We start from the raw sequence: 56,681 nt of genomic DNA on the forward strand, positions 1-56,681 counted from the left end.
CCCTTGCCCTGCGATCCCTGACCTGGAAACACACACGCGATCGACATGAGAAGACAACGGGAACGGTGACGTCAGTCGCAGGCGAAGACGAGAGGAGCGTTGAGCGCTGGCGAGCCGTGGCGACTGTCGTGGCGATGCCGAGCGTCGAGCGCTCGTGTCCACGGCTCATGACGCCACCGCGCCGGCCTCGAAACAGCGGCAATGATACCAGGGTTCAGGCGTACGCCGGCCGCTCCGCCACGAGCAGGACGAAGGTGCGCGAGGCGTGAACCTGGCCGCTATCGAATGCGGACGCGGCCCGAGGACGTTTGAACCTGAAGGAGCGGTCCGCCGCCATTGACCGCTCCGCGGAGCCTTCGCCGGCTCAGGCTGCCCGTGACCGTGATCGGGTACTCGGTCTCGATGCTGCCGCCGCTCGCGTCCAGATCGAACGCCGGGCTGCCGGCCAGATCCACGTCGACGCTTCCGGACGACGTCGAGAGCCTCCAGTCGGCGGTCTGCTCACCGCTCACCGTCAGCGAGCCGCTCGACGTGTGCGCGCGGACGCCGCCGCGGATGCCCGACAAGTCGATCCGGCCGGAGCCGGCCGACACGTCGACGTCTCCGGGGCCGCTCTGCGCGAGGCGAATGCCGCCGCTGCCGGTCCGCGCCATCATGCGACCGGAGACGCCGGTGCCCTCGATGGGACCGCTGCCGGTTCGCGCGTCGAAGTCGCCCCCGATGCCGTCGGCGACGATCGAGCCGGAGCCGGTCGACGCTCGCACCGCGCCGCCAATCTGGCGCAGGCGGATCGAGCCAGACCCGGTCGTCACCGTCACGTCCCGCGCGAGGCCCTCGATCTGCTGCGAACCCGACCCGGTGCGCGACACGACGGCAGTATCGGCCGGCACCGTCACGCGGTAGCTGATCGAAATGTTGCGGCGCAGGTCTTCATCGTCGATGTGCCCGATGCGGATCGATCCGCCGGATTGCTCGACGGGCGGCGCGCTGACCAGGCGCCGGACGCGCTCCTCCGGATCGAGCGTCAGCCGCCCGAACATGCCGTCCTCGTTGGCCCGGATCTGCCCCTCGACCACGACGTGCCCGGCCGCGCCGCTGACCACGACGACGCGGCCGGATCCAGTGGAGATATCGAGGCTGACGGGCCCCGTCACCTGAAGTGTCCTCGAGAACGTGCCCTCGGCTCGCTTGCCATCCGCGAGCAGCGCCGGCACACCGCCGCAAGCCGAGGCCGTGAGCGAGATGCTGCAAAGTGCCCAGAGGGTGATCGCAACTGCACGTGGTCTCATGATGGCTCCCGGAGGTTGGACGACATACCGCGCCGCCGCGTTGTCACGCGCTCGGTAATAAACCCCGAGGCCGCGAAATAGTTTCACAGGACTTTCCCGGGGTTGAGAATGCCCTTCGGGTCGAGCGCCCGCTTCAGCGTGCGCATCATGGCGATTTCCTCGGCCGTACGCGAATAGGCGAGGTAGGGCCGCTTGAGGAGGCCGATCCCGTGCTCGGCCGAGATCGTGCCGCCGAACTCCCGCACGAGCCCGTAGACGAGCGTATTGACGTCGGCGGCCGGCTGCTCGCCCTCGCGGACTTTGACGTTCACGTGCAGGTTCGAGTCGCCCACGTGCCCAAAGAAGACCGTCCTCGCACCGGGCCATTGGCGGCGCAGCGCGTCGCCGCAAGCCTCGACGAACCGGCCCATGACGCCGATGGGCAGGCCGATGTCGAAGCCGACGTGCGGCCAGAGCAGCCGGTGGAATTCGCCGGGCGCGTCGCGCACGCTCCAGAGGCCTTTCGCCTCCGCCGCCGACTGCGCGACGACCGAATCGGCGATCAGCCCCTGCTCGAACGCCGTCGTCAGCATCTGTTCGAACGCGGCGGCGTCGGCGGCCGGGCTCGCGCCGAGCGCCTCGACCAGCACATAGGCGCCCGCACCGGCCGGAAGCGGCGCCGGGAGGCCTGATGCCGGGTGTGCGACGAGCGCGTAGAAGTCCGGCCACATCATCTCGAACGCCGATAACGTTCCCCCGAGCGCCGCCCGCGCGTGCCGCAGGAAGGCGACGACGCGGTCGTAACCGTCGAGGGCGCAGAACGCGACCGATTGCGTTCTCGGCTGCGGAAAGAGCCGCAGCACGACGCGCGTGATGATGCCGAGCGTCCCCTCGGAGCCGACGAACAGTTGGCGAACGTCCAGACCGGCGTTGTTCTTGATGAGCTTGTTCAACGAGGTGACGACCGTGCCGTCGGCCAGCACGGCCTCGAGGCCGAGCACGAGGTCACGCGTCATGCCGTAGCGAATCACCCGGTTCCCGCCCGCGTTGGTCGCGACGTTGCCCCCAATCTGCGCCGATCCCCTGGCGCCGAGGTCGAGCGGAAACAGAAACCCGGCGTCGGCCGCGGCTTGCTGGATCGCTTGGAGCGGCGTGCCGGCAAGCGCCGTCAAGGTTGCCGCCGCGGCGTCGATCTCCTCGACGCCGCTCATGCGCTCGAGGGAGATCACGACGCTGCTGTCGATCGGCGTCGCGCCGCCAGCCAGCCCGGTCAACCCACCCTGCGGCACCACCGGCGTTCCGCTGTCGTGACATATACGCAGCGCGGCCGACACGTCGGCCGTCGTCCGCGGCCTGATCACCGCGAGCGGACGGCCATTCGTCATGGTCACCATCCAGTCGCCGAGATAGCGCGGCTCGATCGCCTGAGCGGCGCTGACCTGCGCCTCGCCGACGGCCTGCACGAGGCGCGCGACCACGGACGCGGAGCTGTTCATGACCGGACAGTCTACAGGCCTGCGGTCCGCCACGCGCGCTGGCCACGCGCGCTCGCGGCGCCTGCCGTTACCGGCGCTGGCAAACGTACGAAACAATGCTCGTGAGGACACGGCTCGACGGGCTCCTGCCGCGCTGGCTCGGGGCTGTTGACGCGGACCATGCCTGGGCTCGACCCATCTCCCCTCGCCGATCGCGACGTCGTGCACGTCTGGCACGCGCGGACGGACGAGGCCTTCGAAGACGATGCCCGCCTCGCCCGCGCGCACGCGTGGCTCTCGCCGGCCGAGACCGACCGCTACAGCCGGTTCCGCCGGGAGGTGGATCGCCGGATGTTCGCGCTCGGGCGCGTCATGGCGCGAAGGCTCGTCGCACGCAGCCTCGGCATCGCGGCCGACTGGCCGTGGCGGGAAGGCGCGCGCGGCCGGCCCGAACTCGGCGCCGTTATCGCTCCGCCGCTCTCCTTCAACCTCGCGCACAGCCACGGCATCGTCGTCTGCGCGATCTCGCGGTGCGGCGAAGTCGGTGCGGACGTCGAATGCCGGCATCGCGCCGCCCTCGACCGCCAACTCGTGCGGCGGTTCTGCGCGCCGGCCGAGGCCGCCGACATCGAAGCGGCCGGCGACGAGGGCTGGCGCGACCGGTTCCTGCGCTACTGGACGCTGAAGGAGGCGTACCTCAAGGCGCGAGGCCTCGGGATCGCGGTGCACCTGTCGGATCTCTCTTTCACGATCGGAGACGAGATCACCGTGGCGTTCAGCGGCTCGTTGGCGGGAACCGATCCCGCCTGGCAGTTCTCGCTCGCGGAGCTCGACGGCGGCCACTACGTGGCCACCGCCGTCGGCACGGCACGGCGGCCGGCCTTCCGCCTCGAACCGTTTCCCGTCGACTGGCTTCCCTGACATGCGGCTGCTGGCCATCAGCGATCTGCACCTCGCGCACCGGGAGAACCGCGAGGCATTGCTCGCGCTCCCCCGCTTCGGCGACGACGCGTGGCTCGTCCTCGCCGGCGACACCGGTGAGCGGCCGGAGCATCTGACGCTCGCGCTCGACGTCCTTGGCGAGCGTGTCGGCCGCGTGATCTGGGTGCCGGGCAATCACGATCTCTGGACGCATCGACACGGCACCGAGCGCACGCGTGGCCAGGATCGGTACGAGGAGCTCCTCGCGATTTGTCGACGTCATGGAGCGCTGACGCCCGAGGACGAGTACCTCGAGTGGCCTGACGCTCCTGGAACCTTCATCGTCCCGATGTTCCTGCTGTTCGACTACAGCTTCCGGCCGCCCGACGTGCCATTCGACGAGGCGCGGCGCTGGGCGCGTGACGCCGGCACGCGATCGGCCGATGAGCACTGGCTCGATCCGTCTCCGTGGTCATCGGTGGCCGAGTGGTGCGCGGCGCGGTGCGACTGGACCGAGGCGCGGTTGGACGCGCTGCCGCCCCATGCGCGCACGGTGCTCGTCAACCACTGGCCGCTCAGATACGACCTGGCTCGGCCACCACGCATCCCTCGGTTCTCGCTGTGGTCGGGCACGGCGCGCACCGAAGACTGGGCCAGGCGATATCGCGCGCGCGTGACGGTTTCCGGCCACCTGCACCTGCGGACGACGCTCTGGCGCGACGGCGCGCGGTTCGAGGAAGTGTCGCTCGGCTACCCGCGCGACTGGCGGCAGGAGCGCGGCCTCGCCTGGTACGTCCGCGAAATCCTGCCGGGCGCACCGCCCGACCTGCGATTCGTCCCATACCGCGATCCATTCCTGGAAGGACGCGCGCTGGCGGAGAGCAGGACGTCGACGCCGCGCTCACCGGTGCCCGAGGCGGAAGACTGAGGGTCAGCCTGCGCCGCAGATCCGTTCCCAGGCCGGCGTCTGCAGCGTCAGCACCCAGTACTTCTTCCGCAGCGCAATGACGGCGTCGAGGAACGGCCCGCGCGCGATCTGGCCGGCCTTGTGGCGGTCGCGCAGGCGGCGCAGCTCGTAGCGGTAGAGGTCGTTGACTGCGCTGCGGACGAAGACGGGCGGCGTCTCGGGCCTCGGGTCGAACCCGAGGTTCCGGACCGCCTCGAGCAGCTCCGGCGGGTACAGCCACACCAACGGCATCGCGATCGACCGCCGCGTCAGCGCATCAGCTTGCGGTACTTGATCCGGTGCGGCTGGTCCGCGTCGGCGCCGAGCCGGCGCTTCTTGTCCGCCTCGTAGTCCTGGAAGTTGCCGGCGAACCACTCGACGTGGCTGTCGCCTTCGAAGGCCAGGATGTGCGTCGCGATGCGGTCGAGGAACCAGCGGTCGTGCGAGATGACGACCGCGCAGCCCGGGAACTGCAGCAGCGCGTCTTCGAGCGCGCGCAGCGTGTCGATGTCGAGGTCGTTGGTCGGCTCGTCGAGCAGGAGCACGTTGCACCCACGCTGCAGGAGCTTGGCGAGGTGGACGCGATTGCGCTCGCCTCCCGACAGCGTCCCGACCTTTCGTTGCTGATCCCGCCCGCGGAAGTTGAACCACGACACGTACGCGCGGGAGTTGATCGCCTTCCTGCCGAGCAGGATCTCGTCCTCTCCGCCGGAGATGTCCTCCCAGACCGTCTTGTCCGCCGACAGCGAGTCTCGCGACTGGTCCACGTAGCCGAACTGGACGGTGTCGCCGATCTTGAGCGCGCCGTCGTCGGGCCGCTCCTGCCCCACCAGCATGCGGAACAGCGTTGTCTTCCCGGCGCCATTCGGCCCGATCACGCCCACGATGCCGCCGCGCGGCAGCGTGAAGCTGAGATCGTCGATGAGCAGCGTGTCGCCGTACCCCTTGCGCAGATGACTGGCGTCCACGACGACGTCGCCGAGGCGCGGGCCGGGCGGAATGTAAATCTCGACGTTCTCGATCTTCTCCGTCGTGTCCTCGGCGAGCAACTGCTCGTACGCGTTGAGGCGCGCCTTCCCCTTGGCCTGCCGCGCGCGCGGCGACATGCGAATCCAGTCGAGCTCGTGGGCGAGCGTGCGCTGGCGCCGCGTCTCCTGCTTCTCCTCGAGCGCCAGCCGTTTCTGCTTCTGCTCGAGCCAGCCGGAGTAGTTGCCCTCGTACGGGAACGCGCGGGTCCGGTCCAGCTCGAGGATCCAGCCCGCCACGTTGTCGAGGAAGTAGCGGTCGTGCGTGACGGCGACGACGCTCCCCTTGTAGTCGTGCAGGAACCGCTCGAGCCATGCGACCGACTCGGCATCGAGATGATTCGTCGGCTCGTCGAGCAGCAGCAGATCGGGCGACTGCAACAGCAGCCTGCACAGCGCGACGCGGCGGCGCTCGCCGCCCGAGAGCGTCGTGACCTCGGCGTCGGGCGGCGGCAGGCGCAGCGCGTCCATCGCGTGCTCGAGCTTCGAGTCGAGATCCCAGGCGCCGGCGGCTTCGATGGCGTCCTGGACCTTCGCCTGCTCCTCGAGCACCTTGTCCATCTCGTCGGGCGAGAGATCCTGGCCGAACTTCTCGTTGATCTCGTCGAAGCGCGTCAAGAGCGCCCGGATCGGCGCGACGCCCTCCTCGACGTTGCCGCGCACGCTCTTCGACGCGTCGAGCGCCGGCTCCTGCGGGAGGTATCCGACGGTGTAGCCCGCCGAGAGCGTGGCCTCCCCGTGATAGTCGGGATCGAGACCGGCCATGATCCGGAGGAGCGTGGACTTGCCCGATCCGTTCGCACCGAGAATGCCGATCTTCGCGCCGTAGAAGAACGACAGCCAGATGTCCTTGAAGACGACCGAGTCGGGCGGATACGTCTTGCCCAACCCCTTCATCGTGTAGATGAACTGCGGCATCAACCGTTCATTCTACCTGCACGGCCGGCGTCGCCGGCGCGGCCGGCGCGGCGCCCTCGACGTCCGGCGTGAAGTCCTCGCCCGGGTTGATGAAGCGGTTCGTCTCGAAGTGGTACTGCTTGTCGTAGAGCTGCCGGTACCGCCCGCCCAGCGCCAGCAGCTCGGCGTGCGTGCCGCGCTCGACGATGGCGCCTTCCTCGAGCACGAGGATCTGATCGGCGCTGCGGATCGTCGACAGCCGGTGCGCGATCACGAACGTCGTCCGGCCGCGGCGGAGCGATCGCAGGCCGTCCTGGATCATCGCCTCGCTCTCGCTGTCGAGGCTCGAGGTCGCTTCGTCCAAGAGCAGGACTCTCGGGTCCGCGAGGATCGCGCGCGCGATCGCGATCCGCTGCCGTTGGCCGCCCGACAGGCGAATCCCGCGCTCCCCGACGACCGTGTCGTAGCCCTTCTCGAACTTGTCGATGAACTCGTCGGCGTGCGCGATGCGGCTCACCCGCTCGACGTCGTCGAGCGTCGCGTGCGGCGTGCCGTAGCGGATGTTGTCGACGACCGTGCCGTCGAAGAGGAAGTTGTCCTGCAGCACGACGCCCAGGTGCCGCCGGTAGTCGGCCAGACGCAGGTCGAGCAGGTTGCGGCCGTCGATCCGGACCTCGCCCGCCGTGGGACGGTTGAAGGCCATGACGAGGCTGATGAGCGTGCTCTTGCCGGAGCCGGACGATCCGACGAGCGCCGTCGTCGTGCCGGCCGGCGCGTGGAACGAGACGTCCTTGAGCACCGGCACGCCGGGCGTGTACTCGAACCAGACGTGGTCGAACTCCACGTCGCCCGCGACCTCGTCCACGGCGGCACGCGATGCATCGTCGGCGTCTTCGCGCGGCGTGTCGAGGATCTCGCGGATGCGATCGAGGCCGGCGAACGCCTCGCTGATCTGCGTGCCGATCGACGCGATCTGGACGATCGGCGCCGCCATCAGGCCCGTGAAGAAGATGTAGGAGAAGAGGTCGCCCACCGTCATCGTGCCGTTGACGATCGCGCGTCCGCCCACGAGGATCATCACGATGCCGATCGCCCCGATGATCACGCTCGAGAACGCCGTCGTCGCCGACACGCCGGTCATCGACTTCGCGATGTTGCGGAAGAGCTTGTGCGCGCCCTTGGTGAACTCGAGGTCCTCGCGCCGCTCGGCCGTGTAGGTCTTGACCACGCGCACGCCGCCGAGCGCCTGGTTCAGCCGGCCCGTCAGGTCAGCCGACAGCTTGCCCCGCTCGCGGAAGAGCGGCCGCAGCGTCCGGAACGCGTAGCCCATCGCGCCGCCGAACGCGGCCAGCACGACGATCGTCACCACCGTGAGGTGCCAGTTGAGGTACAGCAGGAAGCCGAGCGCGAACACCGCGGTGAGAATGCTGCCGGTGAGCTGGACGAGCCCCGTGCCGACGAGATTGCGGATGCCGTCGGCGTCGCTCATGATGCGCGAGATCAGCACGCCGGTCTGCGTCGTGTCGAAGAAGCGCACCGGCAGCCGCATCACGTGCGCCTCGACGCGCCGGCGCATGTCCGTGATGGCCTTCTGCGCGGCGACGCCGAGGACCTGCGACAGCCCGAACTGCGTCACGGCCTGGACGAGCGTGGCGGCGCCGACCGCCCACGCGATGGTGGAGAGCAGCTCCACGCGCCCCCTCCCGATGACGTCGTCGATCAGGTACTTGGAGGCGGCGGGCAGCACGAGGCCCGCGATCCGGTTCACGAGCATGAGCAGCAGGCCCGCGGCGAGCCGGCCGCGTCTCGCCCAGACGAGCTTGCGCGCCTCCTCGAGCGCGAGCGACCAGCGGACCGGCTTCTTGTCCGGCGTGCCGCCGTCCCGGTACTGACTCATGCCGCGGGCGCGTTCGACTCGTTGGGGACTGAACGTGCGATGAGAGGCCAAGAGACAAAGATACTAGACGGTGCCGGGTCCCGGGTCCCGGGTCCCGGGTTCGCGCGTTTTGGTCCGATGGTCCCGGGTCCCGGGGTCGCGTCTTGGTCCGGTGGTGCCGGGTCCCGAGGTCGCGCGTCTTGGTCCGGTGGTCCCGGGTCCCGAAGTCCGCGCGGCTTGTCCGCTGGTCCCGGGTCTCGAAGTTCGCGGCTTGTCAGGTAGTCCCAGCGGAGGACCGCAGGACCATAACGTCCGGAGCGCGCGAACCCGGGACCCGGGACCCGGGACCCGGGACTACCGGACCATCTTTCTTCGATATCTCGCCGCGCCCAGCAGGCCGAGGCCGAGCATCGTCAACGTGGCGGGTTCGGGCGTCGCGAGCGGATCGGCCGCGGCCGGCGCGAACGTGTAGACCTCGAGCGCGCCGACGGAGCTGAAGAAGTAGGGCGCCGACGTCGGGCACGGCGTCGTCAGGTACGTGACGCCGACGATGCTCTGGCCCCCATAGCCGCAGGGCGCGCCAGAGCCATAGCTGAACTGAACGGCATACCCGCCGTTGAGTGCGGAGTTTACCAGGATGTCGTGCCCGCCGCCGAACGTTGGCCCGTATCCTGAATAGTTGTAGGTTTGATACACGCCGAAATCGAAAGACCCGCCAAAGTAAACGATGTCGGAAGACAACCGCTGATTCATCTTCACGCCGGTCGTCAGGTTGTAGATGAAGGCCGTGCGCTGGGCATCCGTCGTGCTGGGGTTGTAGTCGAAGATCGAGGACCAGCTCAGCGGGTTGTAGCCGCCGATCACGAACGTCTGTGTGCCGACGACCGCTTCGAGGAGCGTGAACGTCGCGCCCTTGCCGTCCGCCTTCGCATGGAAGTCGAGTGAGTCGTCGTTGTTCGGGTCGGCGCTGTTCTTCGTAAAGACGTTCGTGAAGTCGAGGTTGCCTTGACCCAACCACGCCTCGAGCTGGCCTTCGAACGCGCTCGTCAGCAGCGGCGTCGCGTGCGCGGCTGAGGGGAAGAGGAGGCAGACCGCCAGGACGGTCCAGCGAATCGACGTCGGCATGATGTCTGCGCTAAGCAATTGAAGTGCCAGATCTGACAGGGCTAGGCATCCGTGGTGGTGGTGGTGGTGGTGAAGTCTGCCGGCGGCCGGCCTTTGGTCATGGCGCTGAGTGCCGGCCCGCAATCCGAGCACGGCGGCTCGGATCGCCGGACCATCGGACCGAAACGCGCGAACTCGGCACCCGGGACCGCAGAACCGAAACGCGCGAACCCGGGACCCGGGACCCAGGACCGCCGGACCGTCTAGGTCTTCTCTCGCTCACTTTCGAACGGCGTCCGAAGCTGGACGGGCGCCTCGGCCGTCCTCCGCACGCGGATGTTGATCATCTCGACGAAGACCGAGAAGCCCATCGCGAAATAGACGTAGCCCTTCGGGATGTGCTGTCCCAAGCCGTCGGCGACGAGCGACATGCCGATCAACAACAGGAACGACAGCGCGAGCACCTTGATCGTCGGGTGCGTCTCGACGACGGTGCTGATGGGCTCGGCGGCAACGAGCATCACGAGCACCGCCAGCACGATCGCGGCAATCATCACGCGCTCGTCGTCGGCCATGCCGATCGCCGTGATGACCGAGTCGAGCGAGAACACGATGTCGAGCAGCATCACCTGGCCGATGACGCTCCAGAACGACGCGGCAGGCCTGCCGTGCGCCTGCTCGGGCCCTTCCAGCCGCTCGTGGATTTCGAACGTCGCCTTCGCCAGCAGGAAGAGGCCGCCGCCGAGCAGGATCAGATCGCGGCCCGAGATCTCGCGACCGAGAATCTCGAACAGCGGCGTCGTGAGCCGCGAGACCCAGAAGATGGACCACAGGAGCAGGATGCGCATCAGCATCGCGGCGAGCAGCCCGACCCGCCGCGCCAGCCGCTGCTGCGCCAGCGGCAGCTTGCCGGACAGGATCGACACGAAGATGACGTTGTCCACGCCGAGGACGATCTCGAGCACCGTCAGCGTGATCAACGGGATGAGGAGGTCGCTCATGTGCGGATCATCATGTGCCAACCTCGCCGGTGCGGAAAAGCGTCTCGAACCCGGCACACTGCAGGACCGGCAACGCCGGGTACTTCGGGAACGTCGGATCGCTCGCGGCGCGGGCACAGCGAACGAAGCGGCTGCCGCGATCGCTCCGGACGACCCTCGCATGGCAGCAGCAGTCGCACAGGCCTGAATCCGGTTGCTGGCCGTCGACGGTCTCGTTCATCATGAGGCCATGTTCACGTCGGAAGCCGTCACCCGGAACATCAGGGTCTCGGTGGTGGCCGAATACTCGCCGGCACGCTCGCGCCCCCGCGATCGACAGTGGTTCTTCTTGTACACCATCGCGATCGCGAACGAGGGGGCCGAAACCGTCCAACTGCTGTCGCGACACTGGATCATCACCAACGCGGAGGGCGTGGTCGAGGAAGTCCGCGGCCCGGGCGTGGTCGGCGAGCAGCCGGTGCTCGAGCCGGGCGAATCGTTCACCTACACGTCCGGCTGTCCCTTGCGCACGCCCTTCGGCACGATGGAAGGCACCTACCAGATGATCAACGGTTCGGGAGAGGCGTTCGACGTCGTGATTGCGGCGTTCACGCTCAGCGAGCCGTATACGGTTCACTAGTCCCGGGTCCTGGGTCCAGGGGTCGCACGTCTCGGTCCGGTGGTCCGGGGTCCCCGGTTCGCGCGTGTCGGTCCGGTGGTCCCGGGTCCCGGGGTCGCGCGTCTCGGTCCGGTGGTCCTGGGGTCCCGGGGTCGCGCGTCTCGGTCCGGTGGTCCCGGGTCCCGGGGTCGCACGTCTCGGTCCGGTGGTCCTGGGGTCCCGGGGTCGCGCGTCTCGGTCCGGTGGTCCTGGGTCCCGGGGTCGCACGTCTCGGTCCGGTGGTCCCGGGTCCAGGGGTCGCACGTCTCGGTCCGGTGGTCCTGGGTCCCGGGGTCGCGCGTCTCGGTCCGGTGGTCCGGGGTCTCGGGGTCGCGCGTTTCGGTCCGGCGGTCCGGGGTCCTGGGGTCGCGCGTCTCGGTCCGGTGGTCCCGGGTCCCGGGGTCGCACGTCTCGGTCCGGTGGTCCCGGGTCCCGGGGTCGCACGTCTCGGTCCGGTGGTCCCGGGTCCCGAGGTCGCGCGTCTTGGTCCGGTGGTCCGGGGTCCTGGGGTCGCACGTGTCGGTCCGGTGGTCCCGGGTCCAGGGGTCGCGCGTTTCGGTTCGGTGGTCCCGGGTCCAGGGGTCGCGCGTCTCGGTTCGGTGGTCCGGGGTCTGGCGTCGCGCGTCTCGGTCCGGTGGTCCGGGGTCCTGGGGTCGCACCTCTCGGTCCGGTGGTCCCGGGTCCCGGGGTCGCGCGTCTCGGTCCGGTGGTCCCGGGTCCTGGGGTCGCGCGTTTCGGTTCGGTGGTCCCGGGTCCTGGCGCTGTGAGCATGGTCTCGGGAAACCTGAGGCCCTGAGGACCGGAGGACCGGAGCGCGAGCACCCGGGACCCAGGACCCGGGACCCGGGACCGTTTCTCTTATCTCTTCGCGTATGGGAGCAGGCTCGTCTTGAGCGCGACCGTGAGTCTCAGCGCCGAGAGGCCGGCCGCGAGCACCGGATCGCAAGCGTCCTGCTCGATGTACCCGCGGTCGACACCGTCCTGCAGCCGGCGGCGAGCCTCCTCGATCGACGCGACCGCGTACCCGAGGAAGTGAACGAACTGCCGCGCACCGAATCGCCGGAAGCCCTCGGCGATGTTGGCTTCGCCGCTGGCGGCCGCGTCCATGAGCTGGTGCCGGAACCGCTCGTCGCGCTGCGCGCCGGCGCTCTGACGGACCAGCCGATACACCTCGAGCTTGAACGCGCGCGTGGCCTGCCAACACTGCAGATCCTCCAAGCGCCTCACGCCCACGACATGGAAAGGAGCAAACCGGAGACCGTGACGGTTGGGGCGAAAACTGGTGATTCCCCCGCCAACATGGCGATCTCTGCAAGCCACCCCTCGCCCGAGATCGCAAGATCTGCCGCCGCAGAACCGTGGAACCAGCGAACCGGACCACCGGGCCGAAACGCGCGACCTCGGGACCCCGGACCACCGGACCGAAACGCACGAACTCGGGACCCAGGACCACCGAACCGAAACGCGCGACCCCGGGACCCCGGACCACCGGACCGAGGCGCGCGCCCCAGGACCCCAGGACCCGGGACCCCGGACCCGGGACCGCTTATCATCTCCTCACATGCCGAAGCTCACCGTCGCCGATGTCGGTACGTTTGAGGTCCCGGCCGGAAAGCGGCTCGTGCTCGCGCTCGAGGAAGACGCCGGCGTCGATCAACTGCACGCGTGCGGCGGCCAGGCGCGATGCACGACCTGCCGCGTCGAGTTCGTCGAGGGCGAACCGGCCCGGCACACCAAGGCCGAGCTGAACGCGCTCGCTGCCCGCGGCCTGCAGGGCGTGCGCCTGTCGTGTCAAATCCTGTGCGACCACGACATGGCCGTGCGCGCCATCAGCCGCCTGGCTGGAAGCGGCCGTCCCGACGCGGGCCGCAAGCCGGCGCCGCACATCGAACCGCCACCCGAATACGCGTGATCGCCGCGATGCCGTGCGCGCGAGCGGTCCGGAGACCCGCGTGATTCCGCCAGCCGTCCTCGTCGCCGCCTATCGGGAGGGGGTGTTCCCCATGGGGCTGGAGAACGGCGACATCGGCTGGTTCTCGCCCGACCCGCGCGGCATCCTGCCGCTCGACGCGTTCCACGTACCCGCGCGCCTCGCGCGCGTCGTGCGCCGCGGCACGTTCGAGACAAGGGTGGACACGGCGTTCGAAGACGTCATGCGCGCCTGCGCCGATCGGCCCGACGACGACGGCACGTGGATCACGGAGGAGATCCTCGAGAGCTACGTCAACCTGCATCGGCTGGGCATCGCGCACTCGGTCGAAACCTGGCGCGCCGGCGTGCTCGCGGGCGGGCTCTACGGCGTGCACCTCGGCCGGGCGTTCTTCGGTGAGTCGATGTTCCATCGCGAAACGGACGCATCGAAAGCTGCGCTCGTGGCACTCGTCGACCGGCTGCGTGCGCACGGCTTCGCGCTGCTCGACACGCAGTGGACGACGCCGCATCTCCAGCAGTTCGGCGCGATCGAGATCCCGAGGGCCGAGTATCTCGCCCGGCTCACCCAGGCGCTACGCGAGCGGGCGGAGTTCTGAAGGTGCGGCCGACAGAAGGCCGACCTGCCCGAAGCTGAAGCCCGAAGCGAGGCGTCGCATTGTGGCTGGCGTATGGCTTACGACTTGTGGGCTTACGCGAGCGGCAACGCGCGGTGCGACGGATCGCGCTCGCTGCAATACGGAGTCGCACTCGCCGCCGGAGCCTCCTACGCCCCTGGACGCGCGCGGTATTTGTTCCTGATCTCCGGCACGAGGTAGTCGCGGAATCCGCGGGTGAAATCGTGTGCGGGGGCGAAGCCCCACTCGCGGCGGGCAGCGGTGTCGTCCACGTCCTGGGGCCAGGAGTCGACGATCCCCTGGCGCTTGGCGTCCACGCGGTAGGCGACATCGGCCGACGGAAACGCCGTGAGCACCTCGGCCCGGATTTCGTCGGCGGTCGGCGCGAACGCGCGCACGTTGTACGTCGTCCGGCTCAGCGCCTCGCGCGGCGCGCCGGCGAGCGCCAAGAGCGCGTCGATCGCATCGGGCATCGTCATGAACGGGATGCGGGTGTCGGGTCGGACGAAACAAGCGTAGGCCTCGCCGCGCGCCGCGGCGTGGATCATCTCGGGCGCGTAGTCGGACGTGCCGCCGGATGGGAGCGTGGCCGCCGAGATCAGCCCCGGAAACCTCAGGCATCGAAAGTCGACGCTCGCTCGAGGGCGATCCGCGGAGAGCTGCTTGTAGTGCCGTGCGTAGTACCGGCCGAGCTGCTCGCAATACAGCTTGTTGCAGCCGTACATGGTCGTGGGCTCCGCCCACTGATCCTCTCGGACCGGCCCCGCCGCCCTTTTCGCCTCGAGCGTCGGCAGCCCGTAGGCGGCGATCGACGAGGGGTAGAGGAACCGCACGGGCCGGCCGTGGGATTCGACCTCGCGCTGGGCGAACTCGAGCAGGTTCAGCGTGCCGTCGACGTTGACCTGGTGCGCAGCCGTCGGCGAGAACTCGGCGCGCGTCGAGAGCAGCGCGGCAAGATGGAAGATGAGCTCGACCTCGTACTCGGCGAGCAGCCGGTCCAGCACCGTGCGGTCGAGAATCGACGACGTCACCTCGCGCTGCACGAACCGGCCGAGCGCGGGATCGAGCGGCGCGAGATCGAGCGTGACGATGGCGTGCGTGCCGGCGCGGCCGAGACGATCGATCAGGCCATGCCCCATCTCGCCCGACGCCCCGGTGATCAGCAGGACCGGTTTGCGCATCGAATCAGGAGAGCGAGATGGCGTGGCCGATCGAGACGAGGATGGCGGCGAGCGACAGGCCCAGGCAAATCACCGCCCAGAGCATGTGGTTGATCCGCTCGGGCTTGAGCGGATCGAGCCACTGGCCGGCGACGTATCCGCCCACGAAGCCGCCCGCGTGCGCGTAGTTGTCGATGCCGGGCATGATCAGGCCGAACACGAACATCCAGACGGCCCAGGTCCACGCCTGGCTCGACGCCATGCTCGAGCCCGCGCGCCGGCCGTAGTACACGAGCGCACCGAGCAGGCCGAAGATCGGCGCCGACGCGCCGACGGTGAACGGCGCCCCCTGCAGCACGCGCAGCGGCAGGAACGACAGGAACTCACCCGCCGCCGAGCTGGCGGTGAAGCCGGCCACGCTTGCGATGGTGTAGATGATGACCATCCGCCCGGGCCCGTACATCTCGCCGACGGCCGGCGCGAGCTGCCGGATCCACAGCACGTTGAAGAGAATGTGCAGGAGGCCCGCGTGCAGCCACCCGGCGCTCAGCACCGTCCACCAGCGTCCCAGCTCGAAGACCGGATACGATCCGGCGGCGCCGAACATCATCAGGGTGTAGAGGCTGGGCGCCAGGAAACCGGTCATGCCGCCGCGCAGAACGGCCGGGCCCGAGAGCAGGAGCATCAGCCCGTAGAGCACGACGCACGTGCCGGTCACGAACGGAACGAAGCCCAGGTCCTGGCCGAGGGCACGGAGCGCGGGCGCGAATCCCCAGAGGCCCGGATTGCGCCGGCCGCAGTGGTAACACTTCTCGTCGTTGACGCCGACCAGGTAGCCGCAGGACACGCACAGCACCGAGCCGCTGGTCTGACGCCGAAACATCTGGCGCAGAATAACATGCGCCTCTACACTCCCCCGGCCTAACCTCCCGCGCCACCCCATCGTCTAAGCGGAACAGATGCATCTGGACGACGCCGCAGCCGTCGCGAGCGCGCGCGAGGGCGATCAGGAGGCTTTCCGGCTGCTGGTGGATCGACACGGTCGCAATCTGTACCGGCTCGCCTACCGGCTCACCGGACGGCCCGAGGACGCCGAGGACGTCGTCCAGGAGGCGTTCATCCGGGCGTACCGGCAACTGGCCACCTTCGAGGCGCGCGCGAACGTCGGCACCTGGCTGTATCGCATCGCGTTCAACTGCGCGATCGACTACATGCGGGCACGGCCGGCGCGCGAGGTGACGCACGAGCCCGGGGTCCTCGATGGCCACGCGCCGCCGACCGCGCTGCCCTCGGCCGACGATCTCGTCTATGCGGGCGAAATCGACGGCCGTGTGCGCGACGCGCTGCGAGGGTTGACGCCGCAGGAGCGGACGGCGTTCCTGCTGCGCCACTACCACGGGTGCTCGATCGATGAAATCGGCCGGGCGCTCGATCTGAAGACGAACGCCGCGAAGCACGCCGTCTTTCGGGCGGTGAGGAAGCTGCGGATCGCGCTCGGCGCGTTCGCCGCGGCGCGTGTGCGGTCCTGAATGGAGCGATGATCGTGGATTGGCATCCGACGGAGGACGACATGGTCCTCCACTACTACCGGGAAGACGTTGCGGAGGCGGCGGCCGCGCTCGAAGGCCATCTGTCCTCGTGTGCGTCGTGCGCCGCCCGCTGGCACGAGATCACGGCGACGTTGGCGCTCGCCGATGCGGACGGCGTCCCCGACCCCGGCGACGACTTCCCCGCGCGCGTCTGGGCGGCGATCCGGCCGCGGCTCGACGCCCGCCCGGCCCGGCGGAGCCTCCGGTCCATCGCCATCCTGACGACGCTGGCGGCCTCGCTGCTGCTCGCGGTCGGATCGGGAGCGACCTGGATCCGGCTGGCCCACCCGGCAAGCCAGGCCGTCAGGATCACGAACGCCGCGCCCGGAGCGGACATCGCGAACACCGCGGACGCATCGCCCGCGGCGGGCTCGGCGGATCCACGCGAGCGCGTCTTGCTCTCGGCCTTGACCGATCACTTCTCGCGCACGGAGATGCTGCTCGTCGAGCTGCTGAACGGGCCCGACGCGGCGCCCGGGCCGCTCGAGTTCGAGCGCGCGTCGGCCGACGACCTCGTCGCGTCGGGACGCCTGTATCGCGCGACCGCGGAACAGACCGGCGACGTGCAGTTCGCGAGCGTGCTCGACGACCTGGAGTCGGTGCTCGTCGAGGTGGCCCGGCGGTCGGGCCGGATGCAGCCCGGGGACGTGTCGTCGCTGCGCACCCGCATCCGAGACGATGCGCTGCTGTTCAAGGTACGGGCCGTCACGACGGAAATTCACGATCGTCAACAGACATGGCGCCGCTAGGCGCTCGTCATCACACGGATCCGATCACGAAGAGGAACCTCATGACTCGATGCACATGGCTTGCGGCCGGTCTGCTTCTGCTGCCCTGGACGGCGGGCGCTCGACAGGCGCCTCCCACGCCGCTGGAACCTGCCGCAGCGCCGGCGCCCCCGGCTCCTCCGGCACCTGTCGCGGTGCCGGCGTCCCCTGCTCCTTTCCTGCCGAGTCCTGTCGCGGTCCCGCCGGCCCCGCCGGTGCCGGCGGCACCCGTCGTCGCGCCGTTCGCGTCTCGCGACATGCAGCAGCTCCAGGACCGGATGGAGACTTTGCAGCGCCGGCTCGAGGATCGATGGCGGTTGCGCCTCGACGATCGCGCCGTCGAGGATCTCGAGCGCGAGATGGCGCGCCTGAGCGAAGAGGCGCTGCGATCGGACGAGCGCGTGCGTCGCACGCTCGAGCAGGAAGTCCGCCGAATCGCCGAGGACGCGCAGCGCGACGCCACCCGCGCGGCCGACGAGGCACGGCGGCACGTCGCCGACGCTTTCGGGCTCGGCGGCCGCGACGACGCGCGGCTGATCGGCGAACAGGCGCGGCTCGTCAGCGAGCAGGCGCGGCAGATGGCGGAGTACGCGCGCGCGCAACGAGACTTCCTGCTGAGGCAGGCGCCGCAGCCACCCACGCCGTCGCCCGCGCCGCAGCCGCGCGTCATGGCCATTCGCAGCCGTGAGCGCGACAGCGACGACGTCGCGCTCTACAACAGCGGGCTGACGCTCGTGCAGCAGCGCCGATACGACCGGGCCATCGACCAGTTCGATCGCGTGCTCGCGCAGAAGAGCGCGCGCGCCGACGGGGCGCTCTACTGGAAAGCGTTCGCGCAGGCCCGGCTCGTGCGCGTCGACGACGCGCTCGCGACGCTGGCCGCGCTGCGCCGCGATCATCCGCAGAGCCGCTACCTGAACGACGCCAGGGTGCTCGAGGCCGACGTCCGGAAGATGACCGGCCAGCGCGTCGATCCGGAGACGCTCGACGCCAACGACGAGATCAAGCTGCTCGCCATCAACGGCATCGCCAATACCGATCCCGATCGCGCCATCCCGCTGCTCGAGGGCGTCCTGAACGCCACCAACACGCTGGCGAACAAGAAGCGCGCGCTCTACGTGCTCGGGTTGAACGACGACCCGCGCGCGCACCAGATCCTGCTGCGGTACGCGAAGGGCGCCGGCACGCCGGAGCTGCAGCTCGAGGCCGTGCGCTACCTCTCGCTGCGGCGGGACGGCACGAACCGCGACGCCGAGCTGCGTGACGTCTACGAGTCGACGCAGGATCCGGCCGTTCGCCGCGCCATCATCGACGCGTTCCGCGCGGCGGGCGACAAGGGCTTTCTCTTCGCGATCGCCAGGGACAAGACGGTCGCCGTGGATCTGAAGCGATCGGCCATCACCGGGCTGGCGACGATCGCGCCGCCGGCCGAGCTGTGGACGCTCTACGAGCAGGAGCCCGACGCGGAGCTGCGCGGCCAGATCGTCAGCGCGTTCGGCTCGCTCGGCGCCACCGACCAGTTGCTGCAGATCGCCAAGACCGACAAGGACGCGAACGTCAGGCTGCGCGCCCTCCGCGCGCTCGGCGCGCAGAACGCGGAGAAGACCGGCACGGCGCTGGTCGATCTCTACGGCAACGAACAGGATGCCGCCGTCCGGCGAGCCGTGATGTCATCGCTCGCCGCGCAGAACAACGCCGAGGGGCTCGTGGCCATCGCCCGCAAGGAGACCAGCCTGGATCTGAAGCGCGAAATCGTCCGGCGGCTCTCGGACCTCGCGCCGAGGAACAAGGTCGCGGCGGAGTACTTGATGGAAGTCATCAAGTGAAGTGACCGACGAGTTTCGAGTTCTGAGTGAGCGGAGGGATCATGCGCGGGCTCGGGGCGATCGCGGTCGTGGTCGTGCTGCTGGCGGGATCGCTTCGCGCGCAGGTGGACGTGCAGCGCGGGCGGCTGGCACCACGGCCGGAGTCGACGCCGGCGGCGGCGATCACGGCAGTCGGCGGTCAGGCGACGCCGGTCTGGCTGGCGTGGCAGGCGCCGATGGTGGACGGCCAGGCGAGCCCGTGTTCGACGTGGGGCGACGAGATGACGACCGTGCGGAGCGAACGCCTGGATGCGCCGCCCACCCTCGGCCCACCGGCCGCGTTGGCGCCGCCGCCGCGCGGTCTGCGTCTCGACGCCGGCACACGCATCGTCGTGCTGGCGCGCATCGTCGCCGGCCGCGTCGAGCGCCTGCGGGCCGTCGGGGATGACTGCCCGATCGACGCGGCGGGCCAGACGGTTCACTGGCTGAGCCAGGTCGCGCCGGCGGCGAGCGTCGCATTCCTCGATGGTCTCGCCCATGTGCCGTCGATTGCTCTGGCAGACAGCCGCCGAATCGCGGTGGCCGCCATCACCGCGCTCAGCTACCACGCGGACCCGGCGGCGACGACGGCGCTCGACCGGCTGACGGTGCCGTCCGCCGACGATGGCCTGCGGCGCCAGGCGGCGCGCGCATTGGCCCGCACGCGCGGCGCGCACGGCGTGGAGCGCGTCTCGGCCCTGCTCGAGGGCGAACGCGTGGCGGCGACCCGGCGGGCATTCGTGGACGCGCTCGCACAGAGCCCGATCGCCGGCGCCGACGCCGTGCTCCTCACGCTCGCCCGCACCGATGCGGATACCGGCGTGCGAGGCGAGGCTGCCTACTGGCACGTCCGGCGGGCAGGCGGCCCCGGCCTTCCCGAGGCGCGGCGCCTGCTCGACAGCGAGCGCGACGAGGCCGTCGCCCGGCGGATCGTCGACGGCATTGCCCGCCACCGCCACGGCCGAAGCGGTCCCGCTGCTGCTCGACCTCGCCCGGACAGCGACGCGCCCGTCGATCAGAAAGGACGCCGTCCGCGCACTCGCCCGAACCCGCGACGCACGAGCCGTCGCATACCTGGAAGACCTGGTGAAGAACTGAGGAAGGCTGGAGCGCACTGCCCGAAAGATCGCGACGCGCGGGCGGCCGTCACCGACTGGCGTCGTGCGCGTTGGATCAGACGCCGCAACAACGGACCGCGTCAGCGTGTACGGCAACCGCGACGCGCCGCCGCCTCAGCCTAGTGCCGTCGCCTGCGTGAAGCCCAACGTCGGTCCCATCAGCGGACGGCAGCGAGCTCGTGCGGCAACTGCTGGATGAGAAGAAGACAGGTGGCCAGCGAAGCGCATCCCTCGAAACCTGTGCGGCACTGGCGGATGAAAAAAGACCCGCGCGTCGGCGACGCTCGTTCCTCGAAGCGGTGCGGCACTGTCAGATGAGAAGAAGACAGTTGGTCCGCGAAGCTCGTTCTCTGAAGCTGTCCGGCAACCGTCAGATGAGACCAGAACCGTTGGCCAGCGACGCGCGTCCCCTGAGCGGCGCGGCGCTGTCGGATGAGAAGAGAACAGTTGGCCAGCGAAGCTCGTTCCTTGGACCCGTCGTACCCGTCGTACCAGTCGTACCCGTCGTACCCGATCAATGCACTCCATGCCCCATCTGGAGCAGGTTCGGATCGGCACCGAGCCGGCGGATTGCGGTGTCCCACACGACGGCCGGAGGGATCTCGAAGATGAGGTCGAGCTCGACCGGCATGATGAGCCATGCGGACGCCGCCAGCTCGGCATCGAGCTGGCCCGGTCCCCACCCGGCGTAGCCGGCCAGTACCTGCGTGCGGCGCGGCAGCGGCCGCTGCGTCAGCACCTGGCGGAGCAGCACGGGCGACGCCGACAGGTGGAGTCCGGCGCCGAGCTCGCGCGCCTCGACGCCCTCGGGCTTCGCCGCGGTGAGGATCCAGCCGCGCTCCGGCTCCACCGGGCCGCCGAGCAGCAGCGGCAGCGCGTTGGGGTCCGCAATCCGCGGCTCGAGCCGCACGGCCTCGGCCGCCGTCAGCTCGGACGGCCGGTTGACGATCAATCCGAATGCGCCTTCGGGCTGGTGCTCGCACAGCAGCACGACGCTTCGCGCGAAGTTCGGATCGACCAGCTGCGGCATCGACAGGAGCAGCGCGGGCGCGAGCGACATCGTTCGATTCTAATCCCTGACACCGCTTCACTCGCCGGCGTGGCCGGCGCAAGCGCGCGTCCATCGCGCCCGGACGGATTGGCGCATCAGCACGCGTGACGACCCGTCGCGTCGATCGCGCCGCGAGCCCACGCGATCGCGTCCGCCACGTCGGGTCGGGAGGCCGTCGGATGCGCGGCCAGCACGCCGAGCGCCTCGACGGCGAGCCGCCCCGGCAATCGTGACGCGGCGAACGCGAGCGAGCGTCGGATCCGCGTGAGGCCGGCGCGCTGCATCGCGCTGCCCCTGAGCCGCGCGCTCCACGCCTCGTCCGTCCAGCGGCAGAGGTCGAGCAGCCGCGGATACGCGAGCCCGGGCCGTGCCTGCCAGGCCTCGTCGTCCGACACGGCCGCCCGGCGGTTCCACGGGCAGACGTCCTGACAGATGTCGCATCCGAACACGTGCGGATGCAGGGCGCTGCGGTAGGCCGCCGGCACCGACGATCTCAGCTCGATCGTCAGGTAGGACAGGCACCTCGTCGCATCGAGCCGATAGGGCTCGACGAGCGCGCCGGTGGGACAGGCGTCGAGGCATCGCGTACACGACGCGCACAGATCAACCGGCGGCGTATCGAGATCCATCCGCGCGTTGGTGATGATGGCACCGAGGAAGAGCCACGATCCGAGCGTCGCGTTGATGAGGCAGGTGTTCTTGCCGATCCAGCCGAGGCCGGCCTGCTCCGCGAACACGCGTTCCTGCACCGGGCCGGCGTCCACCGACGAAAACGCCTCGAGCCCGGGCCCATGCGCCGCGGCCATCCAGCGCAGCAACTCGCGAAGGCGCTCGCGGAACACGGCGTGGTAGTCGGCGCCCCACGCGTAGCGGGAGATCGACACGCGTTCCGGATCGGTGACGCTCGCGGAGTACGGCGACGCGGTGTTGTAGACGATGGCGAGCGAGACGACGGTGCGGGCGCTCACGAGGACGCGGGCGGGATCGAGGCGCTCGTCGAGCGACTTCGCGAGATAGGTCATCTCGCCGGCATGACCGTCCGCAATCCAGTCGGCCAGACGCGCGAGGCGGGGATGGCGGTCGGCGGACGCGATGCCGCAGAGATCGAACCCGCACTGCGCAGCCGCCGCCTTGAGATCGCCCGACGTCACGACTCGAGTCCAGCGAGCCGCCGCCGGCAGAGCCTCCATCGTGCGTGCCGGAATGGAGGGTGCGGCGCCGCTCAGTGTCCGGCCAGCCGTCGCAGCACGTACGGCAGGATGCCGCCGTGCCGGTACGCGACCAGCTCCTCGGGTGTGTCGATCCGCACGACGGCCATGAACTCCGCCGTGCCGCCATCGTCGCGCCGCGCCTGGACGAACACGCGCCCGCGCGGCGTGAGCGACAGGCCGGATCCCGTCAGGTAGAAGACCTCGGTGCCGGTCAGGCCGAGCGACGTCGCACCCTCCCCGCGCGGGAATTCCAGCGGCAGCACGCCCATGTTCACGAGGTTGCTGCGGTGGATGCGCTCGAAGCTCTCGGCGAGCACCGCCTTCACGCCGAGCAGCATCGTGCCCTTTGCCGCCCAGTCTCGAGACGAACCCGATCCGTACTCCTTGCCGGCCAGCACGATCAGCGACACGCCGGCTTCGCGGTACTTCACCGACGCGTCGTAGATCGACATCACGGTGCCGTCGGGCATGTAGGTCGTCCAGCCGCCCTCGGTGCCGGGCGCCAGCAGGTTCCGCAGCCGGACGTTCGCGAACGTCCCGCGCATCATGACCTCGTGGTTGCCGCGCCGCGCGCCGTACGAGTTGAAGTCCTTCGGCGCCACGCCGAGCGACATGAGGTACCGGCCGGCCGGGCTGTCCGCTTTGATCGAGCCGGCCGGCGAGATGTGGTCGGTCGTGATGCTGTCGCCGAGCATGGCGAGCGCCCGGGCGTTGACGATTTCCGCGGGGATGCCCGGCTCCGGCGAAAGGTGCTCGAGGAACGGCGGCCGCCGGACGTAGGTCGACTGTTCGTCCCAGGCGAAGCGATCGCCCGTGGGCGTCGGCAGCTCGCGCCAGCGGGCGTCGCCGTCGAAGACGCCCGCGTACTCGCGCTGGAACATCTCCGCCGACACGGCCGAGAGCATCGTCTGCTGGATCTCGGCCTGGCTGGGCCAGATGTCCCTGAGGTAGACCGGCGCGCCGTGCCGCCCGATGCCGAGCGGCTCGGTCGTGAGGTCGACGTTCAACGAGCCGGCGATGGCGTAGGCGACCACGAGCGGCGGGGACGCGAGGTAATTGGCCCGCACGTCCGGCTGGATCCGTCCCTCGAAGTTGCGGTTGCCCGAGAGCACGGCGCAGACGACGAGCTGCCGATCGCGCACTTCCGCCGCGATGTCGTCCGGCAGCGGACCGCTGTTGCCGATGCAGGTCGTGCATCCGTAGCCGACCGTGTTGAACCCCAGCTCGTCGAGATACGGCTGCAGCCCGGCTTTCTCGAAGTAGTCGGTGACGACCTTCGATCCTGGCGCGAGGCTCGTCTTCACCCACGGCTTGCGCACGAGCCCGCGTTCCACGGCTTTCTTGGCGAGCAGTCCCGCAGCAATCATCACGCTGGGGTTCGACGTGTTGGTGCAGCTCGTGATCGCGGCGATCACGACGGATCCGTGCTCGAGTTGCGTCTGGACCGCCTCGGCCACGGCCGCGCCGCCTGCGGCCGTCGCGCTCGCCGCCGCCGGCTTCTTCAGCCCTTTCTGCAGATCGGGCAGCGCCCCTGCGAACGACTGCTTGACGTTCGACAGCGCGACACGATCCTGCGGCCGGCGCGGACCGGCCAGGCTCGGCACGACCGTGGAGAGATCCAGCGACAGCGTCGCGCTGTACTGCGCGTCGGGCGTCGTCTCCGTTCTGAACAGCCCCTGGGCCTTCGCGTACGCCTCCACGAGCGCCACCTGCGCCGGGTCGCGCCCGCTGAAGCGCAGGTACGCCAGCGTCATCTCGTCGATCGGAAAGATCGCCACCGTCGCCCCGTACTCGGGGCACATGTTGCCGAGCGTCGCCCGGTCCGCGATCGTCAGGTGCTCCAGGCCCGGCCCGTAGAACTCGACGAACGCCCCGACGACGCCTTTCTTCCGCAGCGCTTCGGTGATGGTCAGCACGAGGTCGGTCGCCGTGGTTCCCTCCGGCAACTGACCGGTGAGCCGATAGCCGACCACCGGCGGGATCAGCATCGAGCTCGGCTGCCCGAGCATCGCGGCTTCCGCCTCGATGCCGCCGACGCCCCAGCCGACCACGCCCAGCCCGTTGACCATCGTCGTGTGCGAGTCGGTGCCGAAGACCGTGTCGGGATACGCGGTCGGCCGGCCGTTCACGTCGCCGCGGCAGACGACACGCGCGAGGTACTCGATGTTCACCTGGTGCACGATGCCGGTCGCGGGAGGCACGACCCTGAAGTTGCGGAGCGCCTTCTGTCCCCAGCGCAGGAACACGTAGCGCTCGCGATTGCGCTCGTAGTCCAGCTCCGCGTTGCGGCGGAAGGCGTCCGCGGTGCCGAAGTAGTCCACCTGCACCGAGTGATCGATCACGAGCTCGACGGGCTGGAGCGGGTTCACGCGCTCGGGATCGCCGCCGAGCTGCACGATCCCGTCGCGCATGGCGGCGAGATCGACGACGCACGGCACACCCGTGAAGTCCTGCAGGAGCACCCGCGCCGGCATGAACGAGATCTCGCGGCTGCCCGACATCTCCGGCGTCCACGACGCGAGCGCGCGGATGTCGTCGGCCTTCACGAACGCGCCGTCTTCGCGCCGCAGGAGGTTCTCGAGCAGGATCTTCAGCGAAAACGGCAGCCGGCCGAGATCGCCGATGCCGGCGCGCTCGAGCGCCGGCAGGCTGTAGATGTCGACCGTCTCTGAGCCAACCGTGAGAGGGGTGCGCGTGCCGAAGGAGTTGAGTGACATGTCTCGATGAAGGTCGCTGCTAGAAGCCCACGACGAGCCCCGCCATGCCGGTGGGCCCGAACTGCCACGTCCGTGACCCGAACGTCAGCCCGCGCGTGCGCGCGAGCAGGCGCGCTTCGACGCGCAGGCCGATGCGAGCCCCGCGGCCGACCGGGCGATCGCGCCACCAGTATTTCATTCCCAGGCCCGCGGCGGCCGTCGCGCCGGTTTCGGCGAGTGTAGCGCCGTCCGTCATTTCCTGCATCCAGCCTCCGCCAGCCCGGAGGAACACGCCGGATTTGGGGTCCTGTGCCAGCATCACGACCAGGGCGCCTTCCACGGCGAGCCGGTACATCGGCTGCGTGAGCGTCACCGGCGCCGCGCCTTCGTAGTCGTCCGAGATCGTCGTCCGGATCTGCTGGCGCAGCCAGGAGCCGGACGCTTCGACGCCGACCCGCCGCGAGAGGAATGCGGCCACGCCGGCTTCGCCGCCGGCGCCCAGGCCGAAGCGCACGTCGGTGCGGAACACGGACAGCGGCTCGCCGTTGGGGCGCACGAGATCGGCGCTGGACGTGCCGAGCGGCGCCGGTCCGCCGAGCGCGGCGCCCACCGATACCTCGACGCGGTGCCCGGCCGAGGCGGACCGAATGACGGGCTGGGCGCCCGCAGCGCGCGCACACACGGCCAGCACGATCACGGCCGCGAGCGCGGCCGCACGACGCGTCACTTCGGCGTCACCTTGATGTCGGGCGCGCTCGCGGCGCCGCCTTCGGGAACGCCGACGAGCGTCGCCGCGTACGCCGGGGAGAACCCCAGCGTGACCGGCGCCGAATCGTCGAAGAAGCTGTCGAGGTCGGCGTCGTCGAGCGGCTCCGCGCGCACGATGTAGAACCCGCTCGGCAGCCCGCCGATCACGTACTGGCCGTCGCGCGAGAGCGTGAACCCGCCGATCGACACGCCGGTCGCCGGGCTGAACGCCACGACGTGCGCGCCGAACACGCCGGCGCCGTTCGCCGTCACGCGGCCCGTGATCGAGCCCAGCGTGCGCCGCGCGTCGAGCGTGCCGTAGACGTCGGCGATCGCGGCCTCGTCGTCCGGAGTGAGCGCGCGGTCGCGAATGTTGCCGGACGGGTACGCGATCGGGAACATCACGGCGGCCTTGGCCTGGACGGTCCGGCCGCCGCCTGCGACCGTCGTCTCCCCGAGCGCCGAGTGGCTCAGGCCGAGCAGATGCCCGATCTCGTGCGTGGCGATCGACTGCACGTCGTAGCGTCCCGACTCACCGCCGGAGGACACGGACCACGGGAAACGCGAGTTGAGGAAGATGTCGGCCTCGACCAGGCGGCCGCTCATGTCGTCCACCGTGAAGGACGTGGCGCCGAGCACGTGATCGAGATCGTCTCGCGTCCGGAAGCCGACGACCGTGAGGCCGTCGTCGACGTCCGGTTCTGCGGCGACGAACCCGCCGAACTGTCCCGACACCACCACGTTCGATCCCGCCCCCCAGGTCGCGAAGCCTGCGGCGACGCGTTCCTCGAGCGCCGCGGCGGTCACGCCAGCCACGCCTCGGCCGGTGACGTAGTAGCGGACCGGCATGTCCGACCACCGCAGCGCGATCACGCGGTCGCCGAGCGGATAGCCCAGCTTGAGATACGCCTCCAGATCGGCCGTCAGCGCCAGCGCGAGGATACCGGCGAGGAAGGCCGCCGCCCGGCAGGTCACGGACGCCGCCCCACGGCCACTCGCTGGGCCGCCATGACGACGCGGACCAGCGATTCGAACTCGGCCACCGGCACCGATCGCGGCGTCCGTTCGATCGCGCTGCGCGCCGATCCCGTCGTCGTCGCCACCAGCGCCGGCGATCGCACGACGGCCCGTCGCGTCAGAGAATCCACGGTGATGCGCGCCACGCCGGCGCCGAGCGCGACCGGACGCCAGCCGAAGTCCGAGGCCCGAGACAGGAAGAAGACCGCCTGTTGACCGGGGCGAAGCGCGGGCGCGCCGACCATCACCCGCCGCGTGCGTCCCAGCGTGCCGCCGGGCACGCGCACCGAGACGGTCGACACCGCGTCGCCTTTGAGCACCGTGTGGACCACGACGGTCGCGACCGACTCCAGCCCTTCCGGCGTGGCGACGGGCCGGACGTCCGTCACGGTTCCGCGAACGATCAGGCGCGCGTCGTCGACGACTTCCTTGAACGTCACCGGCACCACGACGGTCGCCGAGAGCGGCGACGTCGCAAGGAGGAGGATCCCCGCGAGGACGACGAGCCGGCGCGACATCTCTTGAGTCTACCCCCGTGGTGCCGCGCGCCATGCCACGTCGCGGATCGCGACGGCGGCGCGCGCCGATGCGCCCGGCCCGCCGAGCGCCGCGACGACGTCCGCGAGGTCGCGCCGGACCTCGGCGATCCTCGACGGATCGCTCAGCAGCGACACGACCTCGCGCGCGACGCTCGCGGCGGTGTACTCGTGCTGGATCAGCTCCGGCACGACGCGACGGCCCGCGATGAGATTCACCATGCCGAACGATGGCACGCGCACCAGACGGCGGCCCACGGCATAGGTCAGCGGCGACACGCGATAGACGATCACCATCGGCGTACCGTGGAGCGCGGTCTGCACCGTCGCGGTGCCGGACGCCGTCACGGCCACGTCGGCCGACGCGAGGACCTCATCGGTCGCATCGGCGACGAGCGCGAGCGGCGCCGCCACCTGCGTGCGCAGCGGCTCGAACAGCGCATCGTCGAGCGACGGGGCGCGCGCGACGACGAACTGCGCGCGCGGGACGTCCCGGCGGATGAGCGGCAGCGCGGCCGCCATTGCCGGCAGGATGCGCCGGATCTCGTTGGCGCGGCTGCCCGGCAGCAGCGCGACGACCGGCGCGCCCGGGTCCAGGCCGACCTCCCGCAGCCAGGCCTCACGCTCGTGCGTGCGGCGTGCGAGATCGACGAGCGGATGGCCGACGAACTCGACCGGCACGCCCGCGCGCTCGTAGAGCGGCGCTTCGAACGGAAAGATGACGAGCATCTTCGCGACGTATCGCCGGAGGGTCGCCATGCGGCCGGCGCGCCACGCCCAGAGCTGCGGGCTCACGTAGTACACGATCGGGATCCCGAGCGCGTGGACGACCGGCAGCAGCCGGAAGTTGAAATCCGGAAAGTCAATCGCGACGAAGACGTCCGGCCGACGGACACGCGCCGCCTCGCCGAGCCGGCGCAGCATCGCCCACGATCGGGCCAGCACGGCGCCGGCTTCCGACAGGCCCGTGACCGACACGCCGGCGTAGCTGCCGACGAGATCCGCGCCGGCCGCGGCCAGGCGCGGCCCGCCGAACCCGAACACGTCGACGGCGGGATCGACGACGCGCAGCGCGCGCGCCAGTGCGGCGGCGTACAGGTCGCCGGACGCCTCGCCGCACGACATCATGACCCGCAGGCCGCGTGCCGGACGTTCGGCCGGCGAACCCGTCGCCTGAGACACGCCGATCAGTTCGCGCCGGCGGTCCGTCCGGCGCGGGCGGTGCGGAGCGTAGGGGAATCGATGTCCAGGTCCTGGACGCTGATCCGCTCGAACTCGGGGAACCCCGCCGCCTTCAACTGGGGCACGAAGCCGTTGGCGTCGCCGACGAGCACGATCGACAACTGATCCGGCTTCAGCAGCTCGCGCGCGATGCGCTGGATGTCGCCCGGCGTCACGGTCGTGACCTTGTCGAGGTACTGATCGATCTCCTTCAGATCGAGCCCGTAGAAAAGGTGCGAGAGCACCTGCTCGGCGATCGCCGACGGCGATTCGATGCTGAGCGGGAAATGCCCGGCGATGAAGTCCTGCGCGCCTCGCAGTTCGCCCGGATGGACCGCGTCGCGCTGCAGCCGGACGAACTCGTCCACCATGAGCCGCAGCGACTCGCCCGTCGTGGCCGTGCGGGTGTTGGTCTCGGCGACGATCTCGCCGCTCGTGCGGAAGGCGCGGTAGGTCGCCGACGCGCCGTAGGTCAGCCCCCGATCGGAGCGGAGCACGCCGAAGAGGCGGTTGGCCCCCTCGCCGCCCAGAATCCGGACGCCGAGATCGAGCGCCAGGTAGTCGGGGTGCGTCCGAGAGACCGCGAGGTGCCCGACACGGATCTCGGTCTGGGCGGAGCCTGGCCGATCGACGACGACGACCCGGCGGGCCGGCGGCGGCGGCGCGGCCATCCCGACGGTTGGCACCTCGCGCCGCTGCCAGGACGCGAACGTGCGCTCGGCGGCCGCGAACGCCTCGTCAACGGTGAGATCGCCGACGATGGCGAGCAGCGCGTTGTTCGGCACGAACCACGTCCGGTGGTACGCGACGAGATCGTCGCGCGTGATGCGGCCGATCGAGTCTGGCGTGCCTTCGTTCGGCCGCCCGTACGGATGTTTCCCGAACACCAGCCGATCGAAGACGGTCGAGGCGAGGTACTCGGGATCGTCGTAGGCGACCTGCAGGCCCGACAGCGACTGCCGGCGGTGCAGCTCGAGCTCTTCGGCCGAGAAGGCCGGATGCTGCACGATGTCGGACATCAGGCCGAGCGCGACGTCCGTCTGATCCTTGATGACCGCGCCGTTGACGAACGTCAGCTCCGCGCCGCCGACCACGCCCATGACGCCGCCGGCCGAATCGATCGTCGTGGCGATCTGCTCGGCCGACCGCGTCGTCGTGCCCTTGTTGAGCAGCGCGGCGACGAAGCTCGCGACGCCGGGCCGGTCCTCGGGCTCCTGGACCACACCGGCGCGGACAAGGAGCCGGAAGCTCACCGACGGCTGCTCGTGGTGCAGGACGACCAGCACCTGAAGTCCGTTGGGCAGCGTGCGGAGCGCGTACGGCTGCAGGTCCACGTGCTTCGGCGCGAGCGGACCGGGCGGCTGCTCGCGCGGCCACTCCTGGGATCGCACGGGCGCCGAGATCGTGAGGCACGCGGCGACGAGCGCGGCGACGACGTCGGGACGGCGCGCGATCATCGGCTCACCCCGGCGGCCGGCGCTCCGGGCATGACGGTCATCAGCAGGCGCGAGTCCGCGGTGAAGTACGTCCGGGCCACGCGCTGCACGTCCTCGAGCGTCACGTCCTGAAACAGGTCGAACTCCTGATCGGCCGTCCGGATGTCGTCGTGGATCACGACGGCGTGCCCCAGGTGCAGCGCCTTTTGGCGGACGCTCTCCCGGCCGAGGATGTAGTCGCGGGCGAACTGCCGCTTCGCTCGCGCCAGCTCCTCGGCCGTGACGCCGGCTTCCTTGACCTTGTCGATCTCGCCCTGCAGCTCGCGCAACACGTCCTCCGGACGATGCCCCGTCTGCACGATGGCCACGGCATAGAAGAGGTTCGGATGCTCGATCAGCTTCGCCTCGCCGAACGCGGCCAGCGCGACCTGCTTCTGGTAGACGAGCGACCGGTACAGACGCGAGCTGTCGCCGTCCGAGAGAATCTTCGCGAGGATGTGCAGCGGGTACGCGTCCGGATGGCCGTCGCGCGTGATGTGATAGGCGACGACGACGGCGGGCAACGGCCACGGCTGCGTGACCGTGACCCGCTCCTCGCGGGTGTGGGGCGGCTCGGCCGGGATGTTCCGCGGCACCGGCTTGCCGCGGGGCACGCGCCCCAGGTAGCGCTCGACCAGCGCCTGCGCCTCGGCGGTCTCGAAGTCGCCCACGAGCACGGCCGTCGCGTTGTTCGGCACGTAGTAGGTGTCGTGGAACTCGCGCACGTCCGCGATCGATGCGGCCTCGAGATCCCGCATGCTGCCGATCGTCTGGTGTTTGTACGGATGCGTCGTGAACGCCTTGTCGAAGATGATCTCCGGCAGCAGCCCGAACGGCTGGTTCTCCACGCGCATCCGGCGCTCTTCTTTCACGACCTCGAGCTCGGTCTTGAACTTCTCATCGCTGACGTCGAGCGACGCCATCCGGTCGGCCTCGAGCCACAAGACGAGCGGCAGGTAGTGAGACGGCACCGTCTCCCAGTAGATGGTCGAGTCTTCGTCGGTTTCCGCGTTCGATTCGCCGCCGATGCTCGTAATCCACGACGGGTGCTGATCGGGCCGCACGTTCTTCGATCCCTTGAACATCAGGTGCTCGAACAAGTGCGCGAAGCCGGTGCGGCCCGGCTTCTCGTCCTTCGATCCGACGTGGTACCAGAGCGCGAGGTGCACGATCGGCGTCGAGTGATCTTCGAGGAAGACGACCTGCAGCCCGTTGGAGAGCGTCGTCATCTTGTAGTCGAACCGGGTGGGCCGAACGACCGTCTCGGGTGGCGCGGCGCTGACGAGCGCGACGACCGCCAGCAGCACCGTCAGCAGCGGCGCCAACGCTCTGGAACGCATGCGCCGATTATGTCATCAACTTTGCTTCGATCGCCGCCAGGCGAGCGTCGAGATCGGCGACCGTCTGCCGCAGTTCCGGCAGCCGGCGGATCAGCACGACCTCTTCGCGCCACTCGCCGACGTCGCCCGCCGGAATCCCGGCGACGTGATGCCCGGCATCGATGTCCTTCGTGACGACCGACTTCGCGCTCACGACGACGCCGCGGCCCACGTGCAGGTGCCCGGCCGCGCCCGACTGCCCCGCCATGACGACGTCGTCGCCGAGCCAGGTGCTGCCGGCCACGCCCGACTGCGCGGCCATCAGCACGTTTCGACCGATCCGCACGCCGTGCGCGATCTGGACGAGGTTGTCGACCTTCGTGCCGCGGCCGACGCGCGTCTCGCCGATCGCCGGACGATCCACCGCCGTGTGCGCGCCGATCTCCACGTCGTCTTCGATGACGACGCGGCCCACTTGCGGGATCTTCTGGTGCGTGCCGTCGGGCCGCCGCGCGAAGCCGAAGCCGTCGCTGCCGATGACGGCGGCGTCCTGCAGCACGACGCGATTCCCGATCTCGACGCGCCCGCGGACCGACACGTGCGCGTGGAACAGACAGTCGTCGCCCACGATCGCGTCGTCGCCGATCACGACGTGGGGCTCGAGGATCGTCCGCGATCCGACGCGCGCGCGGGCGCCGATGACGACGAACGGGCCGATGCTCACGGCGGCCCCGATCTCGGCCGTCGGATCGATCGCGGCCAGCGGGCTGATGCCGGGCGCCGGCCGGCGCGGCGGCATCAGCAGCGCGACCGCATCGGCGACCGCGACGGCAGGGTGGCGCGCCCGCAGCAGCGCGCAGGGCGCGCGATCGATGGTGTCGTCGACGATCGCCGCCGCGGCCCGGGTCGCCGGCAGCTTCGCGGCGTACTTCCGATGGGTGACGAAGGTGACGTCGCCCGGCCCGGCGTCGTCGATGGCCGCCACGCGGCTGACGTCGATGGCGCCGTCGCCTTCGAGGCGGCACCCGAGACGATCGGCCAGCTCCGCGAGAGTCACAGCGCGCGAGTATATCGGGGCTTCACGCGATGCGTTCGACGAAGAACGGCAGACGATCCAGTCCGAGCTCGGCCGCCACCTCGTCGACGCGCGCCGCGCGCGCCTCGCCGTCGAGCGCAAGCGCCGACCGCAGCTCGGTCAGCGGGCGCGACGGCGCGGTCGTCCAGGTCGCGGCCGACAGGCCCTGACGGGCGCCGCGCAGCGAGAAGTAGTGCCCCACCGCGCGAAACGCGAAGTACCAGGAGATGACGTTGGGCCCGGGCACGAAGAAGAACGCGGGCCCGGTGACGGCCGTGAGCGCGCCGTCGATGGCGCACCAGCGGCGGTGCTTGCCGTAGTCGGTCGCGAGCAGTTGGCGCGCGGCCGCGACGGCGTCGGCGCCGGTGAGATCGTCGGGGTACACGAGCGTGACGGCCGTCTCGTGCCGCAGGTGCCACAGCAGCCGCTGCTCGGCGACCGCCTCGGCGACGCGGCGGGTGATCATCCGTCGCAGGCGGCTGCGCTCGGCGATGCTCGCCGCATGGCCGTCGCGCTCAGCCTCGCCTTCCTCGACCATGCGCCGGAATCCGTCCACGAGCCGACGCCAGAGCGAGCCGTCGCGGCCCTCGCCAGCGGGCGCCGGCGAGGAGACCTCGCAGTACAGCTCGTGACCCACGGCCGCCGGAACGAGGTACACCGTCATGCCGGAGCGCTCACGCCGACCATGCTAGCATCCTGATCCCATGGCTCAGCGGCTGGACGACGCGGACGTGCGCAGGATCGCGGCGCTCGCGCACCTCGAGCTGTCGGCGGACGAAGTCGAGCTGTTCTCGAAGCAACTGACCGACATCCTCGCGTACGTCGCGGAGCTGCAGAGCGTGGACACGTCCGGCATCCCCCCCACGTCACATCCGCAGGCCGCCGAGCCCGCGTGGCGTGACGACGCGCCGCGGCCGTCGATCGATCGCGACGCCGTGCTGGCGGGCGCACCTGACGCGTCGCCGCGCGCCGGCCTGTTCAAGGTCCCGAAGGTCCTCTGATCGTGATCGACCCGTTCGTCACCGCGCGCGCGCTGCGCGATGCCATCGCGTCGCGCGCGATCTCGGCCGAAGCCGCGTGCCGCGCCGCGCTCGACCGCATCGCCGCCACGGACAATCGCCTCCACGCCTTCCACGAGGTGCACGCCGAGAAGGCGCTGTCGCGCGCTCGCGCGCTCGACCGGCTGCCGGGCCCGGCCGGGCCCCTCCACGGCGTGCCGGTCGCGCTCAAGGACAACATCGCCGCGGCCGGCGCCGTCACGACGGCTGGCTCGCGCATCCTCGAGCGCTACGTCTCGCCGTTCGACGCGACCGTCGTGCAACGGCTCGACGCGGCGGGCGCCGTCATCGTAGGCAACACGATCTGCGACGAGTTCGCAATGGGCTCCTCGACCGAGAACTGCGCGTTCGGCCCGGCCCGCAATCCGTGGGACGCGAGCCGCGCGCCCGGCGGATCGAGCGGCGGCTCGGCCGTCGCGGTGGCCGCCGGCATGACCCCGATCGCGCTCGGCTCCGACACGGGCGGCTCGATCCGCCAGCCCGCGGCCTTCTGCGGCATCGTCGGCCTGAAGCCGACGTACGGCCGCGTCTCGCGCTTCGGCCTGCTCGCGTATGCGTCGTCGCTCGATCAGATCGGCCCCTTCGCGCGCACCGTCGACGATGCGGCGTTGTGCCTCGAGGCCATCGCCGGTGCGGATCCTCTGGACGCCACCGCGGCGAGCCGGCCGGTGCCCGCGTTCACGTCCGCGCTGACCGGCACGGTCGAGGGCTCGACGATCGGCGTGCCCTGGACGCTGCTCGACATGGGCGTCGATCGCGACGTGCGCCAGGCCTTCGACGAGAGCATTCGCACGCTCGAGCGCATGGGCGCGGCGATCGCCGACGTCGAGCTGCCGCACGCGCGCTTCGCGATTCCGACCTACTACCTCGTCGCCACGGCGGAAGCCAGCTCGAACCTGGCGCGCTACGACGGCGTGCGCTTCGGCCTGCGCGCCGCCGACGCGGCGACCGTGGACCAGATGTACGACCGGACACGCGAAGCGGGATTCGGCCCCGAGGTGAAGCGCCGGATCATGCTCGGCACCTACGTGCTGAGCGCCGGCTACTACGACGCGTACTACCTCAAGGCGCAGCAGGTGCGCACGCTGATCCGGCGCGACTACGACCGCGCGTTCGAGCGCGTCGATGCCGTGGCGCTGCCGACGACGCCGACCGCGGCGTTCGGGCTGGGAGAGCGGACGGGGGATCCGCTCCAGATGTACCTGGCGGACGTGTTCACGGTCAGCGCGCCGCTCGCCGGGCTTCCGGCGATCAGCGTGCCGTGCGGCTACGCGGAGAGCGGCCTGCCGATCGGACTCCAGTTGACGGGGCGCGCGTGGGACGAAGCGACGATCCTGCGAATGGCGGCGGCCTACGAGCAGGCGATGCCGTGGAAGGATCGACACCCGCCGCTGTAGCCTCTCTCCGCCGGAGCCTCGCAACGTGAGGTGGCGGCAGCAGTCGGATTCCAGGCTCAGCCAGAGCAAACGGGACATCAGGCGTGCCCCCGATGTCCCGTTCGATGGATGAACACCCGACGCATTGCGACCCGATGCCATGCGCCGGTAATCCGAGCGGACGTGCTAGCCGTTCACTTCGATCTGCCGCGGCTTGGTCTCCGCGCGGCGCGGCAGCGTGATGGTCAGCACGCCGTCGCGATAGGCGGCTTCCACCCGGCTCGCCTCGACCGTCGCCGGCACGGTGAAGCTGCGGCGGAACCGACCGTAGCCCCGCTCGACCCGGTGGTACTTCTCCGGCCCGCTCACGTCAGCGAACCGCCGTTCCCCCTCGATCGTCAGCACGTTGTTCTCGAACGTGATGCTGATGTCCTCCCGCTTCATCTCGGGCAGCTCGGCTTTGATCACGACGTCCTTGCCTGCCGTCTCGAAGATGTCGACGGCCGGCACCCACCCGCCGCGCGCGAGCGGCTCGCCCTCGAAAGCGGCTTCGAACATCCGGTTGAGACGATCAATCTCCAGAGTGGCCACGCCGCGCACGGGACTCCAACGTGTCAATGTCATGGTCTGCTTCCTCCAGTGATGCGTCACGTCGACCCGTGGGCCGACGCCATGTTCGAATGATACGACGAGCATCAGCTCATGTAAATAATATAATCTGACTCTTTGACACTCACATTACACCCACCGTCGCCCAACGTTGTCAGCGGCAGTCGCCTGTATGATGGCGGGGTGAACGATTTCTTCAGTCAAACAAGCCCGGAACTGGCCGAAGATGCACGCCGTTTGCTGCTGGAAATCGACCACGGGACGCCGGGTGCGTCGGTGGCGATCGGGAACTGCCGTCCGCCGCTCGACATCCTGGAGCGTCCCGACGCGCTCGAGATCGTCATGGACGTGCCTGGCGTGCCGCCAGACGCGCTGCGCGTGGCCGTCCGAGGTAACACGCTGCTCGTCGTCGGCCGCAAGCCGAGCGGCCCGCTCGAGCCGAACGCCCGATTCCACCTCGCGGAACGCAGCTACGGGCGGTTCGCACGGGCCGTTCGCCTCGACGGCGCCTTCGACGGCGGGCACGCCCGGGCCGTGATCGCCGGCGGCCAACTGCGCGTCACGCTGCCGCTCCTCGTCGATCGCCGCGGCCGGATCTTCGCCATTCCGGTGGAACGCGGATGACCCGTCTGCTCTTCATCGGAGACATCGTCGGCAAGGCCGGCCGGGAACTGGTGCGCCGTGGTCTCGGCATCATCGTGGCGCGCCATCAGGTCGATTTCGTCATCGTCAACGGCGAGAACGTGGCGGCGGGATTCGGCATCACGCCCGATCTGGCCGACGACCTCTTCGGGTACGGCGTGCACGTGATCACCGGCGGCAACCACTCGTGGGACAAGAAGGAGATCGTGCCGTACCTGGCCGATCACCCGCGGCTGCTGCGCCCGGCGAACTTCCCGCCCGGCACGCCCGGCGTCGGGCACGTCGTGGCGCGCGCGGGCAACGGCGTGTCGGTCGGCGTGATCAACTTGATGGGCCGCGTGTTCATGACCGCGATCGACGATCCCTTTCGCGGCGCACAGGCGATCGTCGATCGGCTCCGGGGCGAGGCCCAACTGCTCTTCGTCGACTTCCATGCGGAAGCGACGTCCGAGAAGGTCGCGATGGGGTGGCATCTCGACGGCCGCGTCGCCGCGGTCGTCGGCACGCACACGCACGTCGCCACCGCCGATGCGCGCGTCCTTCCGCGCGGCACCGCCTACATCACGGACGTGGGCATGACGGGGCCGCACGACTCGGTGATCGGCGTCGAACGCGCCGCGGTCCTCCAGCGGTTCCTGACGGGTCTGCCGCAGCGGTTCGAGACGGCCACCGAGAACCCGCGCCTCAACGGCGTGCTCGTCGCCGCCGACGAGACGACCGGGCTGGCCGTGTCGATCGATCGGATCAGCCTCTCGCATCACGACATCGAGGCGCTGGCCTCGGCGCCGGTGTCGCGCTGAGCATGCCCGAAGCCGTCGGCCTGCCGTTCGACGAGCGTCCCGCGCGCGCGCGGCCGTTGTCGGTCAGCGACCTCACGCTCGCGCTGCGCCGGCTCATCGACGAGCGCTTCGGCGCGGTGCTGGTCGAAGGCGAGCTGTCGAACTGCCGGCAGTGGAGCTCCGGCCATCTCTACTTCACGCTGAAGGACGACCGTGCGCAGGTGCGCGCGGTCATGTTCCGGACGGCCGTCCGCTCGCTGACGTTCCGTCCCGAGGACGGCCTGCGGGTCGTCGTGCGCGGCCGCCTGAGCGTCTACGACGCGAAGGGCGAGTACCAGATCGTCTGCGACACGCTCGAGCCGCAGGGTCTCGGCGCGTTGCAGGCCGCGTTCGAGCAGCTCAAGCGCCGGCTGCAGCAGGACGGGCTGTTCGACCCGGCCCGCAAGCGGCCGCTGCCGCTCTGGCCGCGGCGGATCGGCGTCGTCACGTCGCTCGACGGGGCGGCGCTGCGCGACATCCTGCGGGTGCTGACGACCCGCCATCCGACGGCTCGGGTGGTCATCCGGGCGGCGCGCGTGCAGGGTGAGGGTGCGGCCGAGGATCTGATGCGTGCCCTGCGCGCGATCGTGCGCGTGCCGGGCCTCGACGTCGTCCTCGTCGGCCGGGGCGGCGGCTCGATCGAGGATCTGTGGGCGTTCAACGACGAGCGGCTCGCGCGGGCGATCGCGGAGTGTCCCGTGCCGGTCATCTCGTGCGTGGGACACGAGGTGGACTTCACGATCGCGGATTTCGTCGCCGACGTGCGGGCGGCGACGCCGTCGAACGCCGCCGAGATCGTCGTCGAGCGCGCCGACCATGTCGTCGCCAGGATCGATCGCGCGAGGCACCGGCTGCGCGCGTGCATGAGCGTCGCGTTGAGCCGCCGCTTGCAGCGCGCCGAGCGGCTGCGCGGGCGGCTCGAGCAGTGGCCGACGCGCGTCGTGATGGCGGAGCGCGACGGCCGCCAGCTCGCGCTGCGGCTCCGGCATGCCGTGCACAACCGAATCGCCAGGCAGACGCAGCGGTTCACCGTCCTGTCGCGGCGTCTCGAACGGTGCGATGCGCGCCGCGCGATCGCCGAGTTGCGCACGCGGTTGGCCGTGGCCGACGGGCGCCTCCGCGGCGCCATCGGTCATCGCCGGCTGGCCGCCGGCGCGCGCGTCGCGACCGTGACGGCGCAGCTCGACGCGCTCAGCCCGCTCGCCGTGCTCGCGCGCGGCTACGCCGTGTGCTGGAACGACGCGCGGACGGCTATCATTCGCACGACACGCGGCGTCACGCCGGGCGATCGCGTCCGCGTGACGCTCGCCGAAGGCGAGCTGGCCTGCCGCGTGGAGGACGCCCCGCCCCACACGGAGCCCTGATCCATGCCCGACTCCATCAAGGACTTCGAGTCCGCCATCGCCGAACTGGAGACCATCGTCAAACAGATGGAGGAAGGTGATCTGCCGCTCGACCGTTCGCTTGCGCTCTTCGAGCGCGGCATCGCGCTGTCGCGCTACTGCCACGATCAGCTCGCGGCGGCGGAACGGCGGATCGAGCAACTCACCGACCGTGGCGACCTGAAAGACGCGTCCCACCTGCTCGAGTCGAACGACGTCGACCGGTGACCGCCGCGCCGTCCGACCTGCACGCCTATCTCGCGGCCCGTCGCGAGGACGTCGAGCGCGGCCTGCACGCCGTGCTCGACGGATTGGCCGCGCCGTCCGTGATCGCCGCGCCCGTCCGGTACGCGCTGCTCGGACCGGGCAAGCGCCTGCGCCCGTGTCTCACGCTCGCGGTCGCCGAGTGCGCCGGCGCCGCCGGCGATCTCGATCCGGCCACGGCCCGCGCGCTCGCGCTGCCCGGCGCCTGCGCCGTCGAGATGATCCACACCTACTCGCTCGTCCACGACGACCTCCCGGCGATGGACGATGACGATCTGCGCCGCGGCCGGCCGACGACGCACGTCGTGTACGGCGAAGGGATGGGCATCCTCGCGGGCGACGCGCTCTCGACCGAGGCGTTCCTGGTGCTCGCTCGGTGGACCGCGTCCACGGCGCCCGCCGAGTCCGCGCCAGCCGGCCGGCGGCTCCAGGCGATCGCGACGCTCGCCGAGGCCGCAGGCATCGCCGGGATGGTCGGTGGCCAGGCCATCGATCTCGCCGCGGCCGGCCGACAGGCTGCCTTCGACGCCGCCGCGCTCGAGGACATGCACCTCCGGAAGACCGGCGCGCTCATCCGCGCCGCGTGCCGCGTCGGCGCGCTGCTCGTGGGCGCCGCGCCCACGACCGTCGCCGCCGTCGACGCCTACGCGCGCGAGGTCGGCCTCGCGTTTCAGATCGTGGACGACGTGCTGGACGTCGAGGGATCGAACGCCGCGCTCGGCAAGACGGCCGGCAAGGACGCGGCCGCCGGCAAGCCGACCTTTCCGGCCTTCTACGGCATCGACGGTTCGCGCGCGCGCGCGGCGGCCTGCGTCGCCCGCGCGCACGACGCACTCCGCGACGTGCCGCACAGCGAGCGCCTCCGCGCGATCGCCGCGTGGAGCCTCACGCGCGAAAAGTGAAGACCCGATTGGACCTGCTCGTGGTCGCGCGCGGTCTCGCCGCGACGCGCGAGCGGGCCCGCGCGCTGATCCTCGCCGGCGACGTCCTCGTCGACGGCGTGCCGGCGCGCAAGGCCGGCATGACGGTCGACGAGAGCGCCGCGATCGTGCTGCGGCAGCCCGATCACCCGTGGGCGAGCCGCGGCGGGTTGAAGCTCGCGCACGCGCTCGACGCGTTTCGCATCGACGTCGGCGGCGCAACGGCGCTCGACATCGGCGCGTCCACCGGCGGGTTCACCGACGTGCTCGTCGCCCGCGGCGCACGGCGCGTCGTCGCGCTCGACGTCGGCAGCGGCCAGCTCGACTGGCGCCTGCGGACCGATCCCCGGGTCGTCTGCGTGGAAGGCGTGAACGCGCGCCATCTCACGCCGCAAATGCTGCCGGCCGACCTGCGGCAGTTCGATCTCGTCACGATCGACGTCTCGTTCATCTCGCTCGCGCTGATCCTACCGGTCGTGCCGCCGCTCCTGGTGCGCGCCGGCCGTGTCGTCGCGCTCGTCAAGCCGCAGTTCGAGGCTGGCCGGGAGGAGGTCGGGGCCGGCGGCATCGTGCGCGATCCGGCCGTGCACGCGCGCGTCGTCGAGGCGGTCACGGCCGCCGCTCTTCGAGTAGGATTGACGCGCCTCGGCCTGGAGCCGTCACCGGTGACCGGCGCTGAAGGCAACCGCGAGTTCCTGATGTTGCTCGCCCCCCAATCATGATGGCGCCCGTCACCCGTGCCGGCCTGATTGCCAGGCTCAAACCCGAGGCGCTCAGCGCGCTCGCCGACGCCGCCGAGTGGCTGCACGAGCACGGCTGCACGCCGGTGGTCGAAGCCGACAGCGCCGAGGCCACGGGCCTCGGCGCGCGGTGGAGGACGGCGCCTCGGACGAGCCTGGCGGCCGGCGTGGACGTGATCCTCACGTTCGGCGGCGACGGCACGTTGCTCGACGCGGCGAACGCGGTCGTGCATGGCGACGGCGACGCGCCGCTCGTGGGCATCAACTTCGGCCGACTCGGCTTCTTGACGGAGGTCGATCGCTCGGAGATGACCGGCGCGCTCGAACAACTGCTCGCCGGAGGCACCCGCCTCGAGACGCGCGCCATGATCCATGGCCGCCTGCTGCGAGGCGACACGGTCGTCTGCGATCGCATCGCGCTCAACGACATCGTCGTCACGCGCAGCGCGTTGTCCCGGATGGTCGAGATCACGGTGGACGTGGACGGTCAGTTCGTCTGCCGCGTGAAGGCCGACGGGCTCATCGTGTCGACGGCCACCGGGTCGACGGCCTACAACCTCTCGGGAGGCGGGCCGATCGTGCACCCGTCCGTGGACGCCGTCGTGTTGACGCCCATCGCGCCCCACACGCTGACGCTTCGCCCGCTCGTCCTGCCGGCGGCGGCCCGGATCGAAATGCGGCCGGTGATGGATCCGCAGACCGAGATGGTGGCGACCTTCGATGGCCAGTTCGGCGTACGCATGGAGCCGACGGACGTGATGCACATCACGCGCGCCACCCGCGTACTCCACCTCGCCCGCACATCGTCGCGCACATACTTCGGCATGCTGCGCGAGAAGCTCAAGTGGGCCCACACCTGATCCCTTCGTCCCTTTTCCCTCCCTCTTCCCTTTCCCCTCCTTTTCCCTTTTTCCTTTCCCCTTCCTTTTCCCTTCTCCCCTTTACCTTTGCCCTCTGCCCTTTGCCCTCTGCCCTTTGAAGTAGTTCACCTGCCACGTGCGCACGTTGCGGCTGTGCTCGGCCAGCGACGAGGCGAACGCGTGGGTGCCGTCGTTGCGGCTGACGAAGTAGAGATAGGGCACGTCGGCGGGCTCGACGGCCGCTTCGAGCGCGCTCCGGCCCGGTGAGGCGATGGGGCCGGGCGGGAGGCCCGGATATCGATACGTGTTGTACGGCGAGTCCATCTGCAGGTTGGCCCGCGTCAGGTTGCCGCGCCACGCGCCGCGCTGCATGAGCGCGTAGATCACCGTCGGATCGCACTGCAGCGGCATCCCGATCCTGAGGCGGTTGTGGTACACGGCCGACACGAGCGGCCGCTCGTCGGCCGACGCCGTCTCCTTCTCCACGAGCGAGGCGAGCGTCACGACGTCACGCAGGCTCATGCCGCGCGCGGTGGCCGCCCGGCGGACGCCGCCGTCGACGACGGCGCGGAAACGGTCCACCATCGCGGCCACCGTCATGACCGCCCCCGCACGGCGTGGCATCGAGTAGGTGTCGGGAAAGAGGTATCCCTCGAGCGATCGGGCCGTCGGATCGAGATCGCCGATCGCCGAAGGGTTGGCGGCGGCCTGTTCGAACTCCGCCGCCGTGCCGAGGCCTGCGCCGGCGAACGTCGCGGCCATGTCGGCGATCGTCAGGCCCTCGGGAAACGTCACGACCCGTGAGAACACGTCGCCACGCGCCAGCCGGGCGACCACGTCGTACGGAGACGCGGCATCCGCGAATCGGTACTCGCCCGCCTGCAGACGACGGTCCGCGCCGGACAGGCGCGCGGCGATCCGGAACGTGATCGGATCCGGCACGACGCCAGCGTCCGCGAGCAACGACGCGATCCGGCCGACGCTCGCCCCCTGAGGTACGTCGACGAACTGTTCTGCGCCGGCGAACGCGCGATACGGCGTCGTCAGCCGACCGCGCAGCCACCAGCCGCCCGCCGCGGCAGCACCGGCGAGCAGCACGACGACGACCAGCAGGCGCCTCAGCATCAGGCCTCCGTCGATTCGGCTCGCCGCACGTCGCACCGCGCGTCGAGAAAGTCCTGCAGGATGATCGCGGCGGCTTCGGCGTCGACTCGCGCCTTGCGGCGCCGCCAGTCCGGCTCGCGCGCCGCCAGCCGCGCCTCGGCTTCGCGGCTGGTCAGCCGCTCGTCCTGGAAGTGCACCTGCACGCCCGTGGCGGCGTGGAGCAACGCGGCGAACGCGCGTGCGAGCGCCGTCTGCTCGTGCTCAGTGCCGTCGAGCCGGCGCGGCAGCCCGACGACGATCCCGCCGACGGCCGGGCCGTCGTCGATCGGATCGCGCAGCGTGTCGATGGCTGCCCCTACTCGGGCGGCGGCGGCCGCCAGGCTCGGCCCCGCCTCCACGGTCTGCCAGGCGCTCGCGATCAGGCCGGACGCATCGGACAGCGCCAACCCGATCCGTCTCCTGCCGACGTCCACTCCGAGAAACCGCATGGACATCAGCGTACCAACATCGGCCTTCCGCCACACGAGCCCGCGCCGCCCGCGGGTGACGCCGCCTCGTGTCCCCATCGCCGCGCCCTGCGAAACGCGCGGATTCGCGCCATAATGAAGGACATGTCGCCGCGCTCCCGGGTTCTCTTGTTCCTCGTCTCGACACCCATTGCGCTGCTGCTCATCGTCGGCGGCCTGCTCGGCGCCGCGAAGCCCGTGGCCCAGCAGGGGCTGCCGCATCTCCGCGTGTTCGAGGACGTGGCGTCGCTCGTCGTGAAGGACTACGTCGAGGACGTGAACGTCGATCGCATCTTCGACGGCGCGATGCGCGGCCTCTCCGACGGTCTCGACGGCGCGAGCGCGTACTTCACGCCGGAGGAGGTGCGCGCGTTCGACGCGAATGCCCCGCTGCCGGCGGGTGAGGTCGGCATCGTGCTGTCGCGGCAGTTCTATCTGCGCGTCGTGGGCATCCGCGACGGCTCGCCGGCGCAGCGCGCCGGCCTGCGGACCGGTGACTACGTCCGCGCCATCAACGAGACGCCCACGCGCGACATGTCGGCGTATGCGGGAACACGGCTGCTCCGCGGCCCCGTGGGCTCGACGGTGTCGCTGATGGTGATCCGCGGCAATCCGGCCGATCCGCACAAGATCGATCTCGTCCGCGAAGCGGCGAGCGGCGAGGCCGTGACGGTCCGGCAGGCCGGGACGCACCGCTACGTGCGGATCGCGAGCTTCGGCTCGGCCACGGCAGCGGACTTGAGCGCGAAGCTCTCCGCGGGCGGCAACACGCCGACGCTGATCGACGTGCGCGGCACCGCCGACGGGAGCCCGAGCGATGGCATCGCCGCTGCGAAGCTCTTCGTCAAGGACGGCACGCTCGCGACGCTCGCCGCACGCAACGCACCGAACACCGTCATCACCGCGACGGCCGGTGACGGCAGCCTCACGATGCCACTCGTCGTGCTCACCTCGAACGGCACGGGCAACGCGGCGGAGGTGTTCGCGGCGGCGCTGGCCGACAACCGGCGCGCGCGGCTCGTCGGCGAGCCGACGGCTGGGCTGGCGGGCGTCCAGAAACTCGTGCGGCTGCCGGAAGGGCACGGGCTGTGGCTGACCTACGCCCGCTACGTGCGCACGGATGGCGCGCCCGTGCACGGACGCGGGCTGCGGCCGGACGTCCCCGTCGACGTGCCCACCGTCGGGTTCGGGCAGAAGCCGCCCCAGACCGATGCGGTCCTCGATCGCGCCGTGCAGGAACTGCAGCGCCAGACGGCTCCGGCCGACCAGCCGGCCGCGTCGCGTTGACGGTCGCTTTTCCTCGACGGTATACTGGCCGTTCGTCGTACGCCCGGGGGCGCCGGCCTAGACAGCCACAGGCACGTAGCTCAGCTGGTTAGAGCGCCTGCTTGACATGCAGGAGGTCGGCGGTTCGAGTCCGCCCGTGCCTACCAACGACCGAGGCCTCGCTCCGGGTCGATTCCGATTAGCCGCCGTTGATTACCCTGACGCTACCAGACGGATCGCAACGCGATGTCGCTCCCGGCACGTCCGTGCAGGAGTTCGCCTCGGCGTCGCTGCCGCGGAGCGTCGTGAAGAAGGCGCTCGCCGCCGTCGTCGACGGCCGGCTCGTCGATCTCAGCTATCGGCTGGCCACGCCCGCTGCGCTGAAGCTGGTGCTGCCGGGCGATCCCGAGTCGCTGCCGCTCTACCGGCATTCGACGGCGCACCTGCTCGCCGCGGCGGTCACGAACCTGTATCCCGGCGTGCAGTGCGGCATCGGCCCCGCCACCGACGAGGGCTTCTTCTACGACTTCGTCGTGCCGCGGCCGTTCGTTCCGGAGGATCTCGACCGCATCGAGGCGAAGATGCGCGAGTTGGCCAACCAGGACCTGCCCTACGAGCGCCAGATCTGGCCCAAGCAGGACGCCATCGAGTTCTTCACGAAGCGCGGCGAACCGCTGAAGGTGCAGCTCATCCAGGAGAAGACGGCCGGAGAGACCGACGTATCGTGTTACACGATCAAGGATCGCGACACGTTCGTCGACTTCTGCGTCGGCCCGCACGTCCCGTCCACCAACCGCCTCCGGGCGTTCAAGCTGCTCTCGACCTCGAACGCGTACTGGAAGGGCGACGCTCGCAACCAGCCGATGCAGCGCATCTACGGCACGGCGTTCTTCCGAGACGACGAGTTGGAGGCGTACCTCCACCGGATCGAGGAAGCGAAGCGGCGCGACCATCGGCGGATCGGGCGCGAGCTGGGCCTCTTCACGTTCCACCCGTGGGCGCCGGGCGCGGCCTTCTGGCTGCCGAAGGGGACGACGCTCTACAACCGGCTCGCGGCCTACATGCGCGACGTGCTCTTTCCCGCCGGCTACGACGAGGTGAAGACGCCGCTCATCTTCAACAAGGCGCTGTGGGAGACGTCCGGGCACTGGCAGCACTACCGCCAGAACATGTTCCTCGTCGAAGCCGAGCACGCCGAGATGGGCGTCAAGGCGATGAACTGTCCCGGGCACATGCTCGTCTTCGCGAGCGAGGTCCGCAGCTACCGCGACCTGCCGCTGCGCCTGCACGAGCAGACCCCGCTCCATCGCAACGAGGCGTCGGGCGTGCTCGCCGGCCTGACGCGCGTTCGACAGTTCTCGCAGGACGACGCGCACTGCTTCGTGATGGAGTCGCAGATCGGCGACGAGGTCGAGCGGCTGCTGAACCTGGTCAAGCAGGTCTACGACGACTTCGGCCTCACTTATGCGGTGAAGCTGTCCACGCGGCCCGAGGAGTTCCTCGGCGAGCAGGCGACCTGGGATCACGCGGAAGCGGAGCTGCGGCGTGCGCTGACGGCGGCCGGGCTGCCGTTCGCGATCAACGAAGGCGACGGCGCCTTCTACGGTCCCAAGATCGACTTCGACGTCACGGACGCGATCGGCCGGACCTGGCAGTGCGCGACGATTCAGCTCGACTACCAGTTGCCGGCGCGCTTCGATCTGAAGTACGTGGGCGCCGACAACGCCGAGCACCGGCCCGTCGTGATCCACCGGGCGATCTACGGCAGCTTCGAGCGGTTCATCGCGCTGCTCATCGAGCACTACGCCGGCGCGTTCCCGCTGTGGCTCGCGCCCGTGCAGGCGACGGTGCTGCCGATTGCCGACCGGCACCTCGGGTACGCCGCCGGCGTGCGGGACGAGCTGGCCGCCGGAGGGCTGCGCGTGCACCTGGACGATCGCCAGGAAAAGATTGGTTATAAGATCCGGGAGGCGCAACTGCAGAAAGTGCCCTACATGCTCGTGGTCGGCGACCGCGAGGCGGCGGAGGGGACGGTCTCGGTGCGCAGCCGCACCGGGGGCGATCTGGGCGCCCGGCCGGTGGCGGAGTTCGTCCGGGCGGCGCGCGAGGAAGTCGCGTTGCGCGGTCGCGTGCAGCACGGGAGGTAGTTATCGCCTTCGATCGAAGTCCACGTCGGGAAGACCGCACGAGAGTCAACGAGCGGATCCGGGTACGCGAGATCCGGGTCATCGACGAGAACGGCGTCCAGCTCGGCATCATGCCGCCGCCGCAGGCGCTGGCGCTGGCGCGCACGAAGGGGCTCGATCTCGTCGAGATCTCGCCCACGGCCGTGCCGCCGGTCTGCCGGATCATGGATTTCGGCAAGTACCAGTACGACCAGCAGAAGCGGGCGCGTGCGGCGAAGCGGCACCAGAAGGTGATCGACGTCAAGGAGATCAAGTTCCGGCCCAAGGTCGACGAACACGACTACCAGTTCAAGAAGAAGCACATCGAGCGCTTCCTGGCCGAGGGCGACAAGGTGAAGGCCACGATCTTCTTCCGCGGGCGCGAGAACGCGCATCCGGAGATCGGCCAGCGCATCCTGGAACGGCTGGTGGCGGATCTGTCGGACGTCGCGATCACGGAGGCGAACCCGCAGAAGGAAGGCAACCAGTTGCACACGATTCTGGCGCCGCGGCCCGGACTGAAGCGCGCCGCGCCGGCGAGGAGACCGACCGATCATGCCGAAGATTAAGAGCAACCGTGGCGCCGCCAAGCGCTTCAAGCGGACCGCGAGCGGCAAGTTCGCCCGCTCGAAGGCGTTCAAGCGGCACATCCTGACGAGCAAGCCGACGCACCGCAAGCGCGCGCTGCGCGCCGGCGCCGTCATCGCCGCCGTCGACACCCCGCGCGTCAAGCGGATGCTGCCGTACGACTAAGCAGAACATTTGGACACGTGGAGATCGTTCATTTGGGCATTTGGGAGTGACGATTTGGCCGTCTGGACGATGGGCAACGAGACCGCAATGTCCAGATCGCCAATCAGCAGAATGGAAGATCCCGAATCTCCAAGTCGCAGATAGCCAAATGTCCAGATCCTCAGAGAGGTACCGTCAATGCCCCGCGTGAAGAGAGGGACCCATCGCCGCGCCAAGCGCAAGAAGCTGCTGAAGCGCGCGAAGGGGTACTACGCCACCAAGAGCAAGCTGTACCAGGCCGCCCAGGAAGCGGTGGACAAGGCGCTCAACTACGCCTATGCCGGCCGCCGGCGCAAGAAGCGCGACTTCCGGAGCCTGTGGGTCGTACGTATCAACGCCGCCGCGCGGGCGAACGGCCTGACGTACGGGCAGCTCATGAGCGGCCTCAAGTCCGCCGGCGTGACGCTCGATCGCCGCAGCCTGGCCGAACTGGCCGTCCATCACCCCGCGGCGTTCAAGAGCGTCGCGGCGCAGGCCCAGCAGGCACGATCGGCCCAGACCGCGTGACGGGACGGCCGGCCGCATCGGCCGGCCGCCCCCGCGTCCCCGCACGTGCGCTCATGGCGTCCCGTCACGACATCGCCGCCCTCCATGCCGAATTCCACGCCGCCCTGGCGTCGGCCGCGACCGTCGCGGACGTCAAGGCGGTGCGCGATCGCTTTCTCAGCCGAAAGCACGGCAGCCTCACCGCGGTCCTGAAGTCGCTCGGCACGGCCGCGCCAGACGAGCGGCGCGTCATCGGCAGCGACGCCAACGCGCTGCGCCAGACGATCGAAGCCGCGCTCGACGCGCGCGAGGCTGAACTAGCGGCGTCCGCGCCGCCGGCCGACGCGCTCGACGTGACGCTGCCCGGCCGCATCCCGCTGGCTGGCCGGTGCCACCCGCTCACGCAGGTGAGAGAGCGCGTCGAAGCGATCTTCTCGGCGATGGGCTACGACATCGCGACCGGGCCAGAGCTCGAAGACGACTGGCACAATTTCGAGGCCCTGAACATGCCCGCCGAGCACCCGGCGCGTGACATGCAGGACACGCTCTATCTGGAGGCGCCGGTGCCGCAATCCTGGGCGTCGACGTCGCCCGCGGCCGGCCCGGCGGATCCACAGGCCGGAACGGCAGGGCCTCGATCCGGCCCGGCCGCGCGGCCGGCGACGCTGCTCCGGACTCACACCTCGGGCATGCAGATCCGCTACATGCAGGCGCATCGTCCGCCGGTGCGCATCATCGCCCCGGGACGCGTGTATCGCCGCGACAACTTCGACGCGACGCACACGCCGATGTTCACGCAGATCGAAGGGCTCGTCGTGGACGAGCGCATCAGCCTCGGCGATCTCAAGGGCACGCTGACGGTCTTCGCGCAGCGGCTCTTCGACAGCCGCGTGCGGACGCGCTTCCGTCCGAGCTTCTTCCCCTACACCGAGCCGTCGGCCGAGATGGACGTGTCGTGCGGCTCGTGCGACGGCGCGGGCTGCGCGCTCTGCAAGCACAGCGGCTGGATCGAGATCCTCGGGTGCGGCATGGTGCACCCGGCCGTGTTCGAGGCGGTCGGCTACGATCCCGAGCGTTACACCGGCTTCGCGTTCGGCGTCGGCATCGAGCGGCTCGCGCTCCGGTTCTACGGGATCGACGACATCCGGATGTTCTACGAGAACGACCTGCGGTTCCTGAGGCAGCTCCCGCTGTGAAGCTCCCGGTCGACTGGCTGCGGGATTTCGCCGAGATCGCGGCGTCGCCGGCCGACGTCGCGGGCCGGCTCGCCGCGTGCGGGTTCGCGGTCGAGAGCCTCGACGGCGACGTCGTGGACGTCGAGGTGACCGCCAACCGTCCGGACTGCCTCAGCATCGTCGGCCTGGCGCGCGAGGCGGCCGTCGCGTTCGACGTGCCCTTGCGCCTGCCCATGCTCGCCGGCACGCAGGCCGTGACCGGGACGTCCGACGCGGGCGACGCGAACGGCACCGTGCGGGTCGCGATCGAAGCGCCAGACTGCCGGCGTTACGCGCTCGCGGTGGCAGACGTGCACGTCGGGCCGTCGCCCGACTGGCTGGCCGCGCGGCTCGCCGCCGCCGGCGTCCGCGCGATCAACAACATCGTCGACGTCACGAACTACGTGATGCTCGAGCTCGGGCATCCGATGCACGCGTTCGACGCGGCGAGGCTCGCCGGCCGCGAGATCCGCGTCCGCCCGGCGCGTCCGGGCGAGTCGATCGTCACGATCGATGGCGAGACGCGCCGGCTCGACGAGGCCATGCTGCTCATCGCGGACCGCGAGTCGCCGATCGCGGTCGCTGGCGTGATGGGCGGGGCCGCGTCGGAAGTGTCGCGCGGCACGACACGGATCGCGCTCGAAAGCGCCTGGTTCCGGCCCGCGTCGATCCGGGCGACGAGCCGTCGGCTCGGCCTGAAGACCGAGGCATCCATCCGGTTCGAGCGAGGCGCCGACCTCGAGGCGCCCGTCGTGGCGATCCGGCGAGCGCTCGCGCTGCTGGAGGAGATCGGCGCCGGCCGTGTGGCCGGCGCGGTCGCCGACGTCTATCCGCGCGTCGCCACGCCGCGGATCGTGCGCCTGCGCCGCGACCGCACCGCCCGGCTGCTCGGCGACGTCGTGCCCGACGCCGAGGTCGCGCGGATCCTCGGCCACCTCGGGTTCGGCTTGCAGGGAACCGACGACGGGTGGGATGTCGAGGTGCCGATCCGGCGGGTCGACGTTTCGCGCGAAGCCGACCTCATCGAGGAAGTCGGCCGCCACTGGGGCTACGACCGCATCCCCGCGACGCTGCCGGCAGTTGGCCGTCCAGCCCCGCCACGGACCGCCGCCGTCGTCGAGACCCGCCTGCGTTCCCTCGCGCGCGCCGCCGGACTGCAGGAAGCGGTGACCTTCACCTTCGTCGAGCGAGCGGCCGCCGAGCCGTTCGCCGGCTCCGCACCGCTCGTCGCGATCGCCAATCCGCTCTCGGACAAGTTCGCCGTGCTGCGGCCGTCGATGCTGCCCGGATTGCTCGACGCCCTCGTTTACAACCGCCGACGCGACGCGGAGGACGTTCGCCTCTTCGAGATGGGATCGGTGTTCCATCACACCGGCGAGGCGACCCGGATCGGCTGGGTGCTGACCGGGCCTCGCGAGGCACACTGGAGCGGCGGCGCGTCCGCTCTCGACTTCTACGATGCCAAGGGCGTCGCCGAGCTTCTCGTGCAGGCCGCCGGCGTTCAGGCAGCCGACGTGACGGCCGTGCCGGCCGACGACGTGCCGTGGTTCGTCCGTGGCCGATCGGCACGGCTGCTGCGCGGCCAGCATGGCGAAGCGCTCGGCTCGATCGGACAGATTCGACCCGATCTGCTGGCGCGGCGTGGCCTCGACGCGGGCGTCGTGGTCGGCGGCGAGCTCGACGTGACGGCGCTCGTCGCCATTGGGGCCGCCGCTTCCGACAATCCGCACGTGCGCGCGGTTCCGAGATTCCCCTCGATCGTGCGCGACCTCTCGATCGTCGTCTCCGAACGCTTGCCTGCCGCCACCGTTCGTGGCACGATTCGGGCGAACGCGCCCGACACGCTGCAGTCGATCGTCGAGTTCGATCGGTACCAGGGGAAGGGCGTGCCGGACGGACACGTCAGCCTGTCGCTGCGGCTCACGTTCCGTCATCCCGACCGCACGCTCACCGATCAGGAAGCGCAGCACGCGGTCGATGCGATTGTCGACGCGTTGGGGCAGGCGCACGGCGCCACCCTGCGCGGCAAGCCATAGATCGGAGACCCCATGGTTCGAGCGGGTGCCGCCACGGAACTTCAACCCATCGATCGGCTCGAGGAGAAGATCAAACAGCTCGTCGGCATGATCGAGACGCTGCGAGCGGAGCGCGCACGCGCCGTCGACGACGCCGCCCGCCTGGCGCGCGAGCTCGATGCCGCCAGGGCACGGCTCGCCGAGGCGGAGAGCACGTCGGCCGAGCTCGGCACGATGCGCGAGGAACGCGAGCTGCTGCGCAACCGCGTCGTCCACATGATCGCGCAGCTCGACAAGCTCAACCTCTGAGACGATCCCCGATGACGGCCTGCTCGCCGGTGCACTGCCTCGCGGCGGCGCGGCCCGGACGGATCGCACGCTGATGGGGAGCGGGGTCATCCACGTCGAGATCCACGGGCAGCGCTATGCCGTCCGCAGCGACCTCGACCCGCAGTACGTCGCCGAGCTCGCCGCCTATCTCGACGAGAAGATGCGTGCGGCCGCGAGGGAGCTGACCTCGGCCGAGGCGCTCCGCGTGGCCGTCATCGCCGGCCTGAACATCTGCGACGAGCTGTTTCGCGCGCGCGCCGACTCGGCGGGCCAGGCCACGCGCGTCCGCGCACGGGCGGCCGAGATCGAACGCCTGCTCGACGCCGTGCTCGAGAATTCCCCGATGACCGTGGTCAACGAATAGCAGTCGTGGTACGATGGGCTTCCTGCTTTGCGCGTGATGGTCTCGGAGTGTCGCTTGAGCCGATGTTCCATCACCAAGTGAGCCGCGATGCCGCGCGGTGTGCATGCCTCCGTGGTGAGGAAGCCTGAAGTGCGGCTCTTCGAGTGGCTCCACCTGCTCTAGCAGGTTCATGCGACCTCCCCACACGGCAAAGCGGGGCTTCTCTCCCTACCGCCGGTCGGCGGCTCCCGATGTCCGAGACCATCGCCTCGCTCGGTGAGCAGGCGCTCATCGAGCGCCTGCGGGCGTACGCCGGTCTGCCGCCCGCGCACGTCCTCACCGGCATTGGCGACGATGCCGCGGTGCTGCGGCCGGCACGCAACGCGGTCTCCGTGGTCACGACCGACGCGCTGGTCGAAGGCGTGCACTTCAGACGCGACTGGACCGGCGCGCGCGCGATCGGTCACAAAGCGCTTGCCGTCAACCTGAGCGACCTCGCCGCGATGGGCGCCGTGCCGCAGGCTTCGCTGCTGAGCCTGGTGCTGCCGGCGAGCCTGCCGCTCGACGATTTCGACGGCCTCGTCGCCGGCTTCGTGGATCTGGCGCGGGCATCGGGCGCGGCGCTCGTCGGCGGCAACCTCGCGACCTCGCCAGGCCCGATCGTCGTCGACGTCACCGCGATCGGCGCGGCGCATCCGCGGCGCGTGCTGCACCGGCACGGGGCCAAGGCCGGCCACGAGCTGTACGTCACCGGTTCGATCGGCGGAGCCGCGGCAGGACTGGCGCTCCGGCAGGCCGGCCTCGCGGACGCGGATCTCGACGCCGACGCCTGCGACGCCGTCCGGCGGTTCGAGCGGCCAGAGCCGCGCGTCCGGTGTGGATGGATCGTGGCGCGCAGCGGCGCGGCCGCCGCAGCCATGGATTTGTCCGACGGCCTGGCCGCCGCCGCCCACTCGCTCGCTGCCGCCAGCCGCCTCGGCGTGACGATCGACGCCGCATCGCTGCCGATCCATCCTGGCGCGCGAACCTGGGCCGAACGACGTGGGCTGGATCCCGCTGCGTTCGCCCTGACGGGCGGCGAGGACTACGAGCTGGCGTTTGCCGTCCACCCGAGAATGCGCCGCCGGTTCCTGGCTGCGGCCGCGAGAACCAAGGGCCTCGCCGTCACGTCCGTCGGCCGATTCCACGAGGAAGCTGGCGTCTGGCTCCGCCGCGACGGACGGATCCAGGCGCTCGGCGAGGGATACGGACACTTCAGGAAGAACGATTGACCTCGCGCCTTCGCGCGCGTTCCTCGAACCACAAGCCCGTCAAGAAGAGGACGAAGATCTGGCCGGCCGAGATGGCGCCGAACGTAGCGGACGAACGGCACCGGGCGAAACCGACAGCCAATCTTGAGCTCGACGCATCGTCGCGTCACGGCTTCGACCTCGCCGTACTCTCGCGCGATGAACGTGACGGCGAAGGCGAGGATGACGCCTGCGCCGACGATCGACCCGATTTCATCCCGGACGCGCCTGGCCCAGAACGGCCAGGCCGCCAGCACACCCAGAACGGCGGGGAGGCTCAGCGCCCAGTACACCCAGACGAGACTCCAGCTCACGCGCATCGGTCTCCCCGCTCGACCAGTTCACGACGACGGGAGGAGATCCGTTTAGCGGCTCGAGCGGGCGGTCGTCAGTCCTGCGAGGCGGATGGGCTGGCCGTGGCCTGGACGTCTTCGTTCGGCTTCCAGCCTCGCCTGATCACCGTGACCGACACGTTGCGGCGGCCGAACGCGAGGGCCTCGTGGCAGCTCCACATGTAGAGATCGAGCCGCCGGCCCTGCACCTTGGGGCCGGTGTCGAGCACCGTGTAGATGCCCGCGTGCTTGTCGGGTGCGCCGTCGATCTGCACGACCGATCCCTGCGGGAGCAGCCGCGGGTCCGCCGCCACCACCCCGGATCTCACCGCGACGCCCGACGCCGTGGTTTCTCCCTTGCAGTAGGCCGTGGCCTGGAAGGTCACGCGGGCCCCGGCGGCCGGCCCGCCGATCCGCGCCGCGGGCACGGCCCGCGAATCGACGACCGTGGCCTCGTAGAGCAGGCTGATGGTCAGCGACCCGAGGAGCGTGGCCAGGACTTTCCGCCGAAACGATCGGGACAGGAGCATGCGCGCTTCTAGCGTACCCCGGAGGCCGGGGCCGGAGGCAAGCGAAAAGACGTGGCCTCCAGAGATGTAAGTCGTTGGCTGAAAAGCGCTTAGCGCGTCATGCGTGGCCGGCCCGCTGTTCCAGGCCTGCGTACTGCAACTGAAACAGCTTGTAGTACAGCCCACGGGCGGCGAGCAGCTCCTGATGGCTGCCGCTCTCGCGCAGCTCGCCGTCGTGCAGCACCAGGATCCGGTCGACGTGCTGGACGGTCGACAGCCGGTGGGCGATGGCGAGCACCGTCCGGCCCCGCATCATGACGCGCAGGGCGTCCTCGATCAGCGCTTCCGTCGCGGTATCGATGCTGGCCGTCGCCTCGTCCAGCAGCAGGACCTTCGGATCGAAGGCAATCGCCCTGGCGAACGACAGGAGCTGCTTCTGGCCCAACGACAGCGTCGCGCCGCGCTCGGCGACCAAGGACCCGTAGCCGCCGGATCGGCGCTCGATGAACCCGTTCGCGTGCACCGCCTCAGCCGCCCGCACCACCTCGTCGTCGCCGATCTCGGCGTGTCCGAGCCGGATGTTGTCGGCGATCGTCCCGGAGAACAAGTACGGGTCCTGCAGGACCACCCCGAAGACGCCGCGAAGGGCCGTCAGATCCCAGTCCCGCACGTCGACGCCGTCCACGAGGATCCGTCCGCGCGTGACGTCGTAGAACCGCAGCAGCAGGCTGACGAGCGTCGTCTTGCCCGAGCCGGTCGCTCCGACGACGCCGATCCGCTGCCCCGGCTCGATCGTGAACGAGACGTCCTCGAGCACGAACTGGTCGGGCTTGTACGCGAACCACACGTGCTCGAACTCGATGCGCCCCGGGCCTTCGAGCCGATGGCGAACGGGCCGTTCCGGGGTGACGATGGCCGGCGCGGTGTCGAGCACGGTGAAGATCCGCTCGGAGGCCGCCATGGCGGCCTGCATGATGTTGAACTTCTCGGACAGGTCGGAAATCGGCTGAAAGAACCGGCGGGAGTACTGCAGAAACGCCACGATGACGCCGAGCGAGACGCCGCCGTCGAGCGCCCACCCGCCGCCGATCCAGATGATCAGCCCGCCGGACACCGCCGCCAAGAGCTCGATCGCCGGATAGAACACGGCGTAGTAGAAGATGGCGGCGACGTTGGCGTCGCGGTGCGCGCCGTTGATGGCGTCGAATCGGCGGAACGTCCGCGCCTGCTGTCCGAAGAGCTGCACCGTCGCCATGCCTGTGAGATGCTCCTGCAGGAAGGCGTTCACGCGCGCGATCAGGCCCCGCACCTCACGGTAGGACGAGCGCACGTTTCGCCGGAACCACATCGCCGTCCAGACGATCGCCGGCAGCACGGCGAATGCGACCAGCGCGAGCTGCCAGTTCATCAGCAGCATCGCCACCATGATCCCACTCAGGACGAGGACGTCGCCGAACACGGTGATGACGCCAGAGGTGAAGAGGTCGTTGAGCGCGTCGACGTCGGTCGTCACGCGCGTCATCAGGCGGCCCACCGGATTCCGGTCGTAGAAGCCGAGGTCGAGCGCCTGGAGCCGCGCGTAGATCTGCATGCGCATCCGCCGCATGATCTGCTGGCCGACGGTCTGGAGCACGTAGGTCTGGGCGTAATCGACGACGAACGCGACGAGCAGGACGCCGAGGAACAGCATCGCCAGGCGCCAGAGCCCGTCGAGATCGCGGGCGGCGATGTAGCGGTCGATCGCCTGCTGCGTCAGCCACGGCTGCGCCAGCTCGGCGAGCGACCCCACCAGAATGGCGAGGAACGCGAAGACGACGGCGCCGACGTGCGGCCGGAGGTAGGTGATCAGCCGGCGCATGAGCCGGGCGTCGTAGGCCTTGCCGAGGATCTCGTCGTGCTGTGCCTGATCAGACACGGCTCAGCTCCTGCTCGAGCAGTTGCTGCTGGTGCATGCCGGCATAGACGCCGCCGGCCGCCACGAGCCCGTCGTGCGTGCCCCGCTCGAAGATCCGGCCGTGCGAGAACACGAGGATCTCGTCGGCGTCGCGGACCGTCGACACGCGGTGGGCCACGATCAGGCAGGTCCGGTCGCGCCGGATCTCTCGCAGGTGCCGCAGGATCTTCTCCTCGGTCCCCGTGTCGACCGCCGACAGCGCATCGTCCAGCACCAGAATCCGCGGGTCGGTCAGCAAGGCCCGGGCAATCGCGACGCGCTGGCGCTGGCCGCCCGACAACGTGATGCCGCGTTCGCCCACGCGGGTCTCCAGCCCGGCCGGGAAGCCGGACAGATCGTCCCGGAGCCCCGCGAGATCCATCGCCTGCCGAACCCGATCAGCCAGCTCGGGATCTCCCCATTCGGCGCCGGTGCCGAACGCGACGTTCCCTCCGAGGGTGTCCGAGAACAGGAAGGGCTCCTGCGGCACCATGCCGATCGCCCCGCGGACGCTGGCCAGAGACCGGTCGAGCACGTCCACGTCGTCGAGCAACAGCGTGCCGTGCGGCGGGTCGTACCATCGCGCCAGGAGGCTCAGCAGCGTCGACTTGCCGCTGCCGGTCGCGCCCACGATGCCGACGGTGCGTCCGGGCTCAACGGTGAAGGTGACGTCCTCGAGCGCGGGAGCCGCGGCGCCCGGATAGCTGAAGGTCAGGTGCCGCGCCTCGATCCGCCCGCTCCGAATCGGTGCAACGTTCCGTCCCTCGTCCGGCCGCGACTCTGGCTCCGCGTCGAACACCTCCAGCATCCGTTCCCATGAGGCGACGCCGCGCTGCACGATGTTGATGACCCACCCGAACGAGATCAGCGGCCAACTGAGGAGCACGAGATACCGCCCGAACGCGACGAAGTCCCCGAGCGTGATCCGGCCCGTGACGACGTCGCGGCCGCCGAACCAGAGCAGCGCCACCGCGCTCAGCCCGAAGAAGAGCGACAGGCTGGGGAAGAACGCCGCCTGGAGCCGGATGAGCCCCCTGTTCCGAGCGACGTACGCATCGTTGGCCTCGGAGAACCGGGCCAGCTCGGCACTCTCCTGCCGATACGCCTTGACGACGCGGACGCCGGCGAGCGCTTCCTGGACGACGGCGCTCATGTCGGCGAGCTGGGCCTGGATGGCTTCGAACCGATCGTGGATGGCCCGGCCGA

The 56,681-nt window shown here is 70.2% G+C and carries 56 protein-coding genes, 1 tRNA gene and 1 other RNA gene (2 of these 58 cut by a window edge); 30 read left to right on the top strand and 28 right to left on the bottom strand.

The annotated features are described in order from the left end of the window. The 3 genes from fabD to IT184_07020 form a co-directional block, all read right to left on the bottom strand. Positions 1-47: the 5' end (the start) of an ACP S-malonyltransferase gene (gene fabD / locus IT184_07010; GenBank protein ID MCC7008550.1), read on the bottom strand. The gene continues 808 nt to the left of window position 1, outside the view; the window shows 47 of its 855 coding nt (coding positions 1-47); its start codon is at positions 45-47; its stop codon lies beyond the left edge, outside the window. A 231-nt stretch (positions 48-278) separates the two neighbouring features. Beyond that, positions 279-1,289, bottom strand: a complete 1,011-nt coding sequence (locus tag IT184_07015; protein MCC7008551.1) for a DUF4097 family beta strand repeat protein — start codon at positions 1,287-1,289, stop codon at positions 279-281. 83 nt (positions 1,290-1,372) lie between these two features. Then, entirely contained in the window at positions 1,373-2,764 is a 1,392-nt protein-coding gene (locus IT184_07020; GenBank protein ID MCC7008552.1) for an FAD-binding oxidoreductase, read from the bottom strand. A 159-nt stretch (positions 2,765-2,923) separates the two neighbouring features. Between IT184_07020 and IT184_07025 the strand changes: the two genes are divergently transcribed. Together IT184_07025 and IT184_07030 are read left to right on the top strand one after the other, a co-directional pair. After that, entirely contained in the window at positions 2,924-3,664 is a 741-nt protein-coding gene (locus IT184_07025; GenBank protein MCC7008553.1) for a 4'-phosphopantetheinyl transferase superfamily protein, read from the top strand. Position 3,665: 1 nt separating this feature from the next. Beyond that, positions 3,666-4,592 carry a metallophosphoesterase gene (locus IT184_07030; GenBank protein MCC7008554.1) on the top strand — a complete coding sequence of 309 codons (927 nt, stop codon included), beginning with the start codon at positions 3,666-3,668 and terminating at the stop codon, positions 4,590-4,592. 3 nt (positions 4,593-4,595) lie between these two features. On the opposite strand, the gene IT184_07035 is transcribed toward IT184_07030, so the two are convergent. From IT184_07035 to IT184_07055, 5 genes are all read right to left on the bottom strand, one after another. After that, positions 4,596-4,862: a hypothetical protein gene (locus tag IT184_07035; GenBank protein MCC7008555.1), complete on the bottom strand. Its 267-nt coding sequence runs from the start codon at positions 4,860-4,862 to the stop codon at positions 4,596-4,598. Positions 4,863-4,879: 17 nt separating this feature from the next. After that, complete coding sequence (gene ettA, locus IT184_07040) at positions 4,880-6,553, bottom strand: energy-dependent translational throttle protein EttA (protein MCC7008556.1); 1,674 nt, start codon at positions 6,551-6,553, stop codon at positions 4,880-4,882. Between the two features lie 7 nt (positions 6,554-6,560). Beyond that, the gene (locus IT184_07045; protein MCC7008557.1) at positions 6,561-8,429 is read right to left on the bottom strand and encodes an ABC transporter ATP-binding protein; all 1,869 of its coding nucleotides are present in this window, start codon (positions 8,427-8,429) and stop codon (positions 6,561-6,563) included. Positions 8,430-8,762: 333 nt separating this feature from the next. Continuing rightward, entirely contained in the window at positions 8,763-9,533 is a 771-nt protein-coding gene (locus IT184_07050; GenBank protein ID MCC7008558.1) for a PEP_CTERM-anchored TLD domain-containing protein, read from the bottom strand. A 242-nt stretch (positions 9,534-9,775) separates the two neighbouring features. After that, positions 9,776-10,513: a TerC family protein gene (locus tag IT184_07055; GenBank protein MCC7008559.1), complete on the bottom strand. Its 738-nt coding sequence runs from the start codon at positions 10,511-10,513 to the stop codon at positions 9,776-9,778. Between the two features lie 229 nt (positions 10,514-10,742). Here IT184_07055 and apaG point away from each other — a divergent pair, with 229 nt between their 5' ends. Further along, positions 10,743-11,132, top strand: coding sequence for a Co2+/Mg2+ efflux protein ApaG (apaG, locus tag IT184_07060; protein MCC7008560.1), 390 nt, complete (start codon positions 10,743-10,745; stop codon positions 11,130-11,132). An 876-nt stretch (positions 11,133-12,008) separates the two neighbouring features. Here the strand turns inward: apaG and IT184_07065 are convergent. After that, positions 12,009-12,368 (bottom strand): four helix bundle protein, encoded by a 360-nt coding sequence (locus IT184_07065; GenBank protein MCC7008561.1) that lies wholly within the window; start codon positions 12,366-12,368, stop codon positions 12,009-12,011. A 343-nt stretch (positions 12,369-12,711) separates the two neighbouring features. Here IT184_07065 and IT184_07070 point away from each other — a divergent pair, with 343 nt between their 5' ends. Continuing rightward, positions 12,712-13,062, top strand: a complete 351-nt coding sequence (locus IT184_07070; protein MCC7008562.1) for a (2Fe-2S)-binding protein — start codon at positions 12,712-12,714, stop codon at positions 13,060-13,062. Between the two features lie 40 nt (positions 13,063-13,102). Then, positions 13,103-13,678 carry a leucyl/phenylalanyl-tRNA--protein transferase gene (locus IT184_07075; GenBank protein ID MCC7008563.1) on the top strand — a complete coding sequence of 192 codons (576 nt, stop codon included), beginning with the start codon at positions 13,103-13,105 and terminating at the stop codon, positions 13,676-13,678. Between the two features lie 167 nt (positions 13,679-13,845). On the opposite strand, the gene IT184_07080 is transcribed toward IT184_07075, so the two are convergent. Together IT184_07080 and IT184_07085 are read right to left on the bottom strand one after the other, a co-directional pair. Further along, on the bottom strand, positions 13,846-14,877 hold the full coding sequence (locus IT184_07080; protein MCC7008564.1) for an NAD-dependent epimerase/dehydratase family protein: 1,032 nt from the start codon (positions 14,875-14,877) through the stop codon (positions 13,846-13,848). Between the two features lie 4 nt (positions 14,878-14,881). Then, a complete protein-coding gene (locus IT184_07085) occupies positions 14,882-15,739 on the bottom strand; it encodes a rhomboid family intramembrane serine protease (protein MCC7008565.1) in 858 nt (285 codons plus the stop codon). 76 nt (positions 15,740-15,815) lie between these two features. Between IT184_07085 and IT184_07090 the strand changes: the two genes are divergently transcribed. The 4 genes from IT184_07090 (at position 15,816) to IT184_07105 (ending at position 20,297) form a co-directional block, all read left to right on the top strand. Continuing rightward, positions 15,816-16,385 (top strand): sigma-70 family RNA polymerase sigma factor, encoded by a 570-nt coding sequence (locus IT184_07090; GenBank protein MCC7008566.1) that lies wholly within the window; start codon positions 15,816-15,818, stop codon positions 16,383-16,385. Between the two features lie 8 nt (positions 16,386-16,393). Further along, on the top strand, positions 16,394-17,194 hold the full coding sequence (locus IT184_07095) for a hypothetical protein (protein MCC7008567.1): 801 nt from the start codon (positions 16,394-16,396) through the stop codon (positions 17,192-17,194). A gap of 233 nt (positions 17,195-17,427) precedes the next feature. Beyond that, the gene (locus IT184_07100; GenBank protein MCC7008568.1) at positions 17,428-19,038 is read left to right on the top strand and encodes a HEAT repeat domain-containing protein; all 1,611 of its coding nucleotides are present in this window, start codon (positions 17,428-17,430) and stop codon (positions 19,036-19,038) included. Between the two features lie 26 nt (positions 19,039-19,064). Then, the gene (locus IT184_07105; GenBank protein MCC7008569.1) at positions 19,065-20,297 is read left to right on the top strand and encodes a hypothetical protein; all 1,233 of its coding nucleotides are present in this window, start codon (positions 19,065-19,067) and stop codon (positions 20,295-20,297) included. Positions 20,298-20,688: 391 nt separating this feature from the next. Here IT184_07105 and IT184_07110 read toward each other — a convergent pair whose 3' ends face one another. From IT184_07110 to IT184_07160, 11 genes are all read right to left on the bottom strand, one after another. Continuing rightward, positions 20,689-21,234 (bottom strand): YqgE/AlgH family protein, encoded by a 546-nt coding sequence (locus IT184_07110; GenBank protein ID MCC7008570.1) that lies wholly within the window; start codon positions 21,232-21,234, stop codon positions 20,689-20,691. Between the two features lie 86 nt (positions 21,235-21,320). After that, positions 21,321-22,376 (bottom strand): tRNA epoxyqueuosine(34) reductase QueG, encoded by a 1,056-nt coding sequence (gene queG / locus IT184_07115; protein ID MCC7008571.1) that lies wholly within the window; start codon positions 22,374-22,376, stop codon positions 21,321-21,323. Between the two features lie 71 nt (positions 22,377-22,447). Next, positions 22,448-25,153 carry an aconitate hydratase AcnA gene (gene acnA / locus IT184_07120; protein MCC7008572.1) on the bottom strand — a complete coding sequence of 902 codons (2,706 nt, stop codon included), beginning with the start codon at positions 25,151-25,153 and terminating at the stop codon, positions 22,448-22,450. Positions 25,154-25,172: 19 nt separating this feature from the next. Continuing rightward, the gene (locus tag IT184_07125) at positions 25,173-25,859 is read right to left on the bottom strand and encodes a hypothetical protein (GenBank protein ID MCC7008573.1); all 687 of its coding nucleotides are present in this window, start codon (positions 25,857-25,859) and stop codon (positions 25,173-25,175) included. Continuing rightward, complete coding sequence (locus IT184_07130) at positions 25,856-26,854, bottom strand: matrixin family metalloprotease (GenBank protein MCC7008574.1); 999 nt, start codon at positions 26,852-26,854, stop codon at positions 25,856-25,858. The genes IT184_07125 and IT184_07130 overlap by 4 nt, the downstream gene beginning before the upstream one ends. Further along, positions 26,851-27,414 carry a hypothetical protein gene (locus tag IT184_07135; protein ID MCC7008575.1) on the bottom strand — a complete coding sequence of 188 codons (564 nt, stop codon included), beginning with the start codon at positions 27,412-27,414 and terminating at the stop codon, positions 26,851-26,853. The genes IT184_07130 and IT184_07135 overlap by 4 nt, the downstream gene beginning before the upstream one ends. Positions 27,415-27,423: 9 nt before the next feature. After that, positions 27,424-28,614 (bottom strand): lipid-A-disaccharide synthase, encoded by a 1,191-nt coding sequence (gene lpxB, locus IT184_07140; GenBank protein MCC7008576.1) that lies wholly within the window; start codon positions 28,612-28,614, stop codon positions 27,424-27,426. A gap of 5 nt (positions 28,615-28,619) precedes the next feature. After that, positions 28,620-30,110, bottom strand: a complete 1,491-nt coding sequence (locus IT184_07145) for an insulinase family protein (protein MCC7008577.1) — start codon at positions 30,108-30,110, stop codon at positions 28,620-28,622. Beyond that, a complete protein-coding gene (locus tag IT184_07150; protein ID MCC7008578.1) occupies positions 30,107-31,468 on the bottom strand; it encodes an insulinase family protein in 1,362 nt (453 codons plus the stop codon). Before IT184_07150 ends, IT184_07145 begins: the two co-directional genes overlap by 4 nt. A gap of 7 nt (positions 31,469-31,475) precedes the next feature. Beyond that, complete coding sequence (gene lpxD, locus IT184_07155; GenBank protein MCC7008579.1) at positions 31,476-32,504, bottom strand: UDP-3-O-(3-hydroxymyristoyl)glucosamine N-acyltransferase; 1,029 nt, start codon at positions 32,502-32,504, stop codon at positions 31,476-31,478. Between the two features lie 22 nt (positions 32,505-32,526). Then, positions 32,527-33,186 (bottom strand): hypothetical protein, encoded by a 660-nt coding sequence (locus tag IT184_07160; GenBank protein MCC7008580.1) that lies wholly within the window; start codon positions 33,184-33,186, stop codon positions 32,527-32,529. Between the two features lie 40 nt (positions 33,187-33,226). On the opposite strand from IT184_07160, the gene gatC reads away from it, so the two are divergent. Continuing rightward, positions 33,227-33,523 (top strand): Asp-tRNA(Asn)/Glu-tRNA(Gln) amidotransferase subunit GatC, encoded by a 297-nt coding sequence (gene gatC / locus IT184_07165; GenBank protein ID MCC7008581.1) that lies wholly within the window; start codon positions 33,227-33,229, stop codon positions 33,521-33,523. 2 nt (positions 33,524-33,525) lie between these two features. Next, positions 33,526-34,977, top strand: a complete 1,452-nt coding sequence (gene gatA, locus IT184_07170; protein ID MCC7008582.1) for an Asp-tRNA(Asn)/Glu-tRNA(Gln) amidotransferase subunit GatA — start codon at positions 33,526-33,528, stop codon at positions 34,975-34,977. Positions 34,978-35,142: 165 nt separating this feature from the next. Here the strand turns inward: gatA and IT184_07175 are convergent, their stop codons facing one another. Next, on the bottom strand, positions 35,143-35,580 hold the full coding sequence (locus IT184_07175; protein MCC7008583.1) for an Hsp20/alpha crystallin family protein: 438 nt from the start codon (positions 35,578-35,580) through the stop codon (positions 35,143-35,145). A 168-nt stretch (positions 35,581-35,748) separates the two neighbouring features. Between IT184_07175 and IT184_07180 the strand changes: the two genes are divergently transcribed. From IT184_07180 to IT184_07210, 7 genes are read left to right on the top strand one after another with little or no spacing between them, the layout of a single operon-like run. Further along, a complete protein-coding gene (locus tag IT184_07180) occupies positions 35,749-36,189 on the top strand; it encodes an Hsp20/alpha crystallin family protein (GenBank protein ID MCC7008584.1) in 441 nt (146 codons plus the stop codon). Next, positions 36,186-37,007, top strand: coding sequence for a TIGR00282 family metallophosphoesterase (locus tag IT184_07185; GenBank protein MCC7008585.1), 822 nt, complete (start codon positions 36,186-36,188; stop codon positions 37,005-37,007). The genes IT184_07180 and IT184_07185 overlap by 4 nt, the downstream gene beginning before the upstream one ends. Before the next feature lie 2 nt (positions 37,008-37,009). Further along, positions 37,010-38,389, top strand: coding sequence for an exodeoxyribonuclease VII large subunit (locus IT184_07190; GenBank protein ID MCC7008586.1), 1,380 nt, complete (start codon positions 37,010-37,012; stop codon positions 38,387-38,389). Between the two features lie 3 nt (positions 38,390-38,392). Beyond that, on the top strand, positions 38,393-38,635 hold the full coding sequence (xseB, locus tag IT184_07195) for an exodeoxyribonuclease VII small subunit (protein ID MCC7008587.1): 243 nt from the start codon (positions 38,393-38,395) through the stop codon (positions 38,633-38,635). After that, on the top strand, positions 38,632-39,573 hold the full coding sequence (locus IT184_07200) for a polyprenyl synthetase family protein (GenBank protein MCC7008588.1): 942 nt from the start codon (positions 38,632-38,634) through the stop codon (positions 39,571-39,573). Before xseB ends, IT184_07200 begins: the two co-directional genes overlap by 4 nt. Next, positions 39,570-40,313, top strand: coding sequence for a TlyA family RNA methyltransferase (locus IT184_07205; GenBank protein MCC7008589.1), 744 nt, complete (start codon positions 39,570-39,572; stop codon positions 40,311-40,313). The genes IT184_07200 and IT184_07205 overlap by 4 nt, the downstream gene beginning before the upstream one ends. After that, positions 40,310-41,191, top strand: coding sequence for an NAD(+)/NADH kinase (locus IT184_07210; protein MCC7008590.1), 882 nt, complete (start codon positions 40,310-40,312; stop codon positions 41,189-41,191). Before IT184_07205 ends, IT184_07210 begins: the two co-directional genes overlap by 4 nt. An 81-nt stretch (positions 41,192-41,272) precedes the next feature. Here IT184_07210 and mltG read toward each other — a convergent pair whose 3' ends face one another. Both mltG and ruvX read right to left on the bottom strand, forming a co-directional pair. Continuing rightward, on the bottom strand, positions 41,273-42,316 hold the full coding sequence (gene mltG, locus IT184_07215) for an endolytic transglycosylase MltG (protein MCC7008591.1): 1,044 nt from the start codon (positions 42,314-42,316) through the stop codon (positions 41,273-41,275). Beyond that, positions 42,316-42,783, bottom strand: coding sequence for a Holliday junction resolvase RuvX (gene ruvX / locus IT184_07220; protein ID MCC7008592.1), 468 nt, complete (start codon positions 42,781-42,783; stop codon positions 42,316-42,318). The genes mltG and ruvX overlap by 1 nt, the downstream gene beginning before the upstream one ends. A gap of 123 nt (positions 42,784-42,906) precedes the next feature. On the opposite strand from ruvX, the gene IT184_07225 reads away from it, so the two are divergent. The 12 genes from IT184_07225 (at position 42,907) to thiL (ending at position 52,683) form a co-directional block, all read left to right on the top strand. Further along, on the top strand, positions 42,907-44,088 hold the full coding sequence (locus IT184_07225; GenBank protein MCC7008593.1) for a PDZ domain-containing protein: 1,182 nt from the start codon (positions 42,907-42,909) through the stop codon (positions 44,086-44,088). Positions 44,089-44,157: 69 nt separating this feature from the next. Then, a tRNA-Val gene (locus IT184_07230) sits at positions 44,158-44,234 on the top strand. 42 nt (positions 44,235-44,276) lie between these two features. Continuing rightward, positions 44,277-46,214 (top strand): threonine--tRNA ligase, encoded by a 1,938-nt coding sequence (gene thrS, locus IT184_07235; protein MCC7008594.1) that lies wholly within the window; start codon positions 44,277-44,279, stop codon positions 46,212-46,214. 2 nt (positions 46,215-46,216) lie between these two features. Continuing rightward, positions 46,217-46,801, top strand: a complete 585-nt coding sequence (locus tag IT184_07240) for a translation initiation factor IF-3 (GenBank protein ID MCC7008595.1) — start codon at positions 46,217-46,219, stop codon at positions 46,799-46,801. Further along, positions 46,788-46,985: a 50S ribosomal protein L35 gene (gene rpmI / locus IT184_07245; GenBank protein MCC7008596.1), complete on the top strand. Its 198-nt coding sequence runs from the start codon at positions 46,788-46,790 to the stop codon at positions 46,983-46,985. Before IT184_07240 ends, rpmI begins: the two co-directional genes overlap by 14 nt. A 177-nt stretch (positions 46,986-47,162) precedes the next feature. Beyond that, entirely contained in the window at positions 47,163-47,531 is a 369-nt protein-coding gene (gene rplT / locus IT184_07250; GenBank protein ID MCC7008597.1) for a 50S ribosomal protein L20, read from the top strand. Positions 47,532-47,584: 53 nt separating this feature from the next. Beyond that, positions 47,585-48,706, top strand: a complete 1,122-nt coding sequence (gene pheS, locus IT184_07255; protein ID MCC7008598.1) for a phenylalanine--tRNA ligase subunit alpha — start codon at positions 47,585-47,587, stop codon at positions 48,704-48,706. Then, positions 48,703-50,760, top strand: a complete 2,058-nt coding sequence (locus tag IT184_07260; protein MCC7008599.1) for a phenylalanine--tRNA ligase subunit beta — start codon at positions 48,703-48,705, stop codon at positions 50,758-50,760. Before pheS ends, IT184_07260 begins: the two co-directional genes overlap by 4 nt. Before the next feature lie 12 nt (positions 50,761-50,772). Continuing rightward, on the top strand, positions 50,773-51,048 hold the full coding sequence (gene zapB / locus IT184_07265; GenBank protein MCC7008600.1) for a cell division protein ZapB: 276 nt from the start codon (positions 50,773-50,775) through the stop codon (positions 51,046-51,048). A 73-nt stretch (positions 51,049-51,121) separates the two neighbouring features. Next, complete coding sequence (locus IT184_07270) at positions 51,122-51,433, top strand: cell division protein ZapA (GenBank protein MCC7008601.1); 312 nt, start codon at positions 51,122-51,124, stop codon at positions 51,431-51,433. A gap of 16 nt (positions 51,434-51,449) precedes the next feature. After that, positions 51,450-51,636: non-coding RNA, 6S RNA (gene ssrS, locus IT184_07275), on the top strand. A gap of 27 nt (positions 51,637-51,663) precedes the next feature. After that, positions 51,664-52,683, top strand: a complete 1,020-nt coding sequence (thiL, locus tag IT184_07280) for a thiamine-phosphate kinase (protein MCC7008602.1) — start codon at positions 51,664-51,666, stop codon at positions 52,681-52,683. A 406-nt stretch (positions 52,684-53,089) separates the two neighbouring features. Here thiL and IT184_07285 read toward each other — a convergent pair whose 3' ends face one another. The 3 genes from IT184_07285 to IT184_07295 all read right to left on the bottom strand — a co-directional run. Further along, positions 53,090-53,563, bottom strand: a complete 474-nt coding sequence (locus IT184_07285) for a 3D domain-containing protein (GenBank protein ID MCC7008603.1) — start codon at positions 53,561-53,563, stop codon at positions 53,090-53,092. A gap of 97 nt (positions 53,564-53,660) precedes the next feature. After that, positions 53,661-55,400: an ABC transporter ATP-binding protein gene (locus tag IT184_07290; protein ID MCC7008604.1), complete on the bottom strand. Its 1,740-nt coding sequence runs from the start codon at positions 55,398-55,400 to the stop codon at positions 53,661-53,663. Between the two features lie 49 nt (positions 55,401-55,449). Then, positions 55,450-56,681: the 3' portion of an ABC transporter ATP-binding protein gene (locus IT184_07295; protein MCC7008605.1), read on the bottom strand. 529 nt of this gene lie beyond the right edge of the window; the window shows 1,232 of its 1,761 coding nt (coding positions 530-1,761); its start codon lies beyond the right edge, outside the window; it ends in the stop codon at positions 55,450-55,452.

The organism is Acidobacteriota bacterium, assembly GCA_020853395.1.
In the GTDB taxonomy this organism is placed as follows: Bacteria; Acidobacteriota; Vicinamibacteria; order Vicinamibacterales; family SCN-69-37; genus JADYYY01.

What these genes read in the sequence shown, in the direction of transcription:
- IT184_07015 (MCC7008551.1), bottom strand. Translation starts at nt 1,289, where the DNA reads ATGAGACCACGTGCAGTTGCGATCACCCTCTGGGCACTTTGCAGCATC.
- IT184_07020 (MCC7008552.1), bottom strand. Translation starts at nt 2,764, where the DNA reads ATGAACAGCTCCGCGTCCGTGGTCGCGCGCCTCGTGCAGGCCGTCGGC.
- IT184_07025 (MCC7008553.1), top strand. Translation starts at nt 2,924, where the DNA reads ATGCCTGGGCTCGACCCATCTCCCCTCGCCGATCGCGACGTCGTGCAC.
- IT184_07030 (MCC7008554.1), top strand. Translation starts at nt 3,666, where the DNA reads ATGCGGCTGCTGGCCATCAGCGATCTGCACCTCGCGCACCGGGAGAAC.
- IT184_07035 (MCC7008555.1), bottom strand. Translation starts at nt 4,862, where the DNA reads ATGCCGTTGGTGTGGCTGTACCCGCCGGAGCTGCTCGAGGCGGTCCGG.
- ettA (MCC7008556.1), bottom strand. Translation starts at nt 6,553, where the DNA reads ATGCCGCAGTTCATCTACACGATGAAGGGGTTGGGCAAGACGTATCCG.
- IT184_07045 (MCC7008557.1), bottom strand. Translation starts at nt 8,429, where the DNA reads ATGAGTCAGTACCGGGACGGCGGCACGCCGGACAAGAAGCCGGTCCGC.
- IT184_07050 (MCC7008558.1), bottom strand. Translation starts at nt 9,533, where the DNA reads ATGCCGACGTCGATTCGCTGGACCGTCCTGGCGGTCTGCCTCCTCTTC.
- IT184_07055 (MCC7008559.1), bottom strand. Translation starts at nt 10,513, where the DNA reads ATGAGCGACCTCCTCATCCCGTTGATCACGCTGACGGTGCTCGAGATC.
- apaG (MCC7008560.1), top strand. Translation starts at nt 10,743, where the DNA reads ATGTTCACGTCGGAAGCCGTCACCCGGAACATCAGGGTCTCGGTGGTG.
- IT184_07070 (MCC7008562.1), top strand. Translation starts at nt 12,712, where the DNA reads ATGCCGAAGCTCACCGTCGCCGATGTCGGTACGTTTGAGGTCCCGGCC.
- IT184_07080 (MCC7008564.1), bottom strand. Translation starts at nt 14,877, where the DNA reads ATGCGCAAACCGGTCCTGCTGATCACCGGGGCGTCGGGCGAGATGGGG.
- IT184_07085 (MCC7008565.1), bottom strand. Translation starts at nt 15,739, where the DNA reads ATGTTTCGGCGTCAGACCAGCGGCTCGGTGCTGTGCGTGTCCTGCGGC.
- IT184_07090 (MCC7008566.1), top strand. Translation starts at nt 15,816, where the DNA reads ATGCATCTGGACGACGCCGCAGCCGTCGCGAGCGCGCGCGAGGGCGAT.
- IT184_07095 (MCC7008567.1), top strand. Translation starts at nt 16,394, where the DNA reads ATGATCGTGGATTGGCATCCGACGGAGGACGACATGGTCCTCCACTAC.
- IT184_07110 (MCC7008570.1), bottom strand. Translation starts at nt 21,234, where the DNA reads ATGTCGCTCGCGCCCGCGCTGCTCCTGTCGATGCCGCAGCTGGTCGAT.
- acnA (MCC7008572.1), bottom strand. Translation starts at nt 25,153, where the DNA reads ATGTCACTCAACTCCTTCGGCACGCGCACCCCTCTCACGGTTGGCTCA.
- IT184_07135 (MCC7008575.1), bottom strand. Translation starts at nt 27,414, where the DNA reads ATGTCGCGCCGGCTCGTCGTCCTCGCGGGGATCCTCCTCCTTGCGACG.
- IT184_07145 (MCC7008577.1), bottom strand. Translation starts at nt 30,110, where the DNA reads ATGATCGCGCGCCGTCCCGACGTCGTCGCCGCGCTCGTCGCCGCGTGC.
- IT184_07150 (MCC7008578.1), bottom strand. Translation starts at nt 31,468, where the DNA reads ATGCGTTCCAGAGCGTTGGCGCCGCTGCTGACGGTGCTGCTGGCGGTC.
- IT184_07160 (MCC7008580.1), bottom strand. Translation starts at nt 33,186, where the DNA reads ATGACGGTGTACCTCGTTCCGGCGGCCGTGGGTCACGAGCTGTACTGC.
- gatC (MCC7008581.1), top strand. Translation starts at nt 33,227, where the DNA reads ATGGCTCAGCGGCTGGACGACGCGGACGTGCGCAGGATCGCGGCGCTC.
- IT184_07175 (MCC7008583.1), bottom strand. Translation starts at nt 35,580, where the DNA reads ATGACATTGACACGTTGGAGTCCCGTGCGCGGCGTGGCCACTCTGGAG.
- IT184_07185 (MCC7008585.1), top strand. Translation starts at nt 36,186, where the DNA reads ATGACCCGTCTGCTCTTCATCGGAGACATCGTCGGCAAGGCCGGCCGG.
- IT184_07190 (MCC7008586.1), top strand. Translation starts at nt 37,010, where the DNA reads ATGCCCGAAGCCGTCGGCCTGCCGTTCGACGAGCGTCCCGCGCGCGCG.
- xseB (MCC7008587.1), top strand. Translation starts at nt 38,393, where the DNA reads ATGCCCGACTCCATCAAGGACTTCGAGTCCGCCATCGCCGAACTGGAG.
- IT184_07210 (MCC7008590.1), top strand. Translation starts at nt 40,310, where the DNA reads ATGATGGCGCCCGTCACCCGTGCCGGCCTGATTGCCAGGCTCAAACCC.
- mltG (MCC7008591.1), bottom strand. Translation starts at nt 42,316, where the DNA reads ATGCTGAGGCGCCTGCTGGTCGTCGTCGTGCTGCTCGCCGGTGCTGCC.
- ruvX (MCC7008592.1), bottom strand. Translation starts at nt 42,783, where the DNA reads ATGCGGTTTCTCGGAGTGGACGTCGGCAGGAGACGGATCGGGTTGGCG.
- IT184_07225 (MCC7008593.1), top strand. Translation starts at nt 42,907, where the DNA reads ATGTCGCCGCGCTCCCGGGTTCTCTTGTTCCTCGTCTCGACACCCATT.
- rpmI (MCC7008596.1), top strand. Translation starts at nt 46,788, where the DNA reads ATGCCGAAGATTAAGAGCAACCGTGGCGCCGCCAAGCGCTTCAAGCGG.
- rplT (MCC7008597.1), top strand. Translation starts at nt 47,163, where the DNA reads ATGCCCCGCGTGAAGAGAGGGACCCATCGCCGCGCCAAGCGCAAGAAG.
- pheS (MCC7008598.1), top strand. Translation starts at nt 47,585, where the DNA reads ATGGCGTCCCGTCACGACATCGCCGCCCTCCATGCCGAATTCCACGCC.
- zapB (MCC7008600.1), top strand. Translation starts at nt 50,773, where the DNA reads ATGGTTCGAGCGGGTGCCGCCACGGAACTTCAACCCATCGATCGGCTC.
- IT184_07270 (MCC7008601.1), top strand. Translation starts at nt 51,122, where the DNA reads ATGGGGAGCGGGGTCATCCACGTCGAGATCCACGGGCAGCGCTATGCC.
- thiL (MCC7008602.1), top strand. Translation starts at nt 51,664, where the DNA reads ATGTCCGAGACCATCGCCTCGCTCGGTGAGCAGGCGCTCATCGAGCGC.
- IT184_07285 (MCC7008603.1), bottom strand. Translation starts at nt 53,563, where the DNA reads ATGCTCCTGTCCCGATCGTTTCGGCGGAAAGTCCTGGCCACGCTCCTC.
- IT184_07290 (MCC7008604.1), bottom strand. Translation starts at nt 55,400, where the DNA reads ATGCGCCGGCTGATCACCTACCTCCGGCCGCACGTCGGCGCCGTCGTC.